This window comes from Mycobacterium sp. UM_11, assembly GCF_001414075.1.
Taxonomy (GTDB): Bacteria; Actinomycetota; Actinomycetes; order Mycobacteriales; family Mycobacteriaceae; genus Mycobacterium.
On sequence record NZ_LATC01000039.1, the window covers coordinates 1 to 41,781 of the forward strand.

Genomic DNA, 41,781 nt, shown 5'->3' on the forward strand with positions numbered 1-41,781 from the left:
GATGTGTATAAGAGACAGCCGTAGAAGTAGCCCTCGCCGCGGACGTCGCCGACGACGGGCAGGTCGTACAACCTCTCCAGGGTGGCGCGGAACGCGGACGCGTGTTGCCTGACCCGATCGTTGAGGCCCTCGCGCTCGAAGATATCGAGGTTGGCCAGCCCGACGGCCGTCGAAACCGGGTGTCCGCCAAAGGTATAGCCGTGCGGAAAGACGGTGGCGCCGTCGTTGAACGGCTCGAACAATCGCTCGCTGGCGATCATCGCGCCCAGCGGTGAGTAGCCCGACGTCAGGCCCTTGGCGCAGGTGATCATGTCGGGCACGTAGCCGAAGTCCCCGAGCTCACTACTGCAGGCGAACATCGAGCCGATCCTGCCGAAGGCGCAGATCACCTCGTCGGACACCAGCAGCACGTCGTGCTCGTCGCAGATCTGGCGCACTCGCTCGAAATAGCCCGGGGGAGGGGGGATGGCACCGCCCGCGTTCTGCACCGGTTCGAGGAACACGGCGGCGACGGTCTCCGGGCCCTCGAACTCGATCGCCTCGGCGATCCGGTCGGCGGCCCATCGCCCGAACGCCTTGGGGTCGTTGGCGAATGGCTCGGGCGCGCGGTAGAAGTTCGTGTTGGGCACCCGGAAGCCGCCCGGCGTCACCGGTTCGAAGGGCGCCTTGTACGACGGGAGGCCGGTGATGGCCAGGGCGCCCTGGGTGGTGCCGTGGTAGGCGATCGACCGCGAAATCACCTTGTGCTTACCGGGTTTGCCGGTCAGCTTGAAGTACTGCTTGGCCAGTTTCCACGCGGTCTCGACGGCCTCGGTCCCGCCCGTGGTAAAGAACACCCGGTTCAGGTCGCCCGGGGCGTCGTGGGCGAGCCGCTCGGCGAGCTCGATCGCGGTCGGGGTGGCGTAACCCCACAACGGGAAGTACGCCAGCGTGCTGGCCTGCCGCGCGGCGACCTCGGCGAGTTCGGTGCGGCCGTGCCCGACCTGCACCGTGAACAGCCCGGACAGGGCGTCGAGGTAACTCTTGCCGCGGTCGTCGAAAATGGTCACGCCGTCGCCGCGGACGATGACCGGCGGGGTGATTCCGGCGCCGTGCCGGGCGAAGTGCAGCCACAGGTGTTCTGTCATGGTGTCTGCGAGACTAGCCGCGCCGGTCCGTTGGCGCGGCTCCTTTCTGGCGCCGTTTCGGCCGCGCTAGGTCTGATGGCGCGGCTCCTTTCTGGCGCCGTTTCGGCCGCGCTAGGCTCGCGATATGACCGGGACCGAACAGGTCTCACAATTCGAAGCCCTGCGACCGCACCTGATGGCGGTCGCCTACCGGCTCACCGGCACCGTGGCCGACGCCGAGGACATCGTGCAGGAGGCCTGGCTGCGCTGGGACGGACAGGACACCGAAATCCACGACCTGCGGGCCTGGCTGACCACCGTGGTGAGCCGCCTGGGCCTGGACAAGTTGCGCTCGGCGGCGCACCGGCGCGAGACCTACACCGGCAACTGGCTGCCGGAACCGGTGGTCACCGGTTTCGACCGGACCGACCCGCTGTCGGCCGTGGTGGCCCGAGAGGACGCCCGGTTCGCGGCGATGGTGGTGCTGGAGCGGCTGTCGCCGGATCAGCGGGTCGCGTTCGTGCTGCACGACGGGTTCGCGGTGCCCTTCGCGGAGGTGGCCGAGGTGCTGGGCACCACCGAGGCCGGCGCCCGGCAGCTGGCGTCGCGGGCACGCAAGGCCGTGACGGCCGAGCCGCCGCCCAGGCCCGACCCCTCGCACGACGAGGTGGTGGGCCGGCTGATGGCCGCCATGGCCGCCGGCGACCTGGACGCCGTGGTCTCGCTGCTGCATCCCGACGTCACCTTCACCGGCGATTCGAATGGCAAGGCGCCCACGGCCGTTCAGACCATCCGCGGCCCCGACAAGGTGGTCCGGTTCATGCTGGGCCTGGCGCAGCGCTACGGCCCGGGCATGTTCACCTCGTACGAGCTGGGGCTGGTCAACGGCGAGCTGGGCATCTACACCGCCGGGCTGCCCGCGGCCGACGGGTACCGCGAGATGCTGCCGCGGATCACGGCGGTGACGGTGCGCGACGGGAAGGTCAGCGCCCTATGGGATATCGCCAACCCGGACAAGTTCACCGGCTCTCCGCTGCGGCGCCCCTGACGCCGGAGTCGCCATGGCGGGCGACTATCTGCGGGCGAGTTTGCGCGCCAGCCGGATCCCTTGGCGCGCGGTGAGGTTCGGTAGGTAGGCGCGGCTGATCGCGTTGGCGATCGCGGGCAGGGACGACGGGTCGCGGTAGGCCATGTACAGCGGCTGGTACTCGGGCTGGAACTTGGCCTTGAAGCTGAGCAGCGAGCGGAAGCCGTATACCGGCTCCAGGGCTTTGCCGGTGACGTCGAGGATGCGGTCCAACGCCGTGACCTCGTTGCCCCGGGCCAGCCGGGCCAGCGGGGCGCCGGACAGGCTGAGGAACTCCGCGCCCTCCTCCCGAAAGCTCTGTGCGGCAGAGGCGATCAAGAACTCCATCACGCCTTTGAAGGGGCTGCTGCCCCGCCTGCGCATGAAGTCCAGCGTCCAGCCGACCGTCTGCCCGTCCCGGTAGACCGGCAACCAGCTGGTGATGCCGTGCACGATCCACTGCTCGTCCACGGCGATCACGCAGCGCACGTCCGGGTCGTCGAGCTCGTCCAAACCGCCCAGCGTCCAACCCATTTCGGGCATACCCTTGTCGGCGACCCATTCCTCGGAGATCACCCGCACCTGGTCGCGTATCGACAATGGCGCCTCCGGATAGCTCGTCCACTCGGCGCGAATGCCCTCCTTGGCCGCCTTGTTCAGCGCGGTCCGAATGTCTTGCCACTTCTTGCCTTTGAACTCCAGCTCGGCCAACGGCACCACGGTGTCCTCGGCCACCTGCACCGCCGACCAGCCCAGCGCCAGCGCGCGGTCGCGCACGTCCTCGGTGATGCTGTACATGCACGCCGTCCAGCCGTTACGGTCGCAGAACCGCTCGAACCCGCGGATCGCGTCGTCCTGCGCGCCGGGGTCGCCCAGCGGGCCGCCGGTGGTCAGCGCGACCGCGGCCACCACGCGGTAGGCGAACGCCGCCCGTCCGTCATCGGTGAACCAATACGCGTTGCCCGGCCAGGTGCTCATGTACGCCAGCGAGGATCCGCTGTTGGCCACCATCAGGTTTCGTGCCCGGGTCGCCGCCTCGTCGTCGACGACGACGCTCGCCCGCCAGAAGCTGACCACCAACCCCGCCAGCAGCATCACCCAGAACACCGCGCCGCAGAACTCCCATGCCAGGAGCGCAAGCCCGCTGTTGGGCAGGAACTTTGCGCTGTGCGCCAGTTCGTAGGCCGGCGGCAGGTAGCGGGTGGGCAGGTCGGAGACCAGCTGGGCGAGGCTCGGCGGGGGATCGAATTCCTTGCGCTCCCAAAATGCAACCAGCAGATAGCCACCCGCGGTGAGCAACGCGGTGGCCGCCAGGCCCAGCCCCAGCCGCAGATAGGTGGCGCGCGGCGCGGTCACCGTGAACAACGGCCGGGTGAACAACAACAGCGCAATCATCAAGCAGGGCACCATGATTGGGGCGATGAGAATCAACGTATCGTGGGCGAACGAGTATGTGTCGTCCGCGTCGTGCACGAAAGATCCCGCGTCGGCCGCGTCGCGGGTCCACAGGACGGCGAACCAGGCGCTGCCCGCGACCAGCGCCGCGTTCAGCAGCAACGCCAGCCACCAAGCGAAGCGGCGCCCGCGGCGCAATCCGACCGCGGCCGCGAGCAGCAGCAGCGCCGGCCCCACCGAGGTGATCGCCGAACCCACCCCGGTCCCGAGGGTCTGCGAGACCGCCAGCCGGCACGCCTCGCTCAACCCGGGATCGACGCACAGCTGCCGCATGCGCTCGCTGTCCTCGGCGGGAGAGGCGAACAGGGACTGCAAGATTCGCAGCGGGCCGTAGCCGGGGTAGGCCAGCCAGGCGCCGGTGGAACCGAGCAGGGTCAGCAGGGGGCCGAATGCCGTCGCCGCGACCAGCGTGGCCACCAGCACCCTGGCCTCCGAGCGGGAGGGGGGCGAGACGGCGGCGCGCGCCTCCGACCGGTAGAACAGCCAGCCCAACAGCAGTCCGGCCACCGCGCCGAAAACCCGCAAGACGTCGAGCAGGGTGCCCGAATACAGCGCGAACACCACCACGCCGCTGAACATCAACAGCCGCAGCCGGCGGCGCCACAGCGCCGACAGCTTGAACGTCATCACCACCGCGAGGCAGACCAGCGCCGGCGTGGTGCCGACCGCGACCTCCTTGTCGAGGTTGGTCAACCAGGAGTCGCCGGTGCGTGACAGCAGCGCGACGGCGCCGACACCGAGCAGGCTGCTCAGCACCTGGCCGGTCACCAGGAATACGGCGGTGCGGCGAGGACCGAGCAACCGTTCGGCGGGGACGCCCACGGCCACCGTGAACAGCGTGGCGACGACGTAGGCGGCCAGCGACACGTTCCACAGCCCCGCGGTGAACGGCGTCCACCAGAAGCCGCGCTCCAGCTGGGATGTGCCGATGGCCACCTTGGTCACCAGGCCGTGGGGCATGCCCGGCGCATTCTCGGTGTTGTTCGACCACACCGACCACGCGTGGGTGACCGCGCCGAGCACCCACAGCGTGACGACCAGGCCGACGGTGACGGGCGACTGTCGCAGCAGCGCGAACGCCCGCCGCGCGTTGTGCTGAACGACGGCGCGCTTGTCGAGCACCGTCGTCGGTTTGTCGAGCACCGCGGCGGTCATTGGGTCAGCCCCGTGCGCGCCGCCAGCCACGGAATCGCCGCTTCGAACGAGGCCCGGAACACGGCGAAGGTGTGTCCTCCGGGAAATTCCTGCCACTGTGCGTTCATGCCGGCCTGCCGGCAGGCCGCGTAGATCTCCCGCTGCTGGGGGTTGTAGACCCCATCATCGGAGCCCGCCGTGATCAGCGCGTTGGTGTCCGGATACTGCCGCTTGGCCATGATGTCCTTTGGTGTGACGTTGTTGTAGGCGGCCTCGTCGCCGTTGAACAACTTGGCGACGATTTCGGCGTGGCTGGTCAGGATCGGCTCCCGCTGGCCGGACATGTCCACCACGTTGGCATAGGCCTCGGGGGCTCGAAGCCCTACCAGCAGCGAGCAGGTGCCGCCCGACGACAGGCCGCCGATCCCCCACTGGCGGTGGTCCCGGCTCACTTGCAGGTTCGCCGATACCCAGCGGGGAAGGTCCTCGGCCAGGTAGGTCTGCGGCGTGCCCCAGGCGGAGTCCACGCAGCTCGGATTGTTTTCCGCGACACCTTGCTGGTCGGCCATCACCACCACCGGGGCCAGGCCCTTGTGACGCGCGGCGAACTGGCCGAGCGCGTCGTCGACGTGCACCTTGTCGATCCAGTCGCGCGGCGCTCCAGGGTCGCCGGGAAGCAGTACGAGCACGGGCAGTTCGGGCCGCGGCGTGGCCAGGTAGGCCGGGGGCAGGTAGATCAGCGCCTCACGCGGGCTGAACCGGCTGGACGCCGGAATCGACGCCTTCACCACCTGGCCGTCCGCGGGCATGTTCGCCGGCGGCTGCCACAGCTGTTCGAGCGTGCTGCCCGCCGCGGCGCGCACCGCGCTGGCCTGGCTCGAGGCGACCGAGGACAGGTCGCCGACGGGGTGCAGCAGCGGGTTCACCAGCTTGCGTGCGGTGGTGAACGCCGCGTAGTGGATGTTGGCCTGCGCGGCGATCACCACCACCGACCACAGCACGCCCAGCACCATCAGGGCGCGCACCGGCCAGCCGGACCGGCGCATCCTGGCAGCCGACAAGCACAACACCAGGGCGGCGACCCCGCCCCAGGCGAACAGCGTCCACGGGATGATGTCGGGGTAGGGATGCCAGCGGTAGTTCACCGTGTAATAGCCGGCCGCCGCGACCGCCGCCGCGGTGGCCACGCACAGCGGCACCGCCCGTAGCCACCACTGGCGCCCCCGCCTGCACAACAGCGCGACCAGAAGGCCGAGCACCGACACGGCGATCAGCGCCTGCGCCGGGAAGTCGATCAGCGACCAGTCCAAGGGCGACTTCATACCCCTCCGTTTGGCTTCGCACCCAGTTCCGCAACCTGTATGCCCCGGCAAGCCGGCCCCCCGTCCGCCGTGGCCGACCCAGCGATGACTAGCGACGAGCCCAGGAGTAATGGCTGTATATCACGATGGGCGAGCGGTTTTCACCGACTCTGCCGAAGTTCACCCGCGGCCCTCTTCGCGGGGACGGCGGGCGCCGATGCCTTCAATGTCGCACTGCCCGGACGGGGGTAATTGCCGGGGCCCCCGACGGCGGCGGCCGGCATCAAGGATTGCCGCCGCGAACTCTCGCGATCGGCGTGGGCAACGAAAAGGCTTGTACCCTAAGCGATGTCGCGGATTCGAATGAGTTCGCCGGCGCCGCGCTGCGGCCGGTGCGGCCGCCAACGCGACAGCGCCCAGCGGCGGGACGGCCGCGCCGCGGCAATGGATTCAATGTCGGTCGGCGGGGTTGCGCGGGCGACCGGATCCACCAGTAGGCGGGACGCTTCCTCGACCAGCGCGGTCACGCTGTCGACGACGGGCTTGCCCGCCATCTCGGCGTCGACGACGCCGTAGAGCTCATTGCAGTCCAGTATCAGCGCGTCCACATTCTCCGCGAGCCCGGCGACGACCCGGCGGAATTCCTCGGGGACCGGGACTGGAGCCGTGGACCATTGCAGCGACTCGATGAACCGGTCGACGATCTCCTGATCGCCCGGGGCCGGGGCGACGACGGCGATGCCGGCCTCGCCGAGGCCGCGCTCGTAGGCCGCGGACGACACCATGATGCTCGACGCGACGAGACCGACTCGGCGGACGTTCAGGCGTTGCAGCTTCCGGCCGGTCGCCTCGACCATGCCGATGCATGTCAGTGCGCCTAGCGCGGGGTCGACCGTGGTGGCGTTGCACGCGACGGCGATCACGTCCGCGCCGGTTCCGGCGAGGGAGCGAGAGGTCCGGGTCACGAGGTCCCGCAACGCTTCCTGGTGCCCGGGCCGAGGCGAGCCGGCCGTGGTGGCGTCCACCAGGCGCCGCTGCACACCGATGGTGTGCACGACCACGTCCGGGTACGAACCGCCCGTCAGCGCCCGATGGTTCTCGCACAGCATCGCGTAGAACCGGGCGGTGGTGCGGGGGCCCAACCCATCCACGACGCCGAGCCGTCGTTGCGGCGCCCACCGATCGGAGCTAACGAGTTGGTCCATGTCGATTCTCCAAGTCCGGTGGCGTCCGTTTTCGGGCACATCTGACTATCCCCGCTCGGCCGCGCCGTGTCTTTCCACCGTCCGGCCCCCGCGGTGGGGGAGCCGGCCTTCCCCACATCGGACGACCCCGGGTCCGTCGATCGGGGGAGCGCTGGTCATCGGCTCCGGGTTGCGGCGGCCGCCAGGCCGAGGCGCAGCGCCGCGGCGGCCTCGGCGGCGGCCTCGGCGAACCGGCCCCCGAGCCCGACGAAGTTGAGGTATGCGTGCGGCAGGTCGGGCTGCCGGCTGAGCGTCACCGCAACGCCCCCGGCCCGCAGCCTGTCCGCGTAGGCCACGGCGTCGTCGCGCAACGGGTCGAAACCGGCGCTGGCGACGTAGGCCGGTGGCAGCTGGGTGACGTCACCGCGCAGCGGCGACAGGCGCGGGTCACTTCGGTCGACCGCCGGGGGGACGTAGTTGCCCAGCGCCCAGCGCAGGTTCCGGTCGGTGAAGGTGGAGCACCCGTCGGCGAACAGGTCGTGCGAGCGTCGCCGCGCGGCGAGATCCGTGGGCGGATACATCAGCAGCTGGAAGGCCGGGATACCGCCGCCGCGCTGCGCGGCGTGCTGCGTGGTCACCGCCGCGAGGTTTCCTCCGGCGCTGTCACCCCCGACCGCGATCCGGTCGGGGGCCGCGCCCAGCTCCGCCGCCGATGCGAGCGCATATTCGAATGCGGCGATCGCGTCGTGCACGGCGGCGGGGAATGGGTGCTCCGGCGCGCGCCGGTATTCGATCGAGAGCACCCGCGCGCCCGCGTGGTGGGCCAGGTATCGAGCCACCGGGTCGTGGCTGACGCGTGACCCGACCGAGAAGCCGCCACCGTGGTAGTAGACCAGCAGGCCGGACGGTGACGGCGCGTCCGCGGGGGTGTACAGAGTGGCCGGGATGTCGCCGTGCGCGGCGGGGATGGCGACCTCGCGGACCTCGACAGGCCGGGGCGTGCGGTACCGGACGATCCGGGGCAGCTGGTCGTATCGCGCCCGGGCCGCATCGATCGGATCGGTGAAAACGTCTGAGCCCGAACGGTTTTTGAGGCGGATGACGAGCTGCGCGTCGAGGTCGAGCTGCTGCCCGTCGATTCGGATGGGCGAGCCCGCCAACAACCGTCGGGCCGGTGCCGGTAACCCGAAGACGGCGCGGATCGCCGCGGCCTGAACGCGGATGCGCGACGGCGTGGCCATGATTGACTCCCTTCGCTCGCCGACATGTTCAGCGTGGATCGGCGGCGAAGGGAACGCTTGTACGGATCCGTCAGGTCGCGGCGCGAACCGCTCGGGCGAGTTCGCGCGGTGCCGCGCCGGTCATCTCCCGGCACACCCGATTGGCGTGCGCACCGTCGGCGAACCCGGCCAGATGGGCGGCATCGGTGACCGAGCGGCCGGCGACGAGGTGGGCCACCGCGGTCACCAGCCGCGTCCAGCGGATGGTGGCCGACATCGACGCCCCGGTCTGCTCTCGGCACAGCCGGCCGAGGTAATCCGGTGACAGGGCAACGGCATTGGCCAGCGATGCCACGTCGACTCGGTTCGGCACTCGGCTCGACGCGACCTCGATCGCCCGGCGCAGTTGGGGATGAATGGCCGCCGTGGCGCCAACACCTCGGCACGCCGCCCCGCACAGCCCGTCGACCAGGAAATCGGCCGCGGCATGCGGGCCGTCCGTCTTGAGCGCACGCGCCGTCGCCGCGGCCAGCCCGGCCCCGTCGTCGACGACCCAACTGCCGCGACCGCGGTTGTGGCTCAACGTGTGCAGGGCGAAGCCCGCAACCGTCTGCAGCCCGAGGTACAGCGTCAACGCGTCGGAGGCCGAATCCGATCGCACCGCGTGGCGCGTTCCGCTGCCGACCACCACCAGTCGGCACGCCTGCGGGCCGTCGCCGTCGCGGGTGAGCGTCACGGGCCCGTGGCCGCCGACCGTGACCTGAACCGCGGGGTGATGGTGGAGGGCGAGGTCGGAAAACACGCCTGCCACCAAGAGCCGGCCCGGACCCAAGTCCCAGACGCGCATGCCGCCAATGTAGCCCCGGGGGTCAGCGACCGGTAGCCGCCGTGCGATCGTCGCCCGCCCACGGAACCCGGCACGCGTCCCCGGAACTGAAACCCTGCTCGGTGATGCCCAGCGCGGTGTTCATCCGGGCCCGCATGTTCTCCACGCCGATCTGATAGGTCAGCTCGATCACGCCCGCGTCGCCGAACCGGGCGCGCAGGTCGGCCACCTGCTCGTCGGTGACGGTGTGCGGATCGGTCGTCATCGCGTCGGCGTAGCGGATCGCGGCGCGCTCGTCGTCGGTGAACGCCGTCGAAGTGGCGTAGTTGTCGATGTCCTTGAGCCGTTCGATGTCCAGGCCGTCCAGGCGCTGCAGCATGGACCCGAAGTCGACGCACCAGGAACAGCCGATGCTGCGAGCGGTCCACAGCACCGCCAGCTCGCGCACGCCGACCGGCAGCGTCTTGGACGCCCGGTCGAGCATCGTCTCGTGCACGGCCCCGGCGACCATCAACTTGCGATGGTGGGCGGTCACGGTGAAGGGCTCGGGTACCTGGCCGTAGCGGCGCTTGGCGATCCGGTACATGGCGCGGGTCAGCGGCCCGGCGCGGTTGGGGGACAGGGGCTCGATGCGCGTTTTCTGTGTCATATCCCTCAGACGGGATGGCACGCGAAAGTGTGACGGCCTCGCGCGCACAGACGCGGCAATCCGCCTCGGGGGAGGGCGGGAGAGCCGTAGCATGCGGCTAGCCTTTCGATGTCGATGAGCGGTGGTGGCGATTGCGAGTCAACGGTGACCGCGCTGTTTAGCCGGCGGGCCGATCAGTACGACTGGCTATCCGGCTATCTCGCGTCGCGGGGCATCAGCGGGGCCACTCGGGCCGTGATGGCGCTCATCTCGGCGTCGATGGTGCTGTGCCTCATCGCGTTGCTGGCCGGCTCGGACGGTCCCCGCGGATCGGTGCCCGTGGCGATGATGTGGACGGCCGTCACCGGAGGGGTGGCGGGCGTTCTGCTGTGGGCATGGCGCTGGCCGACGCGCGGGCAGTCCCTCGCGTACGCCCTGATTTGCAACACCTCCGTCGCGCTGGCCTGCCTGGCGCATCCGAACCCGCTGGCCGCGCTGATCGGCTGCATCGCCTTCGCGACCTTCGGCGCGTACATGGCGTTCTTCCACACCACGGGATTCGTGCTGTACAACTTCGCGGTGGCCGCCGCGGTCGGGTCGTGGGAGGCCTTGTCGCTGGCGAGGTCCGGGCACCCCAGCCTCGCCGGGGTGGATCTGTGGCTGGTGATCGAGGTCAACATCGCGCTGCCGCTGGCCATTCGGATTCTGATGCGCGCCCTGACGGGGGACCTGCTGCAGGCCGACCGCGATCCGCTGACGGGCCTGCTGAACCGGCGCACGTTCCAGCACGAGGCGTTGGGCATGATCCTGGCCCGGCGGGGCATCGACTCCCACCTGGTGGTCATGCTGATCGACCTCGACCACTTCAAAGACATCAACGACCGGCACGGTCACGCCGCGGGGGACCGGGCGCTGGTCCAGGTCGCCCAGGCCCTGTCGGCCGCCTCCGAGGACTCGGTGGTGGCGCGCAGCGGCGGTGAGGAGTTCCTGCTGGCCGGCACCGCCAAGGCGTGCAACGCCGAGTCGCTGGCCGCGCGGATGTGTCGCGCCATCGCGGCGTCGGCCGCCGGAGTGACCGCCAGCATCGGCACGGCCTGCGCCCACCTCGACGACAGCGCCTCGGAACCGCAATCGCTGCTGGGGGAGTTGGTCACCGCCGCCGATGCCGCGATGTATGAGGCAAAGCGGTTGGGCGGCAACCGGAGCAGTCATCACGAGCTGTGCGACCCGCGTAGGTGATCAGCGCGTGAACATCAGCGCGCGCTTGACCTCCTGAATCGCCTTGGTGATCTGAATCCCGCGCGGGCAGGCCTCCGTGCAGTTGAACGTGGTGCGGCACCGCCACACGCCGTCGACCTCGTTGAGGATGTCCAGGCGCTCGGCGGCGGCCTCGTCGCGGCTGTCGAAGATGAACCGGTGCGCGTTGACGATCGCCGCCGGCCCGTAGTAGCTGCCCTCGTGCCAGAAGATTGGGCAGCTCGTCGTGCAGGCCGCGCACAGGATGCACTTGGTGGTGTCGTCGTAGCGGGCACGGTCGGTGGGGCTCTGAATGCGTTCGCGCGTAGGGGGATTCCCGCTGGTGACCAGGTACGGCTTGACCGCGCGGTAGGCATCGAAGAACGGCTCCATGTTGACCACCAGGTCCTTCTCCACCGGCAGTCCGCGGATCGGCTCGACCGTGATGGTGAGTTGCTTGCCCGGCTTTTCGGGCAGCAGGTCACGCATCAGCACCTTGCAGGCGAGCCGGTTGACGCCGTTGATGCGCATGGCGTCCGAGCCGCACACCCCGTGCGCGCAGGAGCGCCGGAAGGTCAGCGTGCCGTCCAGGTAGCTCTTGATGTAGATCAGCAGGTTGAGCAGCCGGTCGCTGGGCAGGCAGGGCACCCGAAAGCTTTGCCAGCCACCGGTTTCCGCGAAGGCGTCGGGGTCGTCGGGGTTGAACCGGGCGATCTTGAGGGTCACCAGCACGGCGCCCTCGGGGACGGGCGGCAACGGCGGCTCCGGTCCCCGGTCCACCTCGACGTCGACGCTGTCGGACATCAGTACTTCCGTTCCTTGGGTTCGTAGCGGGTCTGCACGACGGGCTTGAAGTCCAGCGCGATGTCGCTCAGCAGATCGGTGCCCTGCTTGTAGGCCATGGTGTGGCGCATGTAGTTGACGTCGTCACGATTCGGGTAGTCCTCCCGGGCGTGACCGCCGCGGGATTCCTTGCGATTCAGCGCCCCCACCACGGTGACCTCGGCCAGCTCCAGCAAAAAGCCCAGTTCGATGGCCTCCAGCAGGTCGCTGTTGAAGCGCTTTCCCTTGTCGTGCACGGTGATTCGGGAGTACCGCTCCTTGAGGGCGTGGATGTCGGTGAGCGCCTGCTTGAGCGTCTCCTCGGTGCGGAACACCGCGGCGTTGTTGTCCATCGACTGCTGTAGCGCGCCGCGGATGTCGGCGACGCGCTCGTTGCCGTGCTCGCTGAGGATGTCGCGGACCCAGCCGACCACCATCGCCTCGGGATTCGGTGGCATGTCCACGAAGTCGTGCCCGTCGGCGTAGTCGGAGGCGGCGATGCCGGCGCGGCGCCCGAAGACGTTGATGTCCAACAGCGAATTGGTGCCCAGCCGGTTCGCCCCGTGCACCGACACGCAGGCGCACTCGCCGGCGGCGTACAGGCCGGGGACGATGGCGGTGTTGTCCCGCAACACCTGTCCGGTGACGGTGGTGGGGATGCCGCCCATCACGTAGTGACACGTCGGGTAGACCGGGACCAGCTCGTGCACGGGGTCGACGCCGAGGTAGGTGCGGGCGAATTCGGTGATGTCGGGCAGCTTCGCCTCGAGCACGTCCTCGCCGAGGTGGCGCACGTCGATGTAGACGTAGTCCTTGTTCGGGCCCGCGCCGCGGCCTTCCAGCACTTCCAAAACCATTGACCGCGCGACGATGTCGCGCGGCGCCAGGTCGACGATGGTCGGGGCGTAGCGCTCCATGAACCGCTCGCCGTCGGCGTTGAGCAGCCGGCCGCCCTCGCCGCGCACGGCCTCGGATATCAGGATGCCCAGCCCGGCCAGGCCGGTCGGATGGAACTGATGAAACTCCATGTCCTCCAACGGAAGTCCCTTGCGGAAGACGATGCCGATGCCGTCGCCGGTCAGGGTGTGTGCGTTGGAGGTGGTCTTGTACATGCGGCCCGAGCCGCCGGTCGCCAAGACCACGGCCTTGGCGTGGAACACATGAATCTCGCCGGTGGCCAGCTCGTAGGCCACCACGCCGCTGGCCACCGGGCCGCTCGGCGTCTGGGTGAGAACCAGGTCCAGCGCGTAGAACTCGTTGAAGAACTGCACGTCGTGCTTGACGCAGTTCTGGTAGAGCGTCTGCAAGATCATGTGGCCGGTGCGGTCGGCGGCGTAGCACGCCCGGCGCACCGGGGCCTTGCCGTGTTCGCGGGTGTGCCCGCCGAACCGGCGCTGGTCGATGCGGCCTTCGGGGGTGCGGTTGAACGGCATCCCCATCTTCTCCAGGTCGAGCACCGCGTCGATGGCTTCCTTGCACATGATCTCCACCGCGTCCTGGTCGGCGAGATAGTCGCCGCCCTTGACGGTGTCGAAGGTGTGCCATTCCCAGTTGTCGTCCTCGACGTTGGCCAGCGCCGCGCACATCCCGCCCTGGGCGGCGCCGGTGTGGCTGCGGGTGGGATAGAGCTTGGTGAGCACCGCGGTCCGGACGCGCGGACCCGCCTCCACCGCGGCGCGCATGCCGGCACCGCCGGCGCCGACGATCACCACGTCGTATCGGTGTTGCTGGATCACGGCGTCACGCTCCGATATTCGGGTCGAATGTCACCAGCACGTAGGTGCCCAGCACCAACGTGAACCCCATCGACAACAGCAACAGGCTGTTCAGCCAGAACCGGGTGCGGTCGCTGCGGCTGTAGTCGTCGATGATGGTGCGCAGGCCGTTGCCGCCGTGCAGCTGCGCCAGCCACAGCAGCGCCAAATCCCAGAACTGCCAGAACGGCGAGGCCCAGCGCTGCGCCACGTAGTTGAAGTCGATGCGGTAAACGCCGTTGTCCCACATCAGCATGATGAACAGGTGCCCGACGGCCAGGACGATCAGCGCGACGCCGGAGAACCGCATGAACAGCCAGGCGAACTTCTCGAAGTTGGGGATGCCCGCGCGGCGCCGCGGCGAGCGCGGGTTGTCGAGGCTGGCCGGCCGGTCGTGGCTGCGCTGGCGGACCGGGGCCACCTGGCCGCGGCCCAGCTGCAGGTCGGGGGAGCTCATCGCAGGTGCTCGAAGATGTGAATGCCCGTCACCACGCCGGCCGGGACCATGAGCAGCAGGAAGACGACGCCGACGATCCAGAACATCAGCTTCTGGTATCGGGTGCCCTCGGACCAGAAGTCGATCAGGATGACGCGGATCCCGTTCAGCCCGTGAAAGAGCACCGCGGCCACCAGCCCGTACTCCATCAGGCCGACGATCGGGGTTTGGTAGTCGTGGATCACCGCGTTGTAGGTCTGCGGGCTGACCCGCAGCATCGCGGCGTCCAGCACGTGGACGAACAGGAAGAAGAAGATCGTCGCGCCGCTGATGCGATGCAACACCCACGACCACATGCCCGGGTCGCCCCGATACAGGGTCCGCGGTGGTCGCCGCTTGCGCGAGGGTGCAGATTGCGTTGCCGGATCCGCGGTTGTCGTCTGTGTGCTCACCCAGTCCTCACCGCCTTCTGACATCAAGGGAGGGCAATTCAGCCTAACCCGCGCGGGGCGCCGCCCGCGCCGACCAGCCCGCCCGGCGAATGCTCGTGTCAGAGTTAGGCTGGCGGTCTTGATTGCCCATGGCTGAGCGGGGTTGCGATATGGCAGATGTCGATTGGAATGCGCTGCGCCACAAGGCGATCGACGCTGCGGCGGGGGCCTACGCGCCGTATTCGCGGTTCCCCGTGGGGGCCGCCGCGTTGGTCGACGACGGCCGCGTGGTTACCGGCTGCAATGTGGAGAACATCTCATATGGCCTTGGTCTCTGTGCCGAATGCGGCGTGGTGTGCGCCCTGCACGCCGGCGGCGGCGGCCGGCTGATCGCGCTGGCCTGCGTCGACGGCGAGGGTCGCGCGCTCATGCCGTGCGGGCGGTGCCGCCAGCTGCTGTTGGAGCACGGCGGCCCGCAGCTGCTGATCGACCACCCGGCCGGGCCCCGCCGCCTCGGCGAGCTACTGCCCGACGCCTTCAGCGCGGACCTGCCGCGGGAACCCCGTTGACCGACCACGCTTTCGACGCGCCGACGGTGATTCGCACCAAGCGCGACGGCGGCCGGCTGTCCGAGGCCGCCATCGAGTGGGTCGTCGACGCCTACACCCACGGCCGGGTGGCCGAGGAACAGATGTCGGCGCTGCTGATGGCGATCTTCCTGCGCGGCATGGACGGCGGCGAGATCGCCGGCTGGACCGCGGCGATGCTGGCCTCCGGTGAACGGCTGGACTTTCGCGACCTGCACCTGCCCACCGTCGACAAGCACTCCACCGGCGGCGTCGGGGACAAGATCACCCTGCCCCTGGTGGCCGTCGTCGCCGCCTGCGGCGCCGCGGTGCCCCAGGCGTCGGGGCGCGGGCTGGGGCACACCGGCGGCACCCTGGACAAGCTGGAGTCCATCGCCGGGTTCACCGCCGCCCTGTCCAGCCGGCGGGTGCGCGACCAACTCCGCGACGTGGGCGCGGCCATCTTCGCCGCCGGTGAGCTGGCGCCGGCCGACGCCAAGCTGTACGCGCTGCGCGACATCACGGCCACCGTCGAGTCGCTGCCGCTGATCGCCAGCTCGGTGATGAGCAAGAAGCTGGCCGAGGGGGCCGGGGCGCTGGTGCTCGATGTGAAGGTCGGCTCCGGTGCGCTGCTCGACTCCCCGGAGCGCTGCCGCGAACTGGCCCACACCATGGTCGGGCTGGGCGGGGCGCACGGGGTGCCGACGCGCGCGCTCCTGACCGACATGAACGCCCCGCTGGGGGCGGCGGTCGGCAACGCCCTGGAGGTCGCCGAATCGCTGGACGTGCTGGCCGGCGGCGGGCCGCCCGACGTCGTCGAGCTGACGGTGCGGCTGGCGCGGGAGATGCTCGAACTGGCGGGCGTCGACGGCCACGACCCGGCGGAGACCCTGCGTGACGGCACCGCGATGGACCGGTTTCGCCGCCTGATCGCCGCCCAGGGCGGTGATTTGTCGGTTCCGTTGCCGATCGGTGCGCATTCCGACACCGTGACCGCCGGCCGGGGCGGCACAATGGGCGATATCGACGCGATGGCGGTGGGGCTGGCGGTGTGGCGGCTCGGTGCGGGCAGGTCCCGTCCGGGCGAACGGGTGCAGGCCGGCGCCGGTATCCGGATCCACCGCCGGCCCGGCGAGCCGGTCGCGGCCGGCGAGCCGCTGTTCACCCTCTACACCGACACCCCGGAGCGCCTCGGCGCCGCGCTGGCCGAACTGGACGGCGGCTTCAGCGTCGGCGACACGCCACCGGCGCCGCGCCCGCTGATCATCGATCGGATCGCACCGTGACCACGGGGTTGAATTAGACGATGAAGCTGGGCCTCGAGCAGATCAAGAAGGCGCCCAAGGCGCTCCTGCACGACCACCTCGACGGGGGGTTGCGCCCGGCGACGGTGGTGGAGATCGCCGAGGAGACGGGGTACGACGGGCTGCCCACCACCGACGTGGACGAGCTGGCCACCTGGTTTCGCACCCAGTCGCACAGCGGGTCGCTGGAGCGCTACCTCGAACCGTTCTCGCACACCGTGGCGGTGATGCAGACACCCGAGGCGCTGCATCGCGTCGCCTATGAATGCGTCGAAGACCTGGCCGCCGATTCCGTTGTCTACGCCGAGATCCGGTTCGCGCCGGAGCTACACATCGACCGCGGGCTGTCGTTCGACGAGATCGTCGAGGCCGTGCTGGCCGGCTTCGCCGACGGCGAGAAGGCCTGCGCCGCCGCCGGCCGGCCGATCGTGGTGCGACTGCTGGTGACCGCCATGCGGCACGCCGCGGTGTCGCGCCGAATCGCCGAACTGGCGATTCGGTTCCGGGACAAGGGAGTTGTGGGGTTCGACATCGCCGGCGCCGAGGCGGGCAATCCGCCGACCCGGCACCTGGACGCCTTCGAGTACATGCGAGACCATAACGCGCGCTTCACGATTCACGCCGGCGAGGCGTTTGGGCTGCCGTCCATCCATGAGGCGATCGCGTTTTGCGGTGCCGACCGGCTTGGTCACGGGGTGCGCATCGTCGACGACATCGACGTGCTCGGCGACGGCCGGGTTCGGCTGGGCCGCCTGGCAGCCATCCTGCGGGACAAGCGGATTCCGCTGGAGCTGTGCCCCAGCTCCAATGTGCAGACCGGCGCCGTGAACAGTATCGCCGAGCATCCGTTCGACCTGCTGGCCCGCACCCGGTTCCGGGTGACCGTGAACACCGACAACCGGCTGATGAGCGATACCACGATGAGCCTTGAAATGTGCCGCCTGGTCGAGGCTTTCGGCTACGGCTGGAGTGATCTCGAGCGGTTCACCATCAACGCGATGAAGTCCGCCTTCATTCCCTTCGACGAGCGGCTGGCCATCATCGACGACGTGATCAAACCGCGCTATGCGGTGCTGATAGCGGGCTGACGCCGCCCAACCGAAAACCGGTCGGGCGGCGCAGCTTTCGGCTCAGCGGGTGAGCCGGGTGCCGGTGCGGCGGCCCGTCAGCGCCTCGTACAGCGCGATGAGGACGATGGCGGCGCCGACGCCGATGAAGAACGGCACCCAGGCCACACCACCGTTGGCGTTGTGGTATCCGAATTGGCTGGCGGCCCACGACCCGATCAGACCGCCGACGGCGCCGAGCACCACGGTCATGATCATGCCGACGTTCTGCTTACCCGGCATCACGAGACGCGCGACCAAACCGATGATCGCGCCCACGACGATGGCGAGGATTATGGATGTGATCACTTCAGCTCCTGTCATAACGGCTCCCGGGGTGGGCGCCATCTTCGAGAGGATTTCCCGAAAAGAGGAACTTCTAACACAATTCGCGCGGAACTCAGATCAGGTCCGCCGCCAGCCCGATGGCGCGCACCGTGCCCGCCAGGTGGGTTTGCACCGCACGCAGCGCGCGCTGACCGTCGCCGTCGCGCAGCGCCTCGGCGATTTCGCGATGCTCGTCCAGGATCGCCGCCACCCGGTCGGGATCGCGCAGCGCCGATTCGCCGATCATCCGCATCTGCCGGTCCCGCAGCGACGCATAGAAGCCCGACAGGATGGTGTTTCCCGACTCCGTCAGCGTGATGGCGTGGAAGGCGCGGTCGGCGTCGAGGAATTCGGGCCAATCGCAGCGGTCGACGGCTTCCCGCTGCCGTCGTAGCTCCGCCGACATCTTCTCGAAAACCGCTGCGCACGTGGCGGGTCCGCGGCCCACCACCTTGGTTGCGGCGAACTGCTCGAGCACCAGCCGTGCCTCCATCACCGACCGAACCTCGTCCGGGGAGACGGGGACGACCAGGGCGCCGCGCTGCGGGTACAGCCGCAGCAGCCCCTCGGCCTCCAGCCGCAGGAACGCCTCGCGCACCGGGGTGCGCGACATGCCCAGCGCCGTCGCGACATCCCCCTCGCTGATCAATTCGCCCCCGGGGAACGCGCCGGTGAGCACCCGCGTCTTCACGTAGTCCAGCGCCCGGTCCTTGGCCGTGCCCGGCCGCGGCTCGCTCGTTGCCACTGCAGCCTTCCGGTAGCTAAGTCGTATCCCAGCAGTGTGGTGACGGTACACCACCGCAGCGCTTGACAGGGCGACAACTGAGATACAAGATAGATACGAAAGAAACATGAGACGAGCCGAAGAAGCCCAGGAGCCGTGCAAATGTCCGTCACCGAACAAACCCTGACCCCGAACCTGGATCCGACGGTCCCCGCGCCGATGGTCAACGTGGCCGAGTACGGGTTCGAAGGCCGCTTCCAGGACTGGACCGGCGACGCCGAATTCTTCGAGTACTCCAAGGCCGCCAACCCGATCGGCTCGGGACACGTCCCGCAGGTGCCGATTACCCGGTTCGACGCGGATGTCTACACCGATCGGCCGACCGGTGTGATCCCGCTGGACCTGTCCAAGGAGCTGCGGATCGAGACCGGCGCGGCGACCAGCCCCGCGCTGCTGGCCAACTTCGTGCGCATCCGCCCCGGCGAACGGGTCGACACCAGCCCCAACGCCACCTCCCAGCTGTACTACGTGCTCTACGGGCGGGGTTTCGCGGCGGTCAACGGCGAGCTGGTCGGATGGGAGAAGGGTGACTTTTTGACCCTGCCCGCGGGCACGCATTCGGTGTTCTACGCGGCCGCGGACACCGCCATGTACTGGGTGCACGACGAGCCGCTGATGCGCTACCTGGGCGCCGAAGCCACCCAGCCGCGGTTCCGCGCGACCAAGTTCCGCCGGACGGACGCGGTGGCCAAGCTCGAAGAGATCGCGGCGCGGCCGGGCGCCAACGAGAAGAGCCGGGTCAGCGTGCTGCTGGCCAACGCCAACCAGGAGCAGACGCTGACCATCACCCACGTCCTGTGGGCCATGTTCGGCGTGCTGCCACCGAATCAGGTGCAGCGCCCCCACCGGCACCAGTCGGTGGCCCTCGACCTGATCCTCGACGCGCCCGCCACCGGGTGCTACACGCTGCTGGGCACCCGCCTCGACGACCGCGGCGACATCGTCGACCCCATCCGGGTGGACTGGCGGGCCGGCTGCGCGTTCACCACCCCGCCGGGCATGTGGCACGCCCACTACAACGAGACCGACCAGCCCGCCCACCTGATCCCGATCCAGGACGCCGGGCTGCAGACCCATCTGCGCAGCCTCGACATCAAGTTCACGCAGCGCCGCGACCTCGTCGCCGGCTGATCCGGCGGGGAGTGCACGGTCCGCACTTGGCGCATAGTGTGGCTCGACATGAAGTTGCCCCTGCTGGGCCCCGTGTCGGTCACCGGCTTCCAGAACGCGTGGTTCTTCCTGGTTCTGCTGGCGGTGCTGCTGGTCCTGGGCATCTACGTGGTGCTGCAGTTCGCCCGGCGCCGCCGCGTGCTGCGGTTCGCCAACATGGAGGTGCTGGAGCGGGTCGCGCCGGCCCACCCCAGCCGCTGGCGGCACGTCCCGACGATCCTGCTGGCCGTGTCGCTGGTGCTGCTGACCACGGCGATGGCCGGGCCGACCTCCGACGTCCGGATCCCGCTCAACCGGGCCGTCGTCATGCTGGTCATCGACGTATCGGAGTCCATGGCCTCGACCGACGTTCCCCCGGACCGGCTGACCGCCGCCAAAGAGGCCGGCAAGCAATTCGCCGACGAGCTGACGCCGGCCATCAACCTGGGGCTGGTGGAGTTCGCGGCCAACGCCTCGCTGCTGGTCGCCCCGACGACCAACCGCCAGGCGGTCAAGGCCGCGATCGACAGCCTCAAGCCGGCCCCCAAGACCGCGACGGGCGAGGGCCTGTTCACCGCGCTGCAGGCCATCGCGACGGTCGGCTCGGTGATGGGCGGCGGCGACGGGCCGCCGCCGGCGCGCATCGTGCTGGAGTCCGACGGCGCCGAGAACGTGCCGCTGGATCCCAACGCCCCGCAGGGGGCGTTCACCGCGGCCCGGGCCGCCAAGGCCGAGGGCGTGCAGATCTCGACGATTTCGTTCGGCACGCCGTACGGCACCGTCGAGTACGAGGGCGCCACCATCCCGGTTCCCGTCGACGATCAGACGCTGAAGAAGATCTGCGAGATCACCGACGGCCAGTCGTTCCACGCCGACAGCCTGGAGTCGCTGAAGAACGTCTACGCGACCCTGCAGCGCCAGATCGGCTACGAAACCGTCAAGGGCGACGCCAGCCTGGCCTGGATGCTGCTGGGGGCCGTCGCGATGGCCGCCGCCGTCCTGGCCGGCCTGTTCCTGAACCGCCGGCTGCCCTCCTGAGCGATCAGACCGGCAGCCGCCGGTTGATCAGCAGCGCCAGCGCCGTCGCGATCAGGGCGGTGAGCACGCCCAGGCGCAACCACCCGGCACTGCCGGGACCCGGCACGGTGCGGTAGCCGATGTCCTTCTCGATGGCGTTGTAGCTCTTGGACAGCTCGTCGACGGTGCCGGCGGTGTAGGACTGCCCGCCGGACAGCTTGGCGATCATCTTCATCTGGTCCGTCGAGACCGGCACCGCGACCCGCTGCCCGTCCATCTCGATCTCGCCGGTCTTGGTGCCGAATGAGATCGTCGAGATGGGCACCCCCTCGTCGCGGGCCAGCCGCGCCGCGGTGTAGGCCCCGTCGTGCGGGTCGCTGGGGTTGGACGGCTTGTTCTCCTTGCCGTCGGACAGCAGCACGATGCGGGCCGGCGGCGGCGTGTCGCCACCGGTGATGGCGGTGGCGCTGACCGCGTGCAGGGCGGTGAAGATGGCCTGCCCGGTCGCCGTGCTGTCGGCGAAGTCGAGCTTCTTGAGCGCGTCGATCGTCGCCTGGTGCTGTGGCGTCGGCGGCACCAGCAGGTACGGCGTGCCCGCGAAGCCGACCAGCCCCAGGTTGATGCCCGGCGTCAGCTGGGTGGCGAACTGGGTGGCCGCCTCCTCGGCGGCCTTGAGCCGGTTGGGCGGCACGTCGGTCGCCCGCATGGACTGCGACATGTCGATGACCAGCACGATGACGGCCCGGTTGCGCGGGATGCGCATGTCGTGGGTGGGGGTCGCGAGCGCGATGGTCAGCAGGACCAGGCTGAGCAGCGACACCGCGATCGGGATGTGACGCGCCAGCGACTGCGGCACGCTCGTCTCGGTGAACCGGCGCAGCCGGCGCCGGCGGCGAGCCTGGACCAGGATGTAGACCCCGAGCAGAGCCAGCGGGAGCAAACCGAACAACAGCATGCCCGGGCGCTGAAAGCCGTAGAGCGGTAAGGGGCCTACCCCGGGAAGCGACACCCGCCAGTAAAGATGAGACTCAGGGACCCGTCAAACGGGGGACTATTCGCGCCGCAGCCGCCCGTCGACGAATTGCTCCAGGTTCTCCCACTCCCGCACCGCGGGGGCGTACGGCGCCGAGGGCTTGCCGACCGAGCCGGGCTCGAGCACGTAGGCCACCAGCTTGCCCAGCGGGCGCCCGGTCTCGAGGGCCTTGTCGACCGTGGCCTCCTCGGAGTAGTCGCCGATGTCGCGGAGCAGCTCGACGGCCAGGTCCAGCTGGTCGCGGTCCACCGCGTCGGGGCCGTCGGCGATGTCGTCGGCCAGCCCGCTGAGCACGTAGATGTTGTCCTCGGTGACCTTGACCTCCAGCGAGCCGTCGGTGGCGGCGGTGCGGATGTCGTCGTAGGTGCTCAGGTCGGACAGGTCGTGGTCGTGCTCGTCGGCGAGGTAGCGCGCCAGCGCCCGCTCGGAGCTGAACACGCTGATGCGCCCGTTGCGGCCCAGGAAGATCGGGCGGTCGTCCAGGTAGCACCGCAGCGTGTAGAACGTGCCAGAACTCGTCATGATCCGAATCGGGTCGATGCCCACCTGCAGCCAGAAATCCTCGTCGCTGCCCAGGATCACCGTGTCGCCGGCCGCGCGGGTCTCTTTTTCGGCCTCCTCGGCCTCCTCGGGCTCGTCGGGCTCGTCGGCCGCCTCGTCCGCCTCGCCGTCGGCCTCGGGTTCGGCCTCGGCGTCTTCGGTCTCCTCTTCCTCGGGCTCCTCGGCGAGCTCCTCGGCGGCCTTGGCCGACAGCTTGGCGTCCACCTCGGGGGTGGTCACGATGTCCTCGATCGCGGCGAGGACATCGTCCCAGCTGCGCCCGATGACCTCGCCGATCGCGTTCCAGCGCTTGAGGCCGGCCTTCCCGGTGAAGTGGTCGATCCCGCCCGAGACGGTGCCCAGCGTGGGGTTGCCGTTGAAGAACTTCGACACCGCCGCGAGCTCGCAGACCGACCCGATGGACGAGACCAGCGCCAGCGTGCGGGCCAGCCCGGTCACCGACTCCTCGGTCGGCTTCTCCGACACCAGCTCCTCGACCGCGACCAGATCGAACTGCTTGTCCTCGGCCGGTGCGAACTTGTGCGCGTGCGCGGAGGTCAGGTCCTTCCACGCCGGGTGGTCGACCAGGTCGTTGTCGGTATCGGAGCGCACGAACGCGACCAGGTCGGCGGCGGAGGCGAACACGTACAGGTCCTCGTCCTTGCCCAGGAACGCCTCCCACTCGTCGCCGGCGTCGCGCCAGCGGGGCGCCCACACGGTGTAGCGGTCGCCGTCGGAGAGGCTCAGGCGGATCGGCACGAGGTCAGCAGCCATGCGGCACACAATAGCGACGGCCGTGCAGGGTGCCGGGCGCTGGGCGTCGGAGCTAGCCCGGTGGCGGCGAGCGCCGGGACGGCGCGAGCAAGGAGCCGGGCAATCGGAGCTAGCCCGGTGGCGGCGAGCGCCGGGACGGCGCGAGCAAGGAGCCGGGCAATCGGAATCAGCCCCAGATGTCGGTGATGGGCGGCACGCTCGCCGCGTACCCGGTCTTGGGCAGCCCGTACATCTCCTCGATCGTGGCGAGCACGCTGTAGTGGTTGATCTGTTCGCTGTAATTGCCGGGCCGGACGTGGGCGCCGTAGAACACGGTCGGGATCTGGTTGCGGCTGCCGCCGTCGTCCTCGTCGAAGGTCAGGATCAGCAGGCTGTTGTTGGCGGCCGCCCAGTTGGCGTAGCCCGACAGCTGGCGGTTGAGCCAGGCGTCGGCCTGCGCGATCGAGCCGTCGTGCATGTTGTTGTCGTTGTTGGGAATGACGAACGAGACCGTGGGCAGGCTGGCGTAGTTGCCCATCGGGAAGGCGGAGAACGGCAGGGAGTTCGCCGGCGGCACGTTGGTGAAGTTGGCCCACGGCACGTGCTTGCGCGCGTACTTGCCGGCGCTGCACACCGGCGAGCCGACCGCGGGCAGGCCCTCGGCGAAGCCGACGAACGTGTGGCCCGCGGCCAGCAATTCCGAACCCAGGTTGGGGGCGGCGCCGCCGTTGACGGGGCAGGCATCGGTGGTCACCCCGAAGGTGTTGCCCGCGAACAGCGCGAGGTAATTCGGTTCGCTGGGGTGGGTTTCGGCGAACGACTGGACCATGTTGGCGCCGCCCGCGGCGAGCGCGGTGATGAACGGCGCCGACTTGTTGCCGATGATGTTGGCCTCGGAGCGGTTCTCCTCCACCACGATCACGATGTGCGCGAGCTGCGGAATGGCGGCCGCGAGGGCCACCCGGGGGGCCGCCGGGACGATCACCAGCGCCGTCAACACGGCCGCACCGGCCAGGTTTCTGATTGTGCGCAGCACGCGGGGAGTATATGGGCGGATTCGCCCGCAAGGGGCGGCGGCGCGAGCGTGTCGGCGTTGCGCGCCGCAATCGTTATATAGGCTCAAATCCCGTGGACACGCGCGTCATTGATCACCCGCTGGCCCTGTCGCGGCTGACGGTGTTGCGCGACGAACGCACCGACAACGCCCACTTCCGGGCCGGCCTGCGGGACCTGACCGCGATGCTGGTTTACGAGGCCACCCGCGACGCCGCCCGCGAGACCTTCGGAATTCGTACGCCGCTGGCCGAGACGGTCGGGGTGCGGCTGGCCAGCCCGCCGCTGTTGGTGCCGGTGCTGCGCGCGGGATTGGGCATGCTCGAGCGCGCCCTCGAGCTGCTTCCGGAGGCGCGGGTGGGCTTCGTTGGCGTGGCCCGCGACGAGCAAACCCATTGCGCGACGGGATATCTCGCGTCGTTGCCCGACGACCTGTCCGGTGTTCCAGTGATCGTCCTCGATCCGATGCTGGCCACCGGTGGCTCGCTGAAGCACACCGTCGGGCTGCTGCTGGAGCGCGGGGCGACCGACATCACGGTTTTGTGCGCGGTTGCCGCGCCGGAAGGCATTGCGGCGCTTGAGCGAACCGCCCCCGCGGCGCGCCTTTTCACCGTGGCCGTCGACGGCGGGCTCAACGAAAACGCCTACATCGTCCCGGGTCTCGGCGACGCCGGCGACCGCCAATACGGGCCGCGTTAGCCCATAACCTGCTGCACCAGCGCCTCGCGCAACGCGGCGGCCCGTTGCCGGGCCGCGGGCAGCCCGGCCGTCACCGCGCGGCGAACCTCGATGTAGAACTTCAGCTTTGGCTCGGTCCCGGACGGCCGCACCACCAGCCGCACGGACGTGTCGTCGTCACCGCCGGTGAAGATCAGCGCGTCGGTGATGTCGGTGAGGGTGGCGGTGAAACCGGCCAGCGTTTCCGGCGGCGTCGACCGCAGCCGCCGCATCAACTCGGCGGCCTCGGCGACGTCGGCGACCCGCCGCGACACCGCCGCGACGTCGTGCACGCTGTGGCGCTCGGCGAGTTCGTCGAGCGCGTCGGAAACCGAACGGCCCCGGTCTTTCAGGGCGGCCACCAGGTCGCACACCAGCACCGCGGCGCTGATGCCGTCCTTGTCCCGCACGGCGTCCGGGTCGACGCAGTGCCCGATCGCCTCCTCGTAGGCGTACACCAGGGTGCCGCCGGGCACCCCCGCGTCGGCGCGCGCCAGCCACTTGAAACCGGTGAGCGTTTCGACGTGGGTGGCTCCATGGTCGCGCGCGATCGCCGCCAGCATGCGCGACGACACCACGGTGCTGGCCACCACCGCCGTCGGTGGATCGGCGACCCGCGACAGGATGTAATCGCCGAGCAGCCAACCGGTTTCGTCTCCGGACAGCATCCGCCATCCCGGCCCCGCCGGGATGCCGACCGCGCACCGGTCGGCGTCGGGATCCAGCGCGATCGCGACGTCGGCCGTGACGTCGGCGGCCAGGGCGAGCAGCGCGTCGGCGGCGCCGGGCTCCTCGGGGTTGGGGAAAGCGACGGTGGGGAAGTCGGGGTCGGGCGCGAACTGGGCGCCGACCGTGTGCACCTGCCCGAAGCCGGCGCGTTGCAACGCTTCCACCGCCACCACGCCGCCCACCCCGTGCAGCGGGGTCAGGGCCACCCGCACCGTGCCCGCGCCGCGCCGCACGGCGGCGGCACGCGCGATGTAGCGCTCGACCAGGTCGGTGGCCGCGGGTTGCACCGGCGCCCGGCCGATTTCGTCGGCCGGGGGAGCGGCGGCCATCGCGGCCTCGATCTCGCGGTCAGTGGGCGGGACGATCTGGATGCCGCCGTCGGTGTACACCTTGTAGCCGTTGTCCGCCGGCGGGTTGTGCGACGCGGTGATCTGTATCCCGGCGACGGCCCCGGTGCGCCGCACCGCGAACGCGACCACCGGGGTCGGCACCGGCCCCGGGAACAGCAGCACCGAAAAACCCTGGGCTGCAAGCACTTCTGCGGCCACGGTGGCGAAAACCGCGGAGCCGTGCCGGGAGTCGCGGCCGACGATCACCGTGCCGCCCGCCAGCCCGCGGCCGGCCAGCACCTGCGCCACCGCCCAGGTGGCGCGCGACACCACCGCCACGTTCATGGCGTCGGGCCCGCCGCGCACCGGGCCGCGCAGGCCCGCCGTGCCGAAGGTGAGCGGGTGGGCGAATCGCGCCGCCAGCTCGTCGGGATCGCACGCGGCGAGCTCGGCGGCCGTCACCGGATCGGGATCGTGGGCGATCCATTCGTCGGGCGTCATGGCGTCATCGCGTCATCGCCTCAGAACCGGGCGATGACGTCGGCCAGCAGCGCGCCCATCCGACTGGCCGACGCGGCGCCCGCGGCGAGCACCTCGGCGTGGCTCAGCGGCTCGCCGCTGATGCCGGCGGCCAGGTTGGTGACCAGCGACACCCCGAGCACCTCGGCGCCGGCCGCCCGGGCCGCGATGGTCTCGTGCACCGTGGACATGCCGACCAGGTCGGCGCCCAGCGTCCGCAGCATGCGCACCTCGGCGGGCGTCTCGTAATGCGGTCCCGGCAGGCCCGCGTAGACGCCCTCGGCCAGCCCTGGATCGCCCTGGCGGGCCAGCTCCCGCAGCCGCGGCGCGTAGGCGTCGGTCAGGTCCACGAACTGCGGGCCGACCAACGGGGACCGCGCGGTCAGGTTGAGGTGGTCGCTGATCAGCACCGGCTGGCCGACCGCCATGTCGCCGCGCAGCCCGCCGGCCGCGTTGGTGAGCACGACGATGCGCGCCCCGGCCGCGCAGGCCGCCCGCACCGGGTGCACCACGTGACCGAGGTCGTGGCCCTCGTAGGCGTGCACGCGACCGACGAGCACCAGCACCCGGCGATCGCCGATGCGCGTCGACATCAGCTCGCCGGTGTGCCCGATGGCGGTGGGCGGCGCGAACCCGGGGACGTCGGCCTGGGGCAGCACGGCGCCGGGGGAGCCGAGCGCGGTCGCCGCCGGGCGCCATCCCGAGCCCAGCACGACGGCGACGTCATGCTCATCCACGCCGGTGCGCTCGGCGATGACCTGCGCCGCCCGCCGCGCCAGTTCACCGGGGTCGGATGCGACGTCGCTCACAGTCGGCGAGCCTAGTCCGGGGTTAGCGCCGCGATGGCGTGCCCAGCGATATGTGAAAATCTGCCGCATGAATCTTCGTAGGTGGTCGGTCGCCGGCCTGGCGGTCGCCGTTGCGGTGTCGCTGTTTTCGATCACGGGCCCGGTGGCGCCGGCGCGGGCCGAATGCCCCGACGTGCAACTCATCTTCGCCCGCGGCACGGCCGAGCCGCCCGGCCTCGGCGCCGCCGGAGACGCGCTGCTGGCCGCGCTGCACTCGGCCCTCGGCTCGCGCAGCGTCGACTCGTACCCGGTGAACTACCCGGCCAGCTACAACTTCCTGCAAACCGCCGACGGCGCCAATGACGCCCGCGACCACATCGCCCAAATGGTCGAGCAATGCCCGGGAACGAAACTCGTGCTCGGCGGCTTTTCGCAGGGCGCCGCCGCGGTCTCGATGCTGGCCGGGGTGCCGCCGCTGGGCGAGCGCATCGGCAACTTCGGCTCCGCTCCCGCGCTGGACCCCGGCCTGGCCGGCAAGGTCGCGGCCGTCGCGGTGTTCGGCAACCCCGGCAACCGCTTCAACACGCCCCTGTCCACGGCGGGCCAGTTCGCCGGCCGCGCCATCGACATCTGCAGCCCCGGTGACCCGGTGTGCGTCGTCGGGGGTCGCGACCGGGATGCCCACCACGATTACGGTGTGCCGCCCTACCCCGGACAGGCGGCGGGATTCATCGCCGGACTGGTATAGCCCAGGCCCAAAGGTCGCGGTGGGATACTGCCAGAATGCCCACCACCGCATTGGACGCCGTCGAGGATGTCGTGCGGCGACGAGGCTCCGAACTAGTTGAGCTGTCCCACGCCATTCATGCCGAGCCCGAGCTGGCGTTCGCCGAGCATCGCAGCTGCGCGAAGGCCCAGGCGTTGGTCGCCGAACGCGGCTTCGAGATCACCGCGGCCGCCGGCGGCCTGGACACCGCCTTCCGCGCCGACTTCGGCAGCGGCCCGCTGACCATAGGGGTGTGCGCCGAGTACGACGCGCTGCCCGAGATCGGGCACGCCTGCGGCCACAACATCATCGCGGCGTCGGCCGTGGGCACCGCGCTGGCGCTGGCCGAGGTGGCCGATGACCTGGGGCTGCGGGTCGCGCTCATCGGCACCCCCGCCGAGGAGGCGGGCGGCGGCAAGGCACTGCTGCTGAGCGCCGGGGTGTTCGACGACGTCGCGGCGGCGGTGATGCTGCATCCCGGGCCCGCCGACATCGCCGCCGCCCGCTCGCTGGCGCTGTCGGAGGCGACGGTGAACTACCGCGGCAAGGAATCCCACGCCGCCGTCGCGCCGCATCTGGGCGTCAACGCCGCCGACGCCGTCACCGTCGCGCAGGTGGCGGTCGGGTTGTTGCGTCAGCAACTGGCCCCGGGCCAGATGGTGCACGGGATCGTCACCGACGGCGGGCAGGCCGTCAACGTCATTCCCGGGCATGCCACGCTGCAATATGCGATGCGGGCGGTCGAATCGGATTCGCTGCGACAGCTGGAGGGCAGGATGTACGCGTGCTTTTCGGCGGGCGCGCTGGCCACCGGCTGCGAATACGAAATCGACAGTCCCGCACCGGCATACGACGAACTCAAGCCCGACGAATGGCTGGCCGACGTCTTCCGCGAGGAGATGCGCCGGCTCGGGCGCGAGCCGGTGGCCCGCGAGTTCGAGGCGGCGCTGCCGATGGGCAGCACCGACATGGGCAACGTGACCCAGGTGCTGCCGGGCATTCACCCGGTGGTCGGGGTCGACGCCGGCGGCGCCATGGTTCACCAGCGCGCGTTCGCCACCGCGGCCGCCGGTCCCAGCGCCGACCGCGCCGTCGTCGAGGGCGCGATCATGCTGGCCCGCACGGTGGTTCAGCTGGCCCAGACGCCGGCCGAGCGCGACCGGGTGCTGGCCGCGCACGAACGGCGGGCGAGCGCATGAGCCTCGCCGCCGCCGCCACCACCTGGCTGGCCGCCCACCACGACGACCTCGTCGAATGGCGCCGGCACATCCACCGCTACCCCGAGCTGGGCCGGCAGGAGTACGCCACCACCCAGTTCGTGGCCGAGCGGTTGGCCGACGCCGGGCTCAACCCGAAGGTGCTGCCCGGCGGCACCGGGCTGGTCTGCGATCTCGGCCCCGACCACGGGCCGAGGATCGCGCTGCGGGCCGACATGGACGCGCTGCCGATGGCCGAGCGGACCGGCGCCCCCTACACCTCCACGATGCCCAACGTCGCGCACGCCTGCGGCCACGACGCCCACACCGCCATCCTGCTCGGCACCGCGCTGACCCTGGCGTCGGTGCCCGAACTGCCGGTCGGGGTGCGGCTGATCTTCCAGGCAGCCGAGGAGCTGATGCCCGGCGGCGCCATCGACGCGATCGCCGCCGGGGCGATCACCGGGGTGTCGCGGATCTTCGCCCTGCACTGCGACCCTCGGCTCGAGGTCGGCCAGATCGCCGTGCGGCACGGCCCCATCACGTCGGCGGCCGACCAGATCGAGATCACGCTGCATTCGCCGGGCGGGCACACCTCGCGCCCGCACCTGACCGCCGACCTGGTCTACGGGCTGGGCACGCTGATCACCGGGCTGCCCGGCGTGCTGTCCCGGCGCATCGACCCGCGCAACGGGACGGTGCTGGTGTGGGGGGCGGTCAACGCGGGAGTGGCCGCCAACGCCATTCCGCAGACCGGGGTGCTGGGCGGCACGGTCCGCACCGCGAGCCGGCAGACCTGGGTGGGCCTCGAGGAGATCATCCGCGACACGGTGTCGGCGCTGCTCGCGCCGCTGGGCATCGAGCACACGCTGCAGTACCGGCGCGGCGTGCCGCCGGTGGTCAACGAGGACGTCTCGACGCGCATCCTCACCCACGCGATCGAGGCCATCGGCCCGGACGCGCTGGCCGACACCCGCCAGTCCGGCGGCGGCGAGGATTTCTCCTGGTATCTCGAGGAGATTCCCGGCGCGATGGCCCGGCTGGGCGTCTGGTCGGGCCGGGGGCCGCAGCTGGATCTGCACCAGCCGACGTTCGACCTGGACGAGCGGGCGCTGGCGATCGGCCTGCGCGTGATGGTCAACATCGTCGAGCAGTCGGCGGCGTTCCCGTCGCCCTAGCTGCCTGGGCAGTACACCTAGCCCGTCGCACGCGCGACGTGCTCGACGATCCGGGCGTAGCTTCGCCGCGTGACGTCGGCCGCCCCGCTCATGATGTTGTAGCCGTGGTCGACCCCGGCCACCTCGTAGTACTCCGCCAGCGACCCGACGGCGTCGAGCCGCTCCGCGTATCGGCGGGCCTCGTCGCGCAGCCGGTCGTGTTCGGCCGTCACGACCAGCGCGGGCGCGATGCCGGCGATCCCGTCGGCGTTGGAGCCCCACGCCGGTGAGGCCAGCCGGTCGCGGCGCAGCGCCGGGTCGGGCACGTAGGCGGTGTCGAAGACCTCGCCCATCCACGGTTTCATGATCGCCCGGTGGCCGATCGCGGACGGCTTGTCGCGGGTGGGCGTCACGAGGTCAAGCGGCGCATAGTGCAACACTTGCAGGGCGATTCGCGGGCCGTCGTTCTCCAGCGCCAGCCGCGCCGCCGCCGCGCTGAGGTTGCCGCCCGCGCTCTGGCCGCCCACGCACAGCCGCGTGCCGTCCCAGTCCCGGTCCGGGGCGGCCGCCCAGCGCACGATGTCGTAGACCTGAAGCGGTGCCGCGGGGAAGCGGTGCCGCGGCGCCAACACGTAGTCCGGGTTGACCACCACCGCGCCCGCGTGGGCCGCCAGGTAGCGGCACCACGGGTCGTCTTGTTGTGGATGCCCGATCACGAAGCCGCCGCCGTGCACGTTGACGTACACCGGGGGGCTCGTCGTGTCGGCCGTCGGGTGGTAGACGGTCGCCGGCACCGGGCCGTGCCGGGTGGGGATGGTGACTTGCGAGGTCTCGCCGGGAATCTCGGGGAAGCGCACGGCGGCCTTGGGGGCCGGGTTGACGACGGCGGCGAACGCGCGCGCCAGCGCGTCGGCGACCACCGGCGTGGACAGGATCGACACGGGCCCTACGAGCCGGTGCCCGGGCCGATGTTGTGGGCCGGCCTGGTCCGTAGGTTGTGAACGTAATCGGCTGGCGCTCCGGCGATTTCGGCCGCATCGGCCATCACACCAAGATATCGCGCCGACGGCAGGCCGCCCTCCCAGGCGTCGAGCACATACAGCCACGCCAGCACGGGGTCCGTGCTGGTGTCCGACGCGATGCGTTCCACCCGGCAGCGGATCTTCTTGTGCACGCCGAATTCCGAGCCCTCCCACCGGTCGAGGTTGTTCTCGTCGGCCGGGGTCATGTCGTAGAGGACGACGAACACCTTGGACGTCGGATCCTCGACGATGGTGGCCAGCGCGCCTTCCCACCCGATGTCCTCGCCGCCGAACGTCAGCCGCCAGCCGTGCAACCAGCCGGTTCCGGCCATCGGCGAATGGGGTGCCCGCTTGAGCATCTGCTCAGGATCCATGTTCGACCCGTAGGCGGCGTAGATCGGCACGGGGAAATCTTAGACGTCACGCGCACGGGCGGTCTTCTCACGAGGGTCGCCGCGCTGCACCGCCCCCGGTCGCCCCGCTAGGTTGGGGCTGTGGTGACCCGCATCGTGATCCTCGGTGGCGGCCCGGCCGGTTACGAAGCCGCGCTGGTGGCCGCCACCTCCCACCCCGACACCACCCACGTCACCGTGATCGACTCCGACGGCATCGGCGGCGCTGCCGTGCTGGACGACTGCGTGCCGTCCAAGACGTTCATCGCCTCGACCTGGCTGCGCACCGAGTTGCGCCGCGCGCCGCGGCTCGGTTTCGACATCGACATCGACGACGCCAAGATCTCGCTGCCGCGGATTCACGCCCGGGTCAAGCAACTCGCCACCGAGCAATCGGCCGACATCACCGAACAGCTGCTCGGCATGGGCGTGCACGTGGTCGCCGGGCGCGGCGAGCTGATCGACCCCACGCCCGGGCTGGCGTGCCACCGCCTCAAGGCCACCGCCCCGGACGGCACCACCAGCGAGTACGAGGCCGACGTGGTGCTGATCGCGACCGGCGCGAGCCCGCGGATCCTGCCGTCGGCCCAGCCCGACGGCGAGCGCATCCTGACCTGGCGGCAGCTCTACAACCTCGAGGCCCTGCCCGAACACCTCATCGTGGTGGGGTCGGGCGTCACCGGCGCCGAGTTCGTGCACGCCTACACCGAGCTGGGCGTGCCGGTGACGGTGGTCGCCAGCCGGGACCGGGTGCTGCCCTACGAGGACGCCGACGCCGCCGCGGTCCTGGAGGAGGCGTTCTCCGAGCGCGGCGTCCAGCTGGTCAAGAACGCCCGCGCCCAATCGGTCACCCGCGCGGGAGACGGTGTGCTGGTCACCCTGGCCGACGGGCGCACCGTCGAGGGCAGCCATGCCCTGATGACCATCGGCTCGGTGCCCAACACCGGCGGCCTCGGCCTGGACCGGGTGGGCATCGAGCTGGGCCGCGGCGGCTACCTGACCGTGGACCGGGTGTCGCGGACCTCGGTGGCCGGCATCTACGCGGCCGGCGACTGCACCGGGTTGCTGCCGCTGGCCTCGGTGGCCGCCATGCAGGGCCGGATCGCGATGTATCACGCGCTGGGCGAGGGCGTCAGCCCGATCCGGTTGCGCACGGTGGCGGCGACGGTGTTCACCCGGCCCGAGATCGCGGCCGTCGGCGTGCCGCAAACCATGATCGACGACGGCTCGGTGTCGGCCCGCACGATCACGCTGCCGCTGCGCACCAACGCCCGGGCCAAGATGTCCGGCCTGCGACAGGGTTTCGTGAAGGTGTTCTGCCGCAAGTCCACCGGCGTGGTGATCGGCGGTGTGGTGGTGGCGCCGATCGCCTCCGAGCTGATCCTGCCGATCGCCGTGGCCGTCCAGAACCGCATCACCGTCAACGAGCTGGCCCAGACGCTGGCCGTTTACCCGTCGTTGTCCGGATCGATCACCGAGGCCGCTCGTCGCCTGATGGCCCACGACGATCTCGACTAGCCTGGGTTCGACACCGTCCTACTGACGAGTAACCCGGAGGAGTTCGCTGCCGTGACCGATCCGATCCACGCGCCCAGCGAGTTGGGCTCGCCGGCGGCCGTGCTGGGACCGCAGCATCGCGAGGTGGCCTGGGAGCGGCTCGGCACCGAGCAGTTCGACGTCGTCGTGATCGGCGGCGGCGTGGTGGGTTCGGGTTGCGCGCTGGACGCCGCGACCCGCGGGCTCAAGGTGGCGATGGTCGAGGCCCGTGATTTCGCGTCGGGCACGTCCAGCCGCTCGTCGAAGATGTTCCACGGCGGGCTGCGCTACCTCGAACAGCTGGAATTCGGGCTGGTGCGCGAGGCGCTCTACGAGCGGGAGCTGTCGCTGACCACGCTGGCCCCGCACCTGGTCAAGCCGCTGCCGTTCCTGTTCCCGCTGACCCACCGGTGGTGGGAGCGCCCGTACACCGCGGCGGGCATCTTCCTCTACGACAGCCTGGGCGGCGCGAAATCCGTTCCGGCACAGAAGCATTTGACGCGCGCGGGGGCGTTGCGGCTGTGCCCGGGCCTGAAGCGCAGCTCGCTGATCGGCGGCATCCGCTACTACGACACCGTCGTCGACGACGCCCGGCACACGCTGACCGTCGCGCGCACGGCCGCCCACTACGGCGCGGTGGTGCGCTCCTCGACCCAGGTGGTCGCGCTGCTGCGCGAGGGCGACCGGGTGACCGGCGTGCGGGTGCGCGACTCCGAGGACGGCGCCGTCACCGAGGTCCGTGGCCACGTCGTGGTCAACGCGACCGGGGTGTGGACCGACGAGATCCAGGCGTTGTCCAAGCAGCGCGGGCGATTTCAGGTCCGCGCGTCCAAGGGCGTGCACGTGGTGGTGCCGCGCGACCGCATCGTCAGCGACGTCGCCATCATCCTGCGCACCGAGAAGTCGGTGATGTTCGTCATCCCGTGGGGCAGCCACTGGATCATCGGCACCACCGACACCGACTGGAACCTGGACCTGGCCCACCCCGCGGCCACCAAGGCCGACATCGACTACATCCTCACCACCGTCAACGCCGTGCTTGCCATCCCGCTGACCCACGCCGACATCGACGGCGTGTACGCGGGTCTGCGGCCGCTGCTGGCCGGGGAGAGCGAGGAGACCTCCAAGCTGTCGCGGGAGCACGCCGTCGCGGTGCCCGCGCCCGGCCTGGTCGCCATCGCCGGCGGCAAGTACACCACCTATCGGGTGATGGCCGCCGACGCGATCGACGCCGCGGCCGAGTTCATCCCCGCCCGCGTTGCGCCCTCGATCACCGAGAAGGTCAGCCTGCTGGGCGCCGACGGCTACTTCGCGCTGGTCAATCAGGCCGAACACGTTGCGGCGCTGCAGGGTTTGCATCCGTACCGGGTGCGGCACCTGCTGGACCGCTACGGTTCGCTGATCGGCGACGTGCTGGGCCTGGCGGCCGGCAACGCCGACCTGCTCAGCCCGATCAAGGAGGCGCCGGGCTACCTCAAGGTGGAGGCGCTGTACGCCGTCACCGCCGAGGGGGCGCTGCACCTGGAGGACATCCTGGCCCGCCGGATGCGCATCTCGATCGAGTACTCGCACCGCGGCGTCGACTGCGCCCGCGAGGTCGCCGACGTGGTCGCGCCCGTGCTGGGGTGGTCGGCGGCGGACGTCGAGCGCGAGGTGGCGAACTACTCCGCGCGGGTGGAGGCCGAGATCCTGTCGCAGGCCCAGCCCGACGACGTGTCGGCGGACGAGTTGCGGGCGAGCGCCCCGGAGGCGCGCGCCGAGATCCTCGAGCCGGTACCCCTGAATTGAGCCGGCATTGAGGCCCGCGCCACTTCCCGTGCGGGACGGGCTGGGCCCGGCGCGGGTGCGGCTGCGCGGCGGACCGGTGCTGGCCGAGCTGACCGCCCGGTTCGGCGCGGCCGCCCGGTCGAAAGTCCTTGCGGGAGAGGTGGTCGACGCCGGCGGCGCGGTGATCGACGAGGCCACGGTGCTGCCCGCGGGTGCCAGCGTCTATCTCTACCGCGAGCTGCCCGACGAGGTGCCCGTCCCGTTCGACATCCCGGTCCTTCATCGCGATGACGACATCGTGGTCGTCGACAAGCCGCACTTCCTGGCCACCATGCCCCGCGGCCGGCATGTGGCGCAGACGGCGCTGGTGCGGCTGCGCCGGGAACTGGGCCTGCCGCAGCTGAGCCCGGCCCACCGGCTCGACCGGCTGACCGCCGGGGTGCTGCTGTTCACGACCCGCCGCGAGGTGCGCGGTGCCTATCAGACGCTGTTCGCCCGGGGGTTGGTGCGCAAGACGTACCTGGCCCGCGCCGCCGTCGACCCGGCCGTGGCGTTGCCGCGGGTGGTGCGCAGCCGAATCGTCAAGCGGCGCAGGGTGTTACAGGCCGCCACCGAGCCGGGTGTGCCGAACGCGGAGACGCTGGTGGAACTCGTCGCCCCGGACGGCCTGTACCGGCTGACCCCGCGCACCGGGCGCACCCATCAGCTGCGCGTGCACATGGCCGCGCTGGGGGTGCCGATCGACGGTGACCCGTTGTATCCCGACGTCATCGACGTGCCGGCCGACGACTTCCGCACGCCGCTGCGATTGTTGGCGCAGCGCATCGAGTTCGACGATCCGCTGACGGGACAGCGCCGCGAGTTCGTCAGCCGGCGGACGCTGGACTGACCCCTTTTCTCGGAGGCCGCCCGCGCGTTGCTCCGAACTCGAGTGCTACGGCCGCACGCATGAGCGATTGGTTGAACTCGCTCTCGCGGCCGTGAACCGACCGTTGCGCGGCTTACACTTCGGCAATGTTCTCGGAGACGCGCTATGCCCTGAACGGGGACTTGCATGTCGCCTTTCGCACGGCGGGCGCGGGCGCTCGGGACATCGTGTTCGTCCCGAACTGGTTCACAAACTGTGAGGTCGTTTCGGAGCTGCAATCCATGCAGGGGTGGGTCGAAGCGATGACATCGCTCGGTCGGCTGATCTTCTTCGACCAGCCCGGCACCGGGGCGTCTGATCCCGTCGCGCCGGGCGCACTGCCGACCATGGAGCAATGGGCGGACAGCATCACTGCGGTGCTCGACGAACTCGGAAGTGATGAAGCGGTCCTCGTCGCGAGCTGTGGCGCGTTGGGGACGGGAGCGCTGGTGTTCGCGGCAACATATCCGTCCCGCACTACCGCGCTCGTCGCGCTTCAGGGCTACGCGCATCCGCTCAACGAACGACGTGGGCCTCCCACCCCGGAGGAAGCGCTCGCCTGGTCGCTCGCCTTATGGGGCAGCGGAGAACTCCATCACCTCCTCAATCCGGACATGCCATGGAACGAGGAGATCCGGGCGACGTGGGCTCGGTTCGAACGTCTATCGGCAAGCCCACGAACCGCTGCTTACATGCTTCCTCTCGTGGCCGAAATGGACTTGCGGGCAATCCTTCCAACAGTCCACGTACCAACCCTCGTCCTCCAACACACCGACGATGTGATGATCCCGGCTGAGTGGGGTAAGGACGTCGCCGACCACATACCCGGCGCGAAATACGTTGCGCTGCCAGGCCGCAACATGTATCACTTCGTCGATCCATGGCGCGAGTCCTTCCAGCAGATTGCCGAGTTCCTCACGGGGCAACAGCCCGACGTGGCCGACGACCGGGTGCTCGCCACCGTACTTTTCACTGACATCGTGGACTCGACACGCCGGGCCGCCGAAATGGGAGACCGTGACTGGCATGCGTTGCTCGATGCGCACGACGCCGTCGTCCGATCGCAACTTGCGCGCTTTCGGGGTCGCGAGGTGAATACGTCGGGCGACGGTTTCCTCGCGATGTTCGACGGTCCGCAGCGAGCGATCCGCTGCGCCATGGCGATCCGCGAAGCGGTGCAGGCGTTGGGCATCGAGGTGCGCGCGGGGTTGCACACGGGCGAGTGCGAAATTCGGGGCGACGACATCGGCGGTATCGGCGTGCACATCGGCGCGCGGGTGAGCGCGCTGGCCGGGCCGAACGAGGTGCTGGTGTCCAGTACGCTGCGTGACCTTGTGATCGGGTCGGGACTTGAGTTCGAGGAACGCGGCGCGTACGAGCTCAAGGGCGTGCCTGGCGAATGGCGTGTCTTTGCGGTCGCATAGCGTTTTTAACCCGGCGCCGAGGCTCTAGTGCAGTGCTGACCACCTGGATCGACATGGGCTGAATTTCCGACGACGGTCGGCACAGGGTTTTTGGGATCGGTAGCAGCCCGGGCCGCATCCAATACTTCGCGTATTACCCATACGACTGAATCAGTACGGTCCGATACTGATCGTCAGGGTCGTCAAGGAATGGGAGCGAGGGCGTGTCGCACTACCGCACCACAAAGAGGATGCTCGGTTCAATGCTGCTGTCGGGTGGCATCGCCGCGGCCCTGTTGGGCGCGGGCGCCCCCACCGCCCAGGCCGATTCGTATATGGGGCCGTGGACATGTTGCCCCGGACAACAAGACGGACACCCCCAAGGCCCCGGTCCGGGCTGCCCATTCTCGGGCGCGGGGGTCAACTGGGACAGGAACGTCTGCCACACCTGGTGGAGCGTCTACTACGGGCACGGAAACGTCGGGCCCACCACGTGGGACGGCCCCGACGCACCGCCGCCCGACGCGACGCAAAAGCCTTGGTGCGGTTTCCCTTTCATGTGTTCAGGGACACCGTAATCGGCGGCGGGTAGGCCTAGGGAAGGCGAGGCAATGTCGAACAATCACACGGTCAGGAAGGTCATCACCGGGGCGCTGCTGTTCGGCGGCGTGGCGGTAGCCGGTTTGGGGCTGGCGGCGGGCGCCGCCCAGGCGCGGCCCGGTCCCGCCCCGCAAGTCATCGGCCCATTGCCCCTGGACAACTTCACCGTCCCGCACGACTGGTGCCCGGGGCAGCCGTTGCCCATGCCGGATGTCCGGTGGGACATGGGTGTCTGCCACCACTGGTACTGGGTCCCGGTCGGGGGCATGGGCAATGTCGGCCAATTCGTGTGGGAGGGCGACGCCCCCCGCCGGCCGCTGGGCCCGCCGCCCTGCTACGGGGCGCCCATCTGCTTGCCCGGCCTCTAGCGTGAGCCGCCCGCGATGGGGTAGCCCGCGGGGATGGACATCACCGTTACGTTCGTGGGCAACGCCACCACGCTGATCGCCGCGGGCGGCCTGACGCTGCTGACCGACCCCAACTTCCTGCACCGCGGCCAACATGCGTACCTCGGCCACGGGCTGGTGTCCAGGCGCCTGAAGGAACCGGCGCTGCGCATCGACGAGCTCCCGCCGGTGGACGCGATCGTGCTCTCCCACATGCATGGCGACCACTGGGACCGGGTGTCGCAGCGGGGCCTCGACCACGCCCTGCCCGTCGTCACGACCCCGCACGCCGCCACGCGGCTGCACCGCCGCGGCTTCGACAACGCGCGGGGGCTGGACACCTGGGGGCGGCACAGCATCACCAAGGGCGACACCACCGTCACCATGACGTCGCTGCCGGGGCGGCACGGTCCGGGCTGGACGCACCGGCTGCTGCCGCCGGTGATGGGCACCATGCTGGAATTCGCCGGGGCCGACGGGTCGCCGCCGCGCCGGCTCTACATCTCCGGCGACACCCTGCTCGTCGAGGAACTCAAGGAGATCCCGGCCCGGTTCGACCGCATCGACGCCGGCGTCCTGCACCTGGGCGGCACCCGCCTGCCGGCCGGCCCGCGGCTTCCGTTCGGCCTGACGGTAACCATGAACGGTCGTCAGGGCGCGGGGCTGGTCGCCCTGCTCAGGCTGCCGAAGGCCATCCCGGTGCACTTCGACGACTATGGCGTCTTCGCGTCACCGCTGGCCGACTTCACGCGGGAGATGCAGCGCCGGGACCTGGCCGACCGGATCATCGAGGTGCCGCGCGGCGGGTCGGTGACCGTCTGAGGAAAACCGCCGCCACCTGCCCTGAAAGGGCCGACACCGGCAAAAACTTTGGTTACCCTAACGTCACGGGTATATCGTTCGTCACATCCGGTACTCGACGGGGAAGGATTCGGGCGGCACCCTGGGGGGAGCGTAATGTTTCCGGTCTCTTTGCAACTTAGTCAGCGAAATTTTCCGGCCGCGTACTCGGCGTAGACAATGTGAGATGTGATGGACTTATTCGCGCCACCTGAGGTCACCTCGACCCTGATTCACTCCGGTCCCGGAGCAGGGTCGCTGATCGAGGCTGCCGGCGCGTGGCAGAGTCTGGGCGTCGAACTGGAGAACTCGGTCGCGGTGTATGCGTCCGTGCTGTCGTCGCTGATCGAATCGTGGGACGGGCCGTCCTCGATGGCGATGCTGCAGGCCGTGCAGCCCTACCTCATCTGGCTGCGTACCACCGCGGAGCAGGCCCACCAGATGGCCACCTCGGCGGAGTCGGCCGCGGCCGCGTTCACCGCCGTCCGCGCAGCCGTGGTCCTGCCCGCCGTGGTGGCCGCCAACCGGACCCGCCTGGCGCAACTGCTGGCCACCAACCGGTTCGGCCAGAACACGGCCGCGATCGCCGTGACCCAAGACGAATACCAGACCATGTGGGCCAACAACTCGGCGGCCCTGGCCCGGTACCAGGCGGCCTCGTCGCAGGCCACGGGCCAGCTGTCCCAGTTCAACTCGCCGCTCGCCATCGCCGACCCGTCCGCCTCGGCGAAGCAGGCCAACGTGGTGGCCGCCAACGCCGCCCTGGCGCCGGCCGCGAGCACCGGGAACGTCATCGACCAGCTGGGCGTCACGCCGTTCGACCCCAATGCTGGTTGGTTCAGCTACTTCAGCACCTGGGGCAACCAGTTCATCTCGTCCGGGTTCCCCATCAACCTGCTCAGCTACCTGGCGCAGAACACCTCCGCCCAGGCGCTGCAGGGCGTGGGCGGCGACATCGGCCTGGGGCTCTCCGAGGGCGAGGGCGCGCTGGCGTCGTCCATCACCCGGCTGGCCGGGGCCGTCTCCGCCGCGCCCGGCGGCGCGGCCTCCGGCGCGATGGGGGTCGGGGTATCGCTGGGCAAGCTGACCGCGCCGCCGGCGGTGGTGGGGCTGCTGCCGGCGACGCAGACGCCGGTGCAACTCGCGTCCTCGGTGTCGCCCCTGCCGGCCGAACCCGGGCTCACCGGGATGCCGCTGATGCCCATGATGGCGCCGACTTCCAACTCGGCGGGCAGCGGTTGGCGCAAGCGCAAGCAGCAGAAGTTCGACGACCTTGAGTACGGGGCGGAAATCCCGAAGAAGGTGATACACAGACCGCCCAGCGGAGGATGAGGGACGACGATGGTTCCTCACTACTCCGGAAGCAGAATTTCGCCGCCGGATAGTTTATTTGCGGCGCAATTGAACGGCGGCTGCCGTTCACGCGTGCCCTGTCGCGTGGGGCGCGAACATGATTGATTTCGGGCTGCTGCCGCCCGAGATCACCTCGGCGCTGATCCACTCCGGACCCGGCGCCTGGTCGATGATCGAAGCCGCGGGCGTATGGCAGGAACTCGCCGCCGAACTGGAGGGGGCCGCGAGTGGCTACACCTCGGAGCTGGCGTCCCTGGCGGGAACGTGGCAGGGCCCGTCCTCGACGGCCATGGCCCGGGCTTTCGAGCCCTACATCGCCTGGCTGCGGACCACCGCGGCGCAGTGCCAGGAAATCGCCGTGTCCGTCGAAACCGTAACGGCGGCATTTGAATTGACGCACTGGACGGTGGTGCACCCCTCCGTCGTCGCCGCCAACCGGGCGCGGCTGGCAATGTTGTTGGCCACCAACTTCTTCGGGATCAACGCGCCGGCCATCGCCGAGACCGAAGCCGAGTACAACGCCATGTGGGTGAGCAATTCGGCGGCGATGTACCGCTACAGCGCCACCGCGCTCAGCGCCGTCAAGCCCACGCCGTTCACGCCACCGCCGCCGGTCGCCAACCCCTCGGGCACCGCCACCCAGGCCGCGATGGTGTCGGCCGCCGGCAATACCCAAAGCGCGGCAAGCACGTTCGCCACCACATCGGGGTCGATAATCGACACCCTGAACGTCCTTCCCTACGACCCGAACAAGGGCTGGTTCGGTTACTTCAGCACCTGGGGCAACCAGTTCATCGCCGGCGGCTTTCCCGTCAACCTCCTCAGCTACCTCGCGCAATTGAATGCGGCCAAAGCGCTTTCCGGTGTCGGCTCCGACATCGGCCAGGGCCTCGCGGAGGGTTCGGCGGCGCTGTCGTCGGCCAACGCCAGCCTCGCGAACGCGCTCAACGGAGGGGGGTCGATGCTGGCACCTCGAGGGGCGCTGGGTGCCTCCGTGTTGGTGGGAAAGCTGAGCATGCCCCCTGCGACGGTCGGGATGTTGCCCGGCGTCCAATCGCCGGTGCAACTCGCCTCCGCGGTGTCCGCCCTGCCGTCGGGCGGGTCGCAGCTGCCGGGTCTGCCGGCTGTCTCTTATACACATCT

General features: G+C 70.0%; 38 protein-coding genes and 1 pseudogene. 19 read left to right on the plus strand and 20 right to left on the minus strand.

What is annotated here, in order from left to right; all coding sequences use genetic code 11:
* A partial coding sequence (locus WU80_RS12100) for an aspartate aminotransferase family protein (protein WP_055405762.1) occupies positions 1-1,127 on the minus strand: 1,127 nt, incomplete at its 3' end.
* A gap of 124 nt (positions 1,128-1,251) precedes the next feature.
* Between WU80_RS12100 and WU80_RS12105 the strand changes: the two genes are divergently transcribed.
* Positions 1,252-2,154 (plus strand): sigma-70 family RNA polymerase sigma factor, encoded by a 903-nt coding sequence (locus WU80_RS12105; RefSeq protein WP_055402960.1) that lies wholly within the window; start codon positions 1,252-1,254, stop codon positions 2,152-2,154.
* Between the two features lie 24 nt (positions 2,155-2,178).
* Here the strand turns inward: WU80_RS12105 and WU80_RS12110 are convergent, their stop codons facing one another.
* The 6 genes and pseudogenes from WU80_RS12110 to WU80_RS12135 form a co-directional block, all read right to left on the minus strand.
* Positions 2,179-4,782 (minus strand): phosphatidylglycerol lysyltransferase domain-containing protein, encoded by a 2,604-nt coding sequence (locus WU80_RS12110; RefSeq protein WP_055402958.1) that lies wholly within the window; start codon positions 4,780-4,782, stop codon positions 2,179-2,181.
* Positions 4,779-6,083, minus strand: a complete 1,305-nt coding sequence (locus WU80_RS12115; RefSeq protein WP_055402956.1) for an esterase family protein — start codon at positions 6,081-6,083, stop codon at positions 4,779-4,781. The genes WU80_RS12110 and WU80_RS12115 overlap by 4 nt, the downstream gene beginning before the upstream one ends.
* A 320-nt stretch (positions 6,084-6,403) precedes the next feature.
* Complete coding sequence (locus WU80_RS12120) at positions 6,404-7,267, minus strand: aspartate/glutamate racemase family protein (RefSeq protein WP_055402954.1); 864 nt, start codon at positions 7,265-7,267, stop codon at positions 6,404-6,406.
* 155 nt (positions 7,268-7,422) lie between these two features.
* Positions 7,423-8,487, minus strand: coding sequence for an alpha/beta hydrolase (locus tag WU80_RS12125; RefSeq protein ID WP_055402952.1), 1,065 nt, complete (start codon positions 8,485-8,487; stop codon positions 7,423-7,425).
* A 70-nt stretch (positions 8,488-8,557) separates the two neighbouring features.
* Positions 8,558-9,313 carry an AraC family transcriptional regulator gene (locus tag WU80_RS12130; protein ID WP_055402950.1) on the minus strand — a complete coding sequence of 252 codons (756 nt, stop codon included), beginning with the start codon at positions 9,311-9,313 and terminating at the stop codon, positions 8,558-8,560.
* 22 nt (positions 9,314-9,335) lie between these two features.
* Positions 9,336-9,974 (minus strand): annotated as a pseudogene (locus WU80_RS12135) (carboxymuconolactone decarboxylase family protein); the annotation flags it as partial.
* A gap of 111 nt (positions 9,975-10,085) precedes the next feature.
* Here WU80_RS12135 and WU80_RS12140 point away from each other — a divergent pair.
* On the plus strand, positions 10,086-11,159 hold the full coding sequence (locus WU80_RS12140) for a diguanylate cyclase (protein WP_055402946.1): 1,074 nt from the start codon (positions 10,086-10,088) through the stop codon (positions 11,157-11,159).
* On the opposite strand, the gene WU80_RS12145 is transcribed toward WU80_RS12140, so the two are convergent.
* The 4 genes from WU80_RS12145 to sdhC are packed head-to-tail and all read right to left on the minus strand — an operon-like array spanning position 11,160 to position 14,524.
* Positions 11,160-11,960: a succinate dehydrogenase iron-sulfur subunit gene (locus tag WU80_RS12145; protein WP_055402944.1), complete on the minus strand. Its 801-nt coding sequence runs from the start codon at positions 11,958-11,960 to the stop codon at positions 11,160-11,162.
* Positions 11,960-13,714 carry a succinate dehydrogenase flavoprotein subunit gene (gene sdhA, locus WU80_RS12150; RefSeq protein ID WP_055402942.1) on the minus strand — a complete coding sequence of 585 codons (1,755 nt, stop codon included), beginning with the start codon at positions 13,712-13,714 and terminating at the stop codon, positions 11,960-11,962. The genes WU80_RS12145 and sdhA overlap by 1 nt, the downstream gene beginning before the upstream one ends.
* Before the next feature lie 4 nt (positions 13,715-13,718).
* Positions 13,719-14,189 carry a succinate dehydrogenase hydrophobic membrane anchor subunit gene (locus tag WU80_RS12155; RefSeq protein ID WP_055402940.1) on the minus strand — a complete coding sequence of 157 codons (471 nt, stop codon included), beginning with the start codon at positions 14,187-14,189 and terminating at the stop codon, positions 13,719-13,721.
* Positions 14,186-14,524, minus strand: coding sequence for a succinate dehydrogenase, cytochrome b556 subunit (gene sdhC, locus WU80_RS12160; RefSeq protein WP_055402938.1), 339 nt, complete (start codon positions 14,522-14,524; stop codon positions 14,186-14,188). The genes WU80_RS12155 and sdhC overlap by 4 nt, the downstream gene beginning before the upstream one ends.
* A gap of 245 nt (positions 14,525-14,769) precedes the next feature.
* Here sdhC and WU80_RS12165 point away from each other — a divergent pair, with 245 nt between their 5' ends.
* From WU80_RS12165 to WU80_RS12175, 3 genes are read left to right on the plus strand one after another with little or no spacing between them, the layout of a single operon-like run.
* On the plus strand, positions 14,770-15,168 hold the full coding sequence (locus WU80_RS12165; RefSeq protein ID WP_055402936.1) for a cytidine deaminase: 399 nt from the start codon (positions 14,770-14,772) through the stop codon (positions 15,166-15,168).
* Positions 15,165-16,451, plus strand: a complete 1,287-nt coding sequence (locus WU80_RS12170) for a thymidine phosphorylase (RefSeq protein ID WP_055402934.1) — start codon at positions 15,165-15,167, stop codon at positions 16,449-16,451. Before WU80_RS12165 ends, WU80_RS12170 begins: the two co-directional genes overlap by 4 nt.
* 20 nt (positions 16,452-16,471) lie before the next feature.
* A complete protein-coding gene (locus WU80_RS12175; RefSeq protein ID WP_055402932.1) occupies positions 16,472-17,557 on the plus strand; it encodes an adenosine deaminase in 1,086 nt (361 codons plus the stop codon).
* Between the two features lie 42 nt (positions 17,558-17,599).
* Here the strand turns inward: WU80_RS12175 and WU80_RS12180 are convergent, their stop codons facing one another.
* Both WU80_RS12180 and WU80_RS12185 read right to left on the minus strand, forming a co-directional pair.
* Positions 17,600-17,884 (minus strand): GlsB/YeaQ/YmgE family stress response membrane protein, encoded by a 285-nt coding sequence (locus WU80_RS12180; protein ID WP_055402930.1) that lies wholly within the window; start codon positions 17,882-17,884, stop codon positions 17,600-17,602.
* A 91-nt stretch (positions 17,885-17,975) separates the two neighbouring features.
* Positions 17,976-18,647, minus strand: coding sequence for a GntR family transcriptional regulator (locus WU80_RS12185; RefSeq protein WP_055402928.1), 672 nt, complete (start codon positions 18,645-18,647; stop codon positions 17,976-17,978).
* 141 nt (positions 18,648-18,788) lie between these two features.
* Here WU80_RS12185 and WU80_RS12190 point away from each other — a divergent pair, with 141 nt between their 5' ends.
* Positions 18,789-19,817: a cupin gene (locus tag WU80_RS12190; protein ID WP_055402926.1), complete on the plus strand. Its 1,029-nt coding sequence runs from the start codon at positions 18,789-18,791 to the stop codon at positions 19,815-19,817.
* A 48-nt stretch (positions 19,818-19,865) separates the two neighbouring features.
* Positions 19,866-20,873: a VWA domain-containing protein gene (locus WU80_RS12195; protein ID WP_055402968.1), complete on the plus strand. Its 1,008-nt coding sequence runs from the start codon at positions 19,866-19,868 to the stop codon at positions 20,871-20,873.
* 4 nt (positions 20,874-20,877) lie between these two features.
* On the opposite strand, the gene WU80_RS12200 is transcribed toward WU80_RS12195, so the two are convergent.
* From WU80_RS12200 to WU80_RS12210, 3 genes are all read right to left on the minus strand, one after another.
* Positions 20,878-21,861, minus strand: coding sequence for a VWA domain-containing protein (locus WU80_RS12200; protein WP_055402925.1), 984 nt, complete (start codon positions 21,859-21,861; stop codon positions 20,878-20,880).
* Between the two features lie 42 nt (positions 21,862-21,903).
* Positions 21,904-23,199, minus strand: a complete 1,296-nt coding sequence (locus tag WU80_RS12205; RefSeq protein ID WP_055402923.1) for a hypothetical protein — start codon at positions 23,197-23,199, stop codon at positions 21,904-21,906.
* Between the two features lie 166 nt (positions 23,200-23,365).
* Positions 23,366-24,214 (minus strand): alkaline phosphatase family protein, encoded by an 849-nt coding sequence (locus WU80_RS12210; protein ID WP_369808518.1) that lies wholly within the window; start codon positions 24,212-24,214, stop codon positions 23,366-23,368.
* 92 nt (positions 24,215-24,306) lie between these two features.
* Here WU80_RS12210 and upp point away from each other — a divergent pair, with 92 nt between their 5' ends.
* Entirely contained in the window at positions 24,307-24,930 is a 624-nt protein-coding gene (gene upp / locus WU80_RS12215; protein WP_055402921.1) for a uracil phosphoribosyltransferase, read from the plus strand.
* Here upp and WU80_RS12220 read toward each other — a convergent pair.
* Both WU80_RS12220 and WU80_RS12225 read right to left on the minus strand, forming a co-directional pair.
* A complete protein-coding gene (locus WU80_RS12220) occupies positions 24,927-26,507 on the minus strand; it encodes a phospho-sugar mutase (protein WP_055402919.1) in 1,581 nt (526 codons plus the stop codon). The genes upp and WU80_RS12220 overlap by 4 nt on opposite strands.
* 20 nt (positions 26,508-26,527) lie before the next feature.
* Positions 26,528-27,334: a purine-nucleoside phosphorylase gene (locus tag WU80_RS12225; protein WP_055402917.1), complete on the minus strand. Its 807-nt coding sequence runs from the start codon at positions 27,332-27,334 to the stop codon at positions 26,528-26,530.
* 115 nt (positions 27,335-27,449) lie between these two features.
* Between WU80_RS12225 and WU80_RS12230 the strand changes: the two genes are divergently transcribed.
* Genes WU80_RS12230 through WU80_RS12240 form a run of 3 tightly spaced genes read left to right on the plus strand, consistent with a single transcriptional unit; the run spans position 27,450 to position 30,453 of the window.
* Positions 27,450-28,061: a cutinase family protein gene (locus tag WU80_RS12230; RefSeq protein ID WP_369808520.1), complete on the plus strand. Its 612-nt coding sequence runs from the start codon at positions 27,450-27,452 to the stop codon at positions 28,059-28,061.
* 35 nt (positions 28,062-28,096) lie between these two features.
* A complete protein-coding gene (locus WU80_RS12235) occupies positions 28,097-29,278 on the plus strand; it encodes a M20 family metallopeptidase (protein WP_055402913.1) in 1,182 nt (393 codons plus the stop codon).
* On the plus strand, positions 29,275-30,453 hold the full coding sequence (locus WU80_RS12240; protein WP_055402911.1) for an amidohydrolase: 1,179 nt from the start codon (positions 29,275-29,277) through the stop codon (positions 30,451-30,453). The genes WU80_RS12235 and WU80_RS12240 overlap by 4 nt, the downstream gene beginning before the upstream one ends.
* A 17-nt stretch (positions 30,454-30,470) precedes the next feature.
* On the opposite strand, the gene WU80_RS12245 is transcribed toward WU80_RS12240, so the two are convergent.
* Positions 30,471-31,289 carry an alpha/beta hydrolase gene (locus tag WU80_RS12245; RefSeq protein ID WP_055402964.1) on the minus strand — a complete coding sequence of 273 codons (819 nt, stop codon included), beginning with the start codon at positions 31,287-31,289 and terminating at the stop codon, positions 30,471-30,473.
* A gap of 89 nt (positions 31,290-31,378) precedes the next feature.
* Entirely contained in the window at positions 31,379-31,858 is a 480-nt protein-coding gene (locus WU80_RS12250; RefSeq protein ID WP_055402909.1) for a gamma-glutamylcyclotransferase, read from the minus strand.
* A 90-nt stretch (positions 31,859-31,948) separates the two neighbouring features.
* Between WU80_RS12250 and WU80_RS12255 the strand changes: the two genes are divergently transcribed.
* The 8 genes from WU80_RS12255 to WU80_RS12290 form a co-directional block, all read left to right on the plus strand.
* Positions 31,949-33,364, plus strand: a complete 1,416-nt coding sequence (locus WU80_RS12255) for an NAD(P)H-quinone dehydrogenase (protein ID WP_055402907.1) — start codon at positions 31,949-31,951, stop codon at positions 33,362-33,364.
* A gap of 51 nt (positions 33,365-33,415) precedes the next feature.
* Complete coding sequence (locus WU80_RS12260; RefSeq protein WP_055402905.1) at positions 33,416-35,170, plus strand: glycerol-3-phosphate dehydrogenase/oxidase; 1,755 nt, start codon at positions 33,416-33,418, stop codon at positions 35,168-35,170.
* Complete coding sequence (locus tag WU80_RS12265) at positions 35,166-36,038, plus strand: pseudouridine synthase (RefSeq protein ID WP_231633816.1); 873 nt, start codon at positions 35,166-35,168, stop codon at positions 36,036-36,038. Before WU80_RS12260 ends, WU80_RS12265 begins: the two co-directional genes overlap by 5 nt.
* 125 nt (positions 36,039-36,163) lie before the next feature.
* Positions 36,164-37,480, plus strand: coding sequence for an adenylate/guanylate cyclase domain-containing protein (locus tag WU80_RS12270; protein ID WP_055402901.1), 1,317 nt, complete (start codon positions 36,164-36,166; stop codon positions 37,478-37,480).
* 590 nt (positions 37,481-38,070) lie between these two features.
* Entirely contained in the window at positions 38,071-38,427 is a 357-nt protein-coding gene (locus tag WU80_RS12275) for a hypothetical protein (protein ID WP_055402899.1), read from the plus strand.
* Positions 38,428-38,460: 33 nt separating this feature from the next.
* Positions 38,461-39,267, plus strand: coding sequence for an MBL fold metallo-hydrolase (locus WU80_RS12280; RefSeq protein ID WP_055402897.1), 807 nt, complete (start codon positions 38,461-38,463; stop codon positions 39,265-39,267).
* Positions 39,268-39,477: 210 nt separating this feature from the next.
* Complete coding sequence (locus WU80_RS12285; protein ID WP_055402895.1) at positions 39,478-40,617, plus strand: PPE family protein; 1,140 nt, start codon at positions 39,478-39,480, stop codon at positions 40,615-40,617.
* A 121-nt stretch (positions 40,618-40,738) separates the two neighbouring features.
* Positions 40,739-41,781, plus strand: a 1,043-nt coding sequence (locus WU80_RS12290) for a PPE family protein (protein WP_082462574.1), incomplete at its 3' end; no start/stop codon positions are given.

What these genes read in the sequence shown, in the direction of transcription:
- WU80_RS12105 (WP_055402960.1), top strand. Translation starts at nt 1,252, where the DNA reads ATGACCGGGACCGAACAGGTCTCACAATTCGAAGCCCTGCGACCGCAC.
- WU80_RS12110 (WP_055402958.1), bottom strand. Translation starts at nt 4,782, where the DNA reads ATGACCGCCGCGGTGCTCGACAAACCGACGACGGTGCTCGACAAGCGC.
- WU80_RS12115 (WP_055402956.1), bottom strand. Translation starts at nt 6,083, where the DNA reads ATGAAGTCGCCCTTGGACTGGTCGCTGATCGACTTCCCGGCGCAGGCG.
- WU80_RS12120 (WP_055402954.1), bottom strand. Translation starts at nt 7,267, where the DNA reads ATGGACCAACTCGTTAGCTCCGATCGGTGGGCGCCGCAACGACGGCTC.
- WU80_RS12125 (WP_055402952.1), bottom strand. Translation starts at nt 8,487, where the DNA reads ATGGCCACGCCGTCGCGCATCCGCGTTCAGGCCGCGGCGATCCGCGCC.
- WU80_RS12130 (WP_055402950.1), bottom strand. Translation starts at nt 9,313, where the DNA reads ATGCGCGTCTGGGACTTGGGTCCGGGCCGGCTCTTGGTGGCAGGCGTG.
- WU80_RS12145 (WP_055402944.1), bottom strand. Translation starts at nt 11,960, where the DNA reads ATGTCCGACAGCGTCGACGTCGAGGTGGACCGGGGACCGGAGCCGCCG.
- WU80_RS12155 (WP_055402940.1), bottom strand. Translation starts at nt 14,189, where the DNA reads ATGAGCTCCCCCGACCTGCAGCTGGGCCGCGGCCAGGTGGCCCCGGTC.
- sdhC (WP_055402938.1), bottom strand. Translation starts at nt 14,524, where the DNA reads ATGTGGTCGTGGGTGTTGCATCGCATCAGCGGCGCGACGATCTTCTTC.
- WU80_RS12165 (WP_055402936.1), top strand. Translation starts at nt 14,770, where the DNA reads ATGGCAGATGTCGATTGGAATGCGCTGCGCCACAAGGCGATCGACGCT.
- WU80_RS12175 (WP_055402932.1), top strand. Translation starts at nt 16,472, where the DNA reads ATGAAGCTGGGCCTCGAGCAGATCAAGAAGGCGCCCAAGGCGCTCCTG.
- WU80_RS12190 (WP_055402926.1), top strand. Translation starts at nt 18,789, where the DNA reads ATGTCCGTCACCGAACAAACCCTGACCCCGAACCTGGATCCGACGGTC.
- WU80_RS12195 (WP_055402968.1), top strand. Translation starts at nt 19,866, where the DNA reads ATGAAGTTGCCCCTGCTGGGCCCCGTGTCGGTCACCGGCTTCCAGAAC.
- WU80_RS12205 (WP_055402923.1), bottom strand. Translation starts at nt 23,199, where the DNA reads ATGGCTGCTGACCTCGTGCCGATCCGCCTGAGCCTCTCCGACGGCGAC.
- WU80_RS12220 (WP_055402919.1), bottom strand. Translation starts at nt 26,507, where the DNA reads ATGACGCCCGACGAATGGATCGCCCACGATCCCGATCCGGTGACGGCC.
- WU80_RS12235 (WP_055402913.1), top strand. Translation starts at nt 28,097, where the DNA reads ATGCCCACCACCGCATTGGACGCCGTCGAGGATGTCGTGCGGCGACGA.
- WU80_RS12240 (WP_055402911.1), top strand. Translation starts at nt 29,275, where the DNA reads ATGAGCCTCGCCGCCGCCGCCACCACCTGGCTGGCCGCCCACCACGAC.
- WU80_RS12270 (WP_055402901.1), top strand. Translation starts at nt 36,164, where the DNA reads ATGTTCTCGGAGACGCGCTATGCCCTGAACGGGGACTTGCATGTCGCC.
- WU80_RS12275 (WP_055402899.1), top strand. Translation starts at nt 38,071, where the DNA reads ATGTCGAACAATCACACGGTCAGGAAGGTCATCACCGGGGCGCTGCTG.
- WU80_RS12280 (WP_055402897.1), top strand. Translation starts at nt 38,461, where the DNA reads ATGGACATCACCGTTACGTTCGTGGGCAACGCCACCACGCTGATCGCC.
- WU80_RS12285 (WP_055402895.1), top strand. Translation starts at nt 39,478, where the DNA reads ATGGACTTATTCGCGCCACCTGAGGTCACCTCGACCCTGATTCACTCC.